General features: G+C 43.9%; 41 protein-coding genes, 1 tRNA gene and 11 pseudogenes (2 of these 53 cut by a window edge). 26 read left to right on the top strand and 27 right to left on the bottom strand.

Features of this window, described 5'->3' with window-relative positions:
- Positions 1-1,694, bottom strand: the 5' portion of a protein-coding gene (gene nrdD / locus GKR74_RS06680) for an anaerobic ribonucleoside-triphosphate reductase (protein WP_336431310.1). The gene continues 445 nt to the left of window position 1, outside the view; only the first 1,694 of its 2,139 coding nucleotides appear in the window; its start codon is at positions 1,692-1,694; its stop codon lies off the left edge, out of view.
- Positions 1,695-2,021: 327 nt separating this feature from the next.
- Between nrdD and GKR74_RS06675 the strand changes: the two genes are divergently transcribed.
- Positions 2,022-2,930, top strand: coding sequence for a LysR family transcriptional regulator (locus GKR74_RS06675; RefSeq protein WP_154603008.1), 909 nt, complete (start codon positions 2,022-2,024; stop codon positions 2,928-2,930).
- Here the strand turns inward: GKR74_RS06675 and GKR74_RS06670 are convergent.
- The 12 genes and pseudogenes from GKR74_RS06670 to phnR form a co-directional block, all read right to left on the bottom strand.
- The gene (locus GKR74_RS06670; protein WP_154603007.1) at positions 2,923-4,104 is read right to left on the bottom strand and encodes an MFS transporter; all 1,182 of its coding nucleotides are present in this window, start codon (positions 4,102-4,104) and stop codon (positions 2,923-2,925) included. The genes GKR74_RS06675 and GKR74_RS06670 overlap by 8 nt on opposite strands.
- Positions 4,105-4,354: 250 nt before the next feature.
- On the bottom strand, positions 4,355-4,741 hold the full coding sequence (gene ridA, locus GKR74_RS06665) for a 2-iminobutanoate/2-iminopropanoate deaminase (protein ID WP_036949109.1): 387 nt from the start codon (positions 4,739-4,741) through the stop codon (positions 4,355-4,357).
- 92 nt (positions 4,742-4,833) lie between these two features.
- A complete protein-coding gene (gene pyrI, locus GKR74_RS06660) occupies positions 4,834-5,298 on the bottom strand; it encodes an aspartate carbamoyltransferase regulatory subunit (protein ID WP_036949112.1) in 465 nt (154 codons plus the stop codon).
- Positions 5,282-6,244: pseudogene (gene pyrB, locus GKR74_RS06655) on the bottom strand (aspartate carbamoyltransferase). Before pyrB ends, pyrI begins: the two are co-directional and overlap by 17 nt.
- Before the next feature lie 15 nt (positions 6,245-6,259).
- Positions 6,260-6,409: a hypothetical protein gene (locus GKR74_RS18175; protein ID WP_165906943.1), complete on the bottom strand. Its 150-nt coding sequence runs from the start codon at positions 6,407-6,409 to the stop codon at positions 6,260-6,262.
- 88 nt (positions 6,410-6,497) lie between these two features.
- The gene (locus GKR74_RS06650) at positions 6,498-7,526 is read right to left on the bottom strand and encodes a DUF6708 domain-containing protein (protein WP_154603005.1); all 1,029 of its coding nucleotides are present in this window, start codon (positions 7,524-7,526) and stop codon (positions 6,498-6,500) included.
- A complete protein-coding gene (locus tag GKR74_RS06645) occupies positions 7,526-10,156 on the bottom strand; it encodes a T6SS effector BTH_I2691 family protein (RefSeq protein WP_154603004.1) in 2,631 nt (876 codons plus the stop codon). Before GKR74_RS06645 ends, GKR74_RS06650 begins: the two co-directional genes overlap by 1 nt.
- Before the next feature lie 150 nt (positions 10,157-10,306).
- Positions 10,307-11,104 carry a 2-aminoethylphosphonate ABC transport system, membrane component PhnV gene (gene phnV / locus GKR74_RS06640; protein WP_154603003.1) on the bottom strand — a complete coding sequence of 266 codons (798 nt, stop codon included), beginning with the start codon at positions 11,102-11,104 and terminating at the stop codon, positions 10,307-10,309.
- 2 nt (positions 11,105-11,106) lie between these two features.
- Entirely contained in the window at positions 11,107-11,967 is an 861-nt protein-coding gene (phnU, locus tag GKR74_RS06635) for a 2-aminoethylphosphonate ABC transporter permease subunit (protein ID WP_154603002.1), read from the bottom strand.
- Position 11,968: 1 nt separating this feature from the next.
- Positions 11,969-13,078 (bottom strand): 2-aminoethylphosphonate ABC transport system ATP-binding subunit PhnT, encoded by a 1,110-nt coding sequence (gene phnT, locus GKR74_RS06630; RefSeq protein WP_154603001.1) that lies wholly within the window; start codon positions 13,076-13,078, stop codon positions 11,969-11,971.
- A 7-nt stretch (positions 13,079-13,085) separates the two neighbouring features.
- Positions 13,086-14,099 carry a 2-aminoethylphosphonate ABC transporter substrate-binding protein gene (gene phnS / locus GKR74_RS06625; RefSeq protein ID WP_154603111.1) on the bottom strand — a complete coding sequence of 338 codons (1,014 nt, stop codon included), beginning with the start codon at positions 14,097-14,099 and terminating at the stop codon, positions 13,086-13,088.
- A 135-nt stretch (positions 14,100-14,234) separates the two neighbouring features.
- A complete protein-coding gene (gene phnR, locus GKR74_RS06620; RefSeq protein ID WP_154603110.1) occupies positions 14,235-14,942 on the bottom strand; it encodes a phosphonate utilization transcriptional regulator PhnR in 708 nt (235 codons plus the stop codon).
- Between the two features lie 150 nt (positions 14,943-15,092).
- On the opposite strand from phnR, the gene phnW reads away from it, so the two are divergent.
- Positions 15,093-16,211: a 2-aminoethylphosphonate--pyruvate transaminase gene (gene phnW / locus GKR74_RS06615; RefSeq protein ID WP_154603000.1), complete on the top strand. Its 1,119-nt coding sequence runs from the start codon at positions 15,093-15,095 to the stop codon at positions 16,209-16,211.
- Positions 16,212-16,235: 24 nt separating this feature from the next.
- The gene (gene phnX, locus GKR74_RS06610) at positions 16,236-17,045 is read left to right on the top strand and encodes a phosphonoacetaldehyde hydrolase (RefSeq protein ID WP_154602999.1); all 810 of its coding nucleotides are present in this window, start codon (positions 16,236-16,238) and stop codon (positions 17,043-17,045) included.
- 62 nt (positions 17,046-17,107) lie between these two features.
- On the opposite strand, the gene argF is transcribed toward phnX, so the two are convergent.
- Positions 17,108-18,133 (bottom strand): ornithine carbamoyltransferase, encoded by a 1,026-nt coding sequence (argF, locus tag GKR74_RS06605; protein ID WP_154602998.1) that lies wholly within the window; start codon positions 18,131-18,133, stop codon positions 17,108-17,110.
- Positions 18,134-18,295: 162 nt separating this feature from the next.
- On the opposite strand from argF, the gene rraB reads away from it, so the two are divergent.
- Positions 18,296-18,718, top strand: a complete 423-nt coding sequence (gene rraB, locus GKR74_RS06600) for a ribonuclease E inhibitor RraB (protein ID WP_036949139.1) — start codon at positions 18,296-18,298, stop codon at positions 18,716-18,718.
- Between the two features lie 153 nt (positions 18,719-18,871).
- Here rraB and GKR74_RS18170 read toward each other — a convergent pair.
- From GKR74_RS18170 to pepA, 6 genes and pseudogenes are all read right to left on the bottom strand, one after another.
- A pseudogene (locus GKR74_RS18170) lies at positions 18,872-19,339 on the bottom strand (GNAT family N-acetyltransferase); the annotation flags it as partial.
- 74 nt (positions 19,340-19,413) lie between these two features.
- Positions 19,414-20,232: pseudogene (locus GKR74_RS06590) on the bottom strand (class I SAM-dependent methyltransferase).
- 32 nt (positions 20,233-20,264) lie between these two features.
- Positions 20,265-20,768 (bottom strand): GNAT family N-acetyltransferase, encoded by a 504-nt coding sequence (locus GKR74_RS06585; RefSeq protein WP_154602996.1) that lies wholly within the window; start codon positions 20,766-20,768, stop codon positions 20,265-20,267.
- Positions 20,769-20,931: 163 nt separating this feature from the next.
- Positions 20,932-23,802, bottom strand: coding sequence for a valine--tRNA ligase (locus GKR74_RS06580; protein WP_195848758.1), 2,871 nt, complete (start codon positions 23,800-23,802; stop codon positions 20,932-20,934).
- A gap of 26 nt (positions 23,803-23,828) precedes the next feature.
- A pseudogene (locus tag GKR74_RS06575) lies at positions 23,829-24,290 on the bottom strand (DNA polymerase III subunit chi).
- Positions 24,291-24,649: 359 nt separating this feature from the next.
- Positions 24,650-26,161, bottom strand: coding sequence for a leucyl aminopeptidase (gene pepA / locus GKR74_RS06570; RefSeq protein WP_036949149.1), 1,512 nt, complete (start codon positions 26,159-26,161; stop codon positions 24,650-24,652).
- A 276-nt stretch (positions 26,162-26,437) separates the two neighbouring features.
- Between pepA and lptF the strand changes: the two are divergent.
- Positions 26,438-27,550, top strand: a pseudogene (lptF, locus tag GKR74_RS06565) (LPS export ABC transporter permease LptF).
- Positions 27,535-28,611 (top strand): LPS export ABC transporter permease LptG, encoded by a 1,077-nt coding sequence (gene lptG / locus GKR74_RS06560; RefSeq protein WP_154602994.1) that lies wholly within the window; start codon positions 27,535-27,537, stop codon positions 28,609-28,611. The pseudogene lptF and the gene lptG overlap by 16 nt, the downstream one beginning before the upstream one ends.
- A 93-nt stretch (positions 28,612-28,704) precedes the next feature.
- Here the strand turns inward: lptG and GKR74_RS06555 are convergent, their stop codons facing one another.
- Together GKR74_RS06555 and ampH are read right to left on the bottom strand one after the other, a co-directional pair.
- Positions 28,705-29,205 carry a hypothetical protein gene (locus GKR74_RS06555; protein ID WP_154602993.1) on the bottom strand — a complete coding sequence of 167 codons (501 nt, stop codon included), beginning with the start codon at positions 29,203-29,205 and terminating at the stop codon, positions 28,705-28,707.
- Between the two features lie 225 nt (positions 29,206-29,430).
- A pseudogene (ampH, locus tag GKR74_RS06550) lies at positions 29,431-30,654 on the bottom strand (D-alanyl-D-alanine-carboxypeptidase/endopeptidase AmpH); the annotation flags it as partial.
- Positions 30,655-31,073: 419 nt separating this feature from the next.
- Between ampH and GKR74_RS06545 the strand changes: the two are divergent.
- From GKR74_RS06545 to GKR74_RS06495, 11 genes and pseudogenes are all read left to right on the top strand, one after another.
- Positions 31,074-31,158, top strand: a tRNA-Leu gene (locus GKR74_RS06545).
- Positions 31,159-31,346: 188 nt separating this feature from the next.
- Positions 31,347-32,618 (top strand): tyrosine-type recombinase/integrase, encoded by a 1,272-nt coding sequence (locus tag GKR74_RS06540; protein ID WP_154602991.1) that lies wholly within the window; start codon positions 31,347-31,349, stop codon positions 32,616-32,618.
- A 548-nt stretch (positions 32,619-33,166) separates the two neighbouring features.
- Entirely contained in the window at positions 33,167-33,754 is a 588-nt protein-coding gene (locus GKR74_RS06535) for a restriction endonuclease subunit S (RefSeq protein ID WP_230089130.1), read from the top strand.
- A gap of 87 nt (positions 33,755-33,841) precedes the next feature.
- Positions 33,842-35,371, top strand: coding sequence for a type I restriction-modification system subunit M (locus tag GKR74_RS06530; RefSeq protein ID WP_195848757.1), 1,530 nt, complete (start codon positions 33,842-33,844; stop codon positions 35,369-35,371).
- Positions 35,361-36,605, top strand: coding sequence for a restriction endonuclease subunit S (locus GKR74_RS06525; RefSeq protein WP_154602989.1), 1,245 nt, complete (start codon positions 35,361-35,363; stop codon positions 36,603-36,605). The genes GKR74_RS06530 and GKR74_RS06525 overlap by 11 nt, the downstream gene beginning before the upstream one ends.
- Positions 36,605-36,838, top strand: coding sequence for a DUF2188 domain-containing protein (locus GKR74_RS06520; RefSeq protein WP_154602988.1), 234 nt, complete (start codon positions 36,605-36,607; stop codon positions 36,836-36,838). The genes GKR74_RS06525 and GKR74_RS06520 overlap by 1 nt, the downstream gene beginning before the upstream one ends.
- 8 nt (positions 36,839-36,846) lie before the next feature.
- Positions 36,847-38,145, top strand: a pseudogene (locus GKR74_RS06515) (SMODS domain-containing nucleotidyltransferase).
- Positions 38,135-38,737, top strand: a complete 603-nt coding sequence (locus GKR74_RS06510) for an SLATT domain-containing protein (protein ID WP_099432994.1) — start codon at positions 38,135-38,137, stop codon at positions 38,735-38,737. Before GKR74_RS06515 ends, GKR74_RS06510 begins: the two are co-directional and overlap by 11 nt.
- 45 nt (positions 38,738-38,782) lie before the next feature.
- Positions 38,783-42,052: pseudogene (locus tag GKR74_RS06505) on the top strand (type I restriction endonuclease subunit R); the annotation flags it as partial.
- A 13-nt stretch (positions 42,053-42,065) separates the two neighbouring features.
- A complete protein-coding gene (locus GKR74_RS06500) occupies positions 42,066-43,541 on the top strand; it encodes a hypothetical protein (protein WP_154602985.1) in 1,476 nt (491 codons plus the stop codon).
- Positions 43,534-44,289 (top strand): annotated as a pseudogene (locus tag GKR74_RS06495) (M48 family metallopeptidase). Before GKR74_RS06500 ends, GKR74_RS06495 begins: the two are co-directional and overlap by 8 nt.
- A gap of 207 nt (positions 44,290-44,496) precedes the next feature.
- Here GKR74_RS06495 and GKR74_RS06490 read toward each other — a convergent pair.
- From GKR74_RS06490 to GKR74_RS06480, 3 genes are all read right to left on the bottom strand, one after another.
- A complete protein-coding gene (locus GKR74_RS06490) occupies positions 44,497-45,411 on the bottom strand; it encodes a restriction endonuclease (protein WP_154602983.1) in 915 nt (304 codons plus the stop codon).
- 852 nt (positions 45,412-46,263) lie between these two features.
- Complete coding sequence (locus GKR74_RS06485) at positions 46,264-46,473, bottom strand: helix-turn-helix transcriptional regulator (RefSeq protein ID WP_154602982.1); 210 nt, start codon at positions 46,471-46,473, stop codon at positions 46,264-46,266.
- Between the two features lie 105 nt (positions 46,474-46,578).
- Positions 46,579-47,166 carry an inovirus Gp2 family protein gene (locus tag GKR74_RS06480; RefSeq protein ID WP_154602981.1) on the bottom strand — a complete coding sequence of 196 codons (588 nt, stop codon included), beginning with the start codon at positions 47,164-47,166 and terminating at the stop codon, positions 46,579-46,581.
- A 489-nt stretch (positions 47,167-47,655) separates the two neighbouring features.
- Between GKR74_RS06480 and GKR74_RS06475 the strand changes: the two genes are divergently transcribed.
- The 9 genes and pseudogenes from GKR74_RS06475 (at position 47,656) to GKR74_RS06435 (ending at position 54,451) form a co-directional block, all read left to right on the top strand.
- Positions 47,656-48,423, top strand: coding sequence for a hypothetical protein (locus GKR74_RS06475; RefSeq protein ID WP_154602980.1), 768 nt, complete (start codon positions 47,656-47,658; stop codon positions 48,421-48,423).
- Between the two features lie 52 nt (positions 48,424-48,475).
- Positions 48,476-49,327: a GTPase family protein gene (locus GKR74_RS06470; RefSeq protein WP_154602979.1), complete on the top strand. Its 852-nt coding sequence runs from the start codon at positions 48,476-48,478 to the stop codon at positions 49,325-49,327.
- 91 nt (positions 49,328-49,418) lie between these two features.
- The gene (locus GKR74_RS06465) at positions 49,419-49,844 is read left to right on the top strand and encodes an antirestriction protein (protein WP_154602978.1); all 426 of its coding nucleotides are present in this window, start codon (positions 49,419-49,421) and stop codon (positions 49,842-49,844) included.
- A gap of 14 nt (positions 49,845-49,858) precedes the next feature.
- Complete coding sequence (locus GKR74_RS06460; RefSeq protein WP_154602977.1) at positions 49,859-50,695, top strand: DUF932 domain-containing protein; 837 nt, start codon at positions 49,859-49,861, stop codon at positions 50,693-50,695.
- A 211-nt stretch (positions 50,696-50,906) separates the two neighbouring features.
- A pseudogene (locus GKR74_RS18165) lies at positions 50,907-51,623 on the top strand (helix-turn-helix transcriptional regulator).
- Between the two features lie 168 nt (positions 51,624-51,791).
- Positions 51,792-52,265, top strand: coding sequence for a hypothetical protein (locus GKR74_RS06450; RefSeq protein ID WP_154602975.1), 474 nt, complete (start codon positions 51,792-51,794; stop codon positions 52,263-52,265).
- A 143-nt stretch (positions 52,266-52,408) separates the two neighbouring features.
- The gene (locus GKR74_RS06445; RefSeq protein ID WP_154602974.1) at positions 52,409-52,894 is read left to right on the top strand and encodes a hypothetical protein; all 486 of its coding nucleotides are present in this window, start codon (positions 52,409-52,411) and stop codon (positions 52,892-52,894) included.
- A 67-nt stretch (positions 52,895-52,961) separates the two neighbouring features.
- On the top strand, positions 52,962-53,414 hold the full coding sequence (locus GKR74_RS06440) for an IrmA family protein (protein WP_154602973.1): 453 nt from the start codon (positions 52,962-52,964) through the stop codon (positions 53,412-53,414).
- Positions 53,415-53,488: 74 nt separating this feature from the next.
- Positions 53,489-54,451 (top strand): hypothetical protein, encoded by a 963-nt coding sequence (locus GKR74_RS06435; protein WP_154602972.1) that lies wholly within the window; start codon positions 53,489-53,491, stop codon positions 54,449-54,451.
- Positions 54,452-54,753: 302 nt separating this feature from the next.
- Here the strand turns inward: GKR74_RS06435 and GKR74_RS06430 are convergent.
- Together GKR74_RS06430 and GKR74_RS06425 are read right to left on the bottom strand one after the other, a co-directional pair.
- Positions 54,754-55,674 (bottom strand): annotated as a pseudogene (locus tag GKR74_RS06430) (phosphorothioated DNA-binding restriction endonuclease).
- A 278-nt stretch (positions 55,675-55,952) separates the two neighbouring features.
- Positions 55,953-57,671 carry the 3' end of an autotransporter outer membrane beta-barrel domain-containing protein gene (locus GKR74_RS06425; RefSeq protein WP_230089129.1) on the bottom strand. The gene runs 1,725 nt beyond the window's last position, so the window shows 1,719 of its 3,444 coding nt (coding positions 1,726-3,444); its start codon lies beyond the right edge, outside the window — the gene reads right to left on this strand; its stop codon occupies positions 55,953-55,955.

Below are 57,671 nucleotides of genomic sequence, written 5' to 3'. Positions count from 1 at the left end.
TCAATAACGCCAAATTCAGCGGTATCTAAGCGACAGAAACGGTCGCACAGATTTTCGCTTGGCGTGCTGTATAAGCTGAAACCATAGCCTGTTTGGGCTTTCCATTCGTCAGTGGCTTGGCGTAGACGGTTGACGATAGCGACCGCTTTTTCGCGCAATTGCTCGCTGTCATACACATGAGTCTGCGTGCCAAATAGGGCATTGATGGTTTCATGTAATCCAATGTAACCCAATGAAATGGAAGCGCGCCCATGTTTGAAAATTTCCGCTACGCTGTCATTGGCTTTTAAGCGAACGCCGCAGGCGCCTTCCATATATAAGATAGGGGCTACGCGGGCTTTGACATTTTCTAAGCGCGCAATGCGGGTCATTAATGCTTTTTTGGCGATGGCTAAACGCTCATCAAGAAGCGCCCAAAAAGCCTCTTCGCTACCTTGAGCTTCCAGCGCGATGCGCGGTAAATTCAGGCTGATCACGCCGAGGTTATTACGTCCATCGTGAATTTGTTTGCCATCTTCTTCATAAACACCCAAGAAACTGCGGCAGCCCATCGGTGTTTTAAAGGAGCCAGTGACATCAACCACGCGATCGTAATTGAGGATATCTGGATACATACGTTTGCTGGCGCATTCTAAGGCTAACTGTTTGATATCGTAGTTAGGATCGCCATATTTATGGTTCAGCCCATCTCTTATGGCAAACACGAGTTTTGGGAAAACGGCTGTTTTGCGGTTTTTGCCCAGTCCCGCGATGCGGTTTTTGAGAATCGATTGCTGGATCAGTCGCGCTTCTTGGGAGGTGCCTAATCCAAAGCCAAAGGTGACGAAGGGGGTTTGCCCGTTCGCGGTATGCAGAGTATTCACTTCATACTCTAAGGATTGGAACGCATCGTAACACTCTTTTTCAGTGCGACTTTGGGCGTAAGCTTCGGCATCAGCAATTCCCCATTCTTTGGCCACTTTTAAGTGCTTTTCATGGCTAATAGCGACGTAAGGCGCCAAAATTTCATCAATGCGGTTAATGGTGGTGCCGCCATAAATATGGCTAGCCACTTGGGCAATAATTTGTGCAGTAACGGCGGTGGCAGTTGAAATGGATTTTGGTGGTTCGATTTCTGCATTTCCCATCTTAAAGCCGTTGGTTAACATGCCATCAAGGTCGATAAGCATACAGTTAAACATCGGGAAGAAGGGGGCATAATCGAGGTCATGATAGTGAATTTCACCCTTTTCATGAGCAAGTACAACATCGCGCGGCAAAATATGCTGTTTTGCATAATGCTTAGCAACGATCCCTGCGAGTAAATCACGCTGGGTTGGGATCACCTTACTGTCTTTGTTCGCATTTTCATTGAGTAAGGATAAGTTGCTTTGCTCAATTAGGCCGCGGATCTCGTGAGTAAGTTGGCTGCGTTTTTCGCGTTCGCTGTCTCTGTCATGGCGGTATTCAATATAGGCTCGAGCCAGATCCTTGTAAGGCCCCGACATGAGCTGGTCTTCGACAGCATCTTGGATCTCAGCGATATCTACTTTTTCGCGATTGCACAACTGCTCAGAGACAACCGTGGCAACTTGCAGACAATAATCATCATCTTTGACGTCCACCGCAGCGGCTGCACGTCGCACCGCTTCTTGAATGCGTGGGAGATCAAAATTGACCTGACAACCATCTCGTTTTATAACCACCGTTTTCACTGTCATACTCCTTATTTAATCCCTCACAGGACTGGCGATAGCGTCCATGATCCTTTATCAGTATGGGGCATCCCTGTGAAAGAAATGTGAATTTTTACTATATATAGTGTCTAGTGAATTAATTAAAGCACAATATGTAGGATATTGCCTTTTTTTAGCTGACGGTAATTTGATTTAAAACAAAGAAAAAAATAATTTATATGAATATCAAAAGGGCAGGAATTAATTAAATTTAGAGATTGATTTAAGGGTATTGAGATTTGCTCTAGAATGATTCAATCGAAAAAAAGCAGCAGGCTAGCAGTTGATGAGGTTAAAAAGCGCATTATGATCCCCATCCATTCACTCACCGGTATTACTGCATTTGTGGCGACGGTTCAATCAGGGAGTTTCACGGAAGCGGCAGAGCGCTTAGGGATCACCAAATCCGCCGTTGGCAAGCGCGTCACTAAGCTCGAAGAACATTTGGGGGTTAGTCTATTAATCCGCACCACACGGGGAATTTCGTTGACCACGGAAGGAGAGTGCTATTTCCAAGAGTGCTCGGAAGCGCTGGATTTATTAGATAAGGCGGGTCAACAACTCCAAGCCAATACCAACACGTTGATGGGTAAGCTGCGTCTGGATCTTCCCGCTGCTTTTGGGCGCAAATGCGTTATGCCTATTTTGTTGCAACTGATGGATGAGCAACCTCAATTGATGTTGAGCGTTTCATTTAATGAGCAATTTGTGGATGCGCTTGAAGAAGGTCTGGATTTGATGGTGCGCATTGGTCCTTTACCGGATAGCGCCCATCTTGTGGCGCGACAGCTAGCAAAACAGAATCAAATCTTGTGTGCATCGCCAAAGTATCTTGAAAAATATGGGGAACCTGAAAATATTCAAGAGCTGGAAAATCACCGCTGTATTGTGGGTATTCGCCAAGGGTCGCCTTTTTATTGGCGCTTATGTGAAGAAGGATCCGTCATCCAGTATGCTCCACGCCCTTTTTATGAACTTGCTGATGGCGATGCGATGCTCCAAGCGGTGCTTCAAGGAAAAGGGATTGCTCAGTTACCATTGTGGTTGGTCGATAGTTATCTTAAAAATCAGCAATTACAGCGTATTTTGCCAGAGTCTGAAGGCTATGAAACGCCGATTAATCTGCTGTGGCCGAAAGGGCGTAGTATGCCGCCAAAAACACGCTATGTGATTGATATGTTGCTTAAGGCGGCAAAAGAAGGGCAATTTAATTAAGGGAATGGCAAGCGAGTGCTGGTGCCGAATGGGTTAGCTTCACTTTTACCCAAATGCTGATTAATGCCAGGACAGAAAACGCAATTCCCACCCAAATAATGGCAGCCACTCCTGCATACAGAATCGCCCAGCCACCGATCATAGTGCCAATGGTAATACCTAAATTTGAGAATGAAATATACAGGCTATTGGCAAACTCAGGGGCTGAATTGGCTTCTTTCATTAACCAACTTTGGCTGATAATTAAACCGGATGTATGGAAAGCACCCCATAAAATGACCAACGCCACCATCACTATAGGTTGATGACCAAAGAGCCAAACTGCGAAATAAATCACCCCGAATAATACGGGATAACGCAAGGTGGTCGCAATTTGGCTACGTTGTAGAAAGTGGCTAAAAATAAAGTTGCCGATATACCCACTGACGCCGAACACCACCAATAACGTGCTGGTCGCATTGTTTGAAAACCCAGTGATTTTAATCAGATAATCGGCGATATAGCTGAAACTTGCGAACATCGCGCTGAAAATCAGTGTCACCGTCAATATGCACAACCAAACGGGTAAACGCTTTAAAATCGCCACTTGTTCACGGACTTTCAGCGGCGCGGTTACAGGAGTAGACGGCACATGAATGGCGATCCCCATAAACGCCAGCAAACTGGTTAAAGCGCCGAACCAAAAGGCGGCTGTCAGGGAAAACGCTTCTGCAATAAAGGCACTGAGCGGTAGCCCCAATACCATCCCCACCGCGACACCGGAAAACACAATGGCCACGCCCTTGGCGGATTTTTCGGGTGGCATGGCATTGGCAGCAAGGTTTAGAGCGATGGCAAAAAAGACCGCGTGGGTCAGTGCGGGTAAAACTCTAAACACCAAAATCATGTGATAGTTTTCGGTGAGGGCATAAATGCTATTGGAAATAATAAATAGCATCATAATGACCAATAGAACGGTTTTGCGATTAAAGCGCCCGAGCAATAACGTGATAAAGGGCCCTGAAATGGCAACGACCACTGCGTAGATACTAACGAGAAAACCAACTTGTGGCGCTGAGACATGAAGCTGCTGAGTTAATTGTGGCAATAAACCAATCACCGCCACTTCGGTGGTGATCACGCCAAACACAGCCAGTGACAGGCTGAGCAGTAATAAACGTATTTTATTTTGCATATAGGTATCCGCAGGGGCTAAACATAGTCCTGAATTGAATAAGTCATAAAGTGATGTTGCGGATATATCCCGAGGGTTATCGTGACAAAACAGCGAGAAAAAGAGAAGGGCACTTTGGGATACAGAGAATAGCCTAAAAGTGGATTGATATTTTTAGGTGGGCAGCTGATTTTGATTTTTATATAAATAAAAAAGCCTGCTGACAATGGGTTAGCAGGCTATCAGACTGACAATCTGAAACTGAATAAAACTATTTACGTACTGCGATAGCTTCGATTTCGATTTTCACATCTTTTGGCAGACGCGCAACTTCAACGCAAGAACGCGCAGGGAATGGCGCATTATGTTGTTTGAAAAACTCTTCGTAAGTGGCGTTAACGGTACCGAAATCATTTAGATCTTTCACAAAAACGGTGGTTTTTACGATATTGGCAACGCCCAGACCTGCTTTTTCTAAAATCGCTTTTACGTTCGCCAGTGATTGACGAGTTTGTGCTGCGATATCTTCAGGGACATTACCGGTTTTTGGATCAACAGGAATTTGACCTGAAGTCATAACCATACTGCCTAAATCGACGCCTTGAACGTAAGGACCAATAGCGGCTGGTGCATTTTCGGTGCTGATTTCGTATGACATAATTTCTCCGTTTATCACGTAAAAAAGGGCTTGGACGCTATTATAGACATGGAACGGCATCCACACAAAGACGCAGTCTACGCCTAAATACCTTACTGATTATTGATCACGGCGTCTCTATCGAACTCTTTTTCACAGAATTTGCAGGTTAATGCCACATGTTTCGCGCGTTTTTTAATGCGGAAACTGCTGGAAACGGGCTCATTATGGCTAATACAGTTACTGTTTGGGCACACCAGCACGCTGTCGATTTGTTCCGGTAATTTCAGGTCTAATTTCTCGACTACTTGATAATCTTCAATACGATTAACGGTCGCTTCCGGTGCATACATCGCTAACTGGTTAGCTTGTTCCGGGGTTAAAAAGGTATTTTCGATTTTGATAATGTCTTTTTTACCCATATTGCTGGAGGGTAAATTCAGCCCGATAGTGATGCGCTCATCGGTTTTGGTGAGCTTAAACAGCTTCAGTAATTTGAACCCAATTTGAGCAGGAATATGGTCGATGACAGTGCCGCAACGGATGGCTTCAACTTGTAATTTATGGTCGTGTGTCATGGTCTTCTCCTCAGATTGCCAGTTCTTTATTTAATACCAGAGACAGCAGCGCTTGGCGCGCGTAGATCCCATTCCCTGCTTGCTGGAAGTAGTAAGCGTAAGGGGTGCTATCGACATCCACGGTAATTTCATCAATACGTGGCAGCGGATGCAGCACTTTTAAATTGTCTTTGGCGCTGTGCAGGTCTTGAGCGCGCAGAATAAATTGCGCTTTAACGTTGGCATATTCTGATGGGTCTAATCGCTCTTTTTGAACGCGAGTCATATACAGAATATCCACTTCAGGGATCACTTCATCAACATTGTTATGCAGGCTGTAAGTCGCGCCTTTTTCATCCAGGATATTCAGGATATGAGCCGGCATCGACAACACTTCAGGGGATATAAAGTAGAAGTGATTACCTTCAAACTTCGAGAGCGCTTGAGTCAGTGAATGCACCGTTCTGCCATATTTCAGGTCACCGACCATCGCGATTTTCAGGTTATCTAAGCGACCTTGAGTTTCTTGGATAGTAAACAGGTCTAACAGGGTTTGGGTTGGGTGCTGGTTAGAGCCATCCCCTGCGTTGATAATTGGGACAGAACCGGAGAACTGGCTAGCTAAACGCGCGGCACCTTCTTGTGGGTGGCGCATCACAATCGCATCCACGTACTGGCTGATAACGGAAATGGTGTCTGCAAGCGTTTCGCCTTTCTTACCTAATGAGGTGTTGGCGCTATCGGAGAAACCGACGACAGATGCCCCTAAACGATGAATGGCAGTTTCGAATGACAGGCGGGTACGCGTCGATGCTTCGAAGAAACAGCTGGCGATAACTTTATGTTTCAGAAACTCAGGTTGCGGTTGCTGTTTTAATGAAGCGGCCACTTTAAGAACTAATTCAAGGTCGGTTTTATCTAAATCGTTAATTGAGATTATGTCGCGGTGATATAACGGATTCGGCATCGTGATTCTCCTGTATCAGCAAGACTTGCTATCTAGTAGGCCAAAAAAAAGCCCCTCAATGAGGGGCTTTTTTATCAATACGGCGGGGAAAAACAGGCTGTCCTGACCGCGTGATGGCAGTGCGGTGTCGGTGTTCTCTTTCAAAAATAGAGCAGCAGCGTTCATGGTTTCTCCCGGCAAATTGTGGCGCATTATACGCGTGTGGCATAATGACGCAAGCGTTTGCGAACAGAAAAATGAAAAAATTTTTGGTTTAGTCTATTTTATGCTTTGCCAATTTAATCTTAATGCGCTGGTTCGCCGATTGCTGTTTATCATAACGGGCTTGATAGATATCCAGATGTTCATTCGCTAGCACATAACGCCATAACTGCGGTGGATTAATTCTAGCATCTACCTGTATAGGGTCATTTGGGCTGACAATGCAATCATCGAGCACGTCTTGCGACCACTGAGGAATTTTACTGGTTTGCATGGCAATAAATCGGGCAAGGCTTTCCATAAAATAGATGGGCAACATAAAAAGGAAAAATATCCACGCTAAGCGGGATTTCATTTTTATGATGTATTGCAAGCCAAAAATATAGCTCTCTTTTTTATCGGCAATAGGCGGGCATAGCATCACCGTGTCCGCCAGTTCTTCAAGGCAATTCTCTTCCATATAACAGCGAATAAATTCCCAATAGTGGTCGAGTTCTAATTTATCTCCCCAGTAGCCGAACCCAAACGTATTCAGTACCGTTTCGCCATCCTTATCGAGAATATGCCCGACTAAGTTGACATTATTTCGCCACTCATAGGTGGTGAAATAGATATCTTTCCATGGAAGGGTGAGGATTTGATTGTTGGTCTGGTAAACATGTACCAACTGTTTTTGGCGATTAAAGCGCACAGGATAATGAGTCTTGCGAAACCATTCGAGTAGAATAAACTTAATTAATAAAATTATGGCTGGAATCACCATCACGCAAGAAATAACTAAAGGTACCAATGAATTAATATGCGTGATAGTTCCGATAATGATAGCTATTAAAAAAGTTATAAACATTATGGCAAAGACCATCAGTAGGGATGATAGTTGCCCGATTTTTTCATAATCATTATCCACCACTTCCAGATAGGTTGAATTCATGGTAATGACAGTGTCGAAATTCAGCACCGCAGCTTCACCACCGTGTTTTTTGATTCGTCCTTGACGATAATGGTGCTGTTTTTCCCGGCGATTTAAAGGGCGGTTAACGGTAAAGGGGCTTAATAAGCCCACACGGTGTTTCTTTGCCATTACTCATGATCCTCGGTGTAGCCGATAATCTTAATCAATTCGCTCATTTCCATCTGCCTATCCATCCAGATTACCGGGATTTTTCCTTGGTTTTGTTCATCATCAGGAATTTTTCGCCACAAGCTGGCTGATAACCATTTTTGAATATCGTCTTTACTATAAGCAGCAATAAAAATTGCGGCTCCAAATACTAAAGTAATCGCAATCAGTAATCCGATAGGACCAAGGAAAGCCAATACAGAAGAGTTTAATGACGCTGCAAATAAAGCGCTTCCACCAAGTGCAGATGCTATATAAATCGAGCCCAAGACATAATTTTCTTTATTACTAAGCTCATCATATGCATGATAAAAATCCCACGCAACGGCGACGGCACCAAACCAGGCACAGAACCGTATTGTGCTTTTAAGAGAATTCTTTATGTTGTTTAGCCGAACCGCCCCATAATTAAACCGTATCCGAGCACTGATTCGTAATGTTCGAAATTTAAAAATAACTCGCTCTGCTGCATCTAACAGCGCGCCTCCGGCTGAAATCGTATTTGCAATAAATTTAGTCACCGCCTCAGTATTGTTCACTTGCCCTTTCATTGCATCTTGTGTGGTTGTCCATAACACATGAACTTGTAGCGTCACAGAAAACATACACCCAGCAAAAGGAAGTGATTGAGCGGTGTCATTGGCTAATTTATTGATTGTTTTTCCTTTCGCTAGCGCTAGCTTTGTTCTCCATTCTTTAGGAAATGCAATGTTTTTGACGTCTTCAGCAGAGCGAAATGCCTTAACTGCAACCTGAGGGCGCTCAAGAGGCGGTGTACTTTTTGATAGCTCGGCTTCTTTAATATCAATGGCTGCGAAAAAACGACCTTCTTGTTTTCCTTCAAGCTGTAATCCGGTAATTCGTTCGCGGCGCTCTTCAATTTCTAAATAAAGCCGGAGTCGTGAATGGGAAGCTTTATTATCTAAATCCGTCATGGATGCCATTTGTTCTACTGCATTTGTGAGGAAATGCTTGCGCTCACCAATATAATTGATAGGAAGGAGTTTTTTTCCATTCATGGCGGATATAGCAACCAGTATTGGTAAGGGGGTTTTATTGACAGCCTTATTCAAAATACCCAGCAATTGACTACTTAATGCGTTAAAAAATTTCTCAGAGACTAACTGAATTTGAAGTAAATAATGGTTACTAATATCTTTAAATCCATCCCAGACCTTATCCCAAGGTAGGTCATCATAAGCACCACCAGAAGAGGATACGGCATCATCAATACATTTCATCCAACTCTGTTGATTTAATAATGCAGCTCGCAGAAGCAGATTCTGTTCTGACATTTTAAAATTGGTTAATTGCTCTTGGAAAACGCGCTTAACCTCCAATTTATCTTGCATGCCTTCAATGCACTCTAAAATAGACTGTGTAAATAACATGCCACTCTGGATATTTTGTTGATCAAAATTATGGTCGAAATAATCAAGTAAGCTTTGACCCGTAAAGTAAGTCAAATATAGGGTTATCATAGGGGTGAGGACAGCTTGGTCGTATATTGATAGCGCTTTATTGTAATCTTCTAAAAAGGCAGCTTGTTTTTCTCTATCAATATATTTTTCATACTTAGCCCAATACTGTTCAACTTGGATTTTTAGTGATTGGTTGACAACATTATGAATCGCATCTGCTTGAGTCGCTGCCAATGATGGTAACATTGTCCCATTTTTAACTGCGATTCCGTTTCTCGCTGTTTTTTCGAATAGGATCCCTTCACCGACTCTATCACGCTCATATTGGGTACACATCGCCTCTTTCATCATCGCTAAAGACGCCGAGAGTGCTAATCCACGCTCATATTTTGGGTTCCGCTCAAAATTATGTTCAAGACGGTAGTTCATTAGCGCCGCTAAATCTTGAACAACCGCAGGAGTATCATTCAATGCGATAATTGCTCCCTTTTCTGCCATCAAAGAGTTCGCGGCCTGCTTTAAAGATAATCCTTTCATTGCGTGCATACTTTCCCAGATTGAAGGCGACCATTTTTTAATGTCATTATTCTGAGATTGATAACTATATTCAGCCACCGCATCCTGAAGTAGATTAATGGATAATGTTTGATTTTCCTGCCCATTCATTATCCATTTGTCTAAATCAAAACATTGCATATATCGCTCACGATAAGCTTTATCTTCATGTTTCTTGCGCACTGCTTCAGTCCATTCGACTTCAGACCAAGAGAACCAAAACAACCCATTTTTCATCGGTGGGGGAAATACGGGTAATGTCACTAATGAAGCTCGAGCTAATTCTAGTGGCTCAGTGATACAAGGCTTGATTGTCCCATTTTGTATCATTTCCGGCACTTCACCATTCTCTGGTAAGGGATAATAAAATCCATTCTCGGTGACAAAATAGTTAATCCATGAATTTCCCCTTTCATCCCAAATATTGAGATACCCTGAGCGTAATAACCTTAATGTATAAGTAGTTTCACCTTTAGCAAGAACGGGAGCCTGAATATGATTGGGCATAACAGGGAGAACATCTTGTTGCGACATAATGGCTGGGCGAACAGGTAAGATAGGCAATCCTCGACGCTGACAAAAATTGCATCCTTCTGATTTAGATGGCTGATCCATGCGATTTATACTCCATTAAATAAATAATTAACTAATGCCAAGTTGATAAATCTTAGTTAAGTTAGCATTTATTGACTGCTATCGCATGCTTTTTGCTGGCATTGAGAGATTGCTAGTATTTTATGCACTCTTGCCTACCATTGTTCTGCCTTACCTCTGCCCCAATCTCTTTGCTACTTTCTCCAACTTCATCATCAACAACAGTGTGATAGCGACGAGGACAATAGTCAGTGCAGAGCCGTCGGCGATATTTCCGCGGTCGGTAAGGCTGAAAATTGACACTGGTAACGTTGCCCAGCCTGGGGGATACAGCATCATTGTGGCGCCCAACTCGCCGAGGGACAAAGACAGGCTCAAGGCCACAGCGGAGATCATCCACGGCATCAACAACGGTAGGGTGACATGGCACAGGCGATACCATGGGGAAGCGCCTAAACTGAATGCCACATTCTCAATGTCCGCGGAAATTCGAGTTAACCCAGTGGAGACATTGCTAAAGGTGAATGCGGAAATCAGAACAAAATGAGCGGAAAACACAATCCAGAAAGTGCCGTTCATCTGCAAATAGCCTTGGCTAAATGCCACTAAGATCCCCAATCCAATTGACACCGATGGAATGGCACTCGGTAAATAGAACGCGATACCCAGATATTTTTGTACTCTGGCACTATGGCGACGTAAAGCAAGGGCTGCCCACAGACCGCAAAACAGTGCGAACAGACTGGCGCAAAAGCCGATAATCAGGCTGGATAGAATTGCTTCCCATGCAGGCCCTTGAAACGCATTCACAAAATGTTCGAAGGTAAAGCCAGAGGGCAAAATACCGTTCCATTGTCGGCTAAAGCTGGACATTAAAATCATCACTAATGGCAGCAAAAACAAGCAAGAAAATAGCGTGATGGCGATAGCGGTTGAAATGGCTCGCCCAGTTTTAGACCAGATTAACATGGTTATTTTTTCACTCCGAAACGGGTTGTTGCCATGCGATACAGGCTAAATAGCCCCACAGACAGCAGAATATTAATCAGCGCTATCATGCACGCAACGCTGTAATCAGATTCTAGAATCGCTTTGCTGTAGACCATCATCGGCAAGGTATTGACCCCTTTTGCCCCAATAAACAGCACGATACCAAATTCGTTAGTGGTCAGTAGCAAACATAAGCTACCACCTGCGAGTAATGCAGGAAGTGCCGCCGGAAAAATCACTTGGCTGATAACGCGGGCAGGGTGTGCCCCTAAAATGCTGGCGGCTTCTAACTGGCTCTTATCGATTTGGCGCAGTGCCGCCATAAGAGGGCGCATCACCAGCGGAGTAAAGACGGTGATCTCCGCCAAAATCACGCCATTAATCGAGTACAAAAAGTCTACGGGGGGCAGCTCAAAATCAAACAGCGCCATTAATGTGCCATTAAGTAACCCCGCCGAACCATAAATAAAGGTAAACGCGAGAGTGATCAGAAACGTCGGCAGTGCGATAAAGGTATCAATGACTTGAGTAATAAAACGGCTTCCAGGAAAAGGAATAAATACCAAAATCAGGGATAGAACCGAGCCAAGCACCAAGCAACCTAGGGTGGCAAAAAAGGCGATTTGTAGTGTATTGAATAAACCACTAATAAACCTTTTTGACTCAACTACTTGCCAGAATGTATCTAAGCTTACGCCACCAGTGGGACTTTGAATGGCTTGCTCGCCAATCAGCATCAGCGGGTAGAAAAATAGCGTCGCTAAAACAAGCAGCGGTGGCGTTATCCAATAAAACGGTTTTAGGTTTATGGATGATGGCTTAGACAGGTTGATAGCCGACATATTATTCCTCAATCAACACAGTATCAGAGGGAGAGAACCACAGCGTGAGTTTATCGCCCGCTTGCGGTAACGGGGATAAATGGGTAACAGCGACTGTCACCTTTTCTCCAGCAACATCACACAATAAATGGGTAATATCCCCCTGCCAACGGATGGACTGTAAGGTAGCGTATAACTGGTTTGAGGTATCTGCACGTGGGGTGAGGCTAATATGCTGCGGGCGAATACAGATTAATTTGTGGCTATTGTGCTGCATTCCTTGGGTTTGCGCTTCAATAAGCGTACCGCCACAGCTCACACTGACTTGGGCAGGTACGGAGGAAAAGCCCAAGGCGGTTGCCGATAGAATATTGGCGCGCCCTAAAAACTCGGCGGCAAAGCGGTTAGGTGGGCGATGGTACAGGGCATTTTTCTCCCCGTATGCCACCAAATAGCCATCCTTCATGATGCCAATTTTATCCCCTAACGCGAGAGCTTCGGTTTGGTCATGGGTGACGTACAAAATGGTCAGCTCAGGTAATTCGCGGTGCAGCCTTGCAATCTCTTCCACCATATTATGGCGAATTTGGGCATCGAGGGCTGATAGCGGCTCATCGAGCAAAAGTACTCGAGGGCGAACGGCTATGGCACGGGCGATGGCGACGCGCTGCTGTTGACCGCCGGATAATTGATGCGGGTAACGGGCGGCATAGTCGCTCATACCGACAATGTTTAATGCCTCTGCCACGCGCTCTTTAATCAGCGCTTTAGGCTGTTTTTGGGCGCGTAAGCCAAAGGCGACATTATCTTCCACTTTCATATGGGGGAAGAGGGCGTAGTTCTGTACGACCATGCCCAGCCCCCGCTGATACGGGGGGGGGTGGGTGATATCCGTATCACCCATTAAAATGCGTCCACTATCCGGTTGTGCAAAGCCCGCAATTGACCGTAATACGGTGGTTTTACCGGAGCCTGAAGGGCCAATCAACACCAGTATTTCACCGGGCTCAATGGTCAGGGATAACGGCTTAAGCACCACATTGTTATGGTAAGAAACCCGCAAAGATTCCAGCACAATGCCTGAATGATCAGTGCGCTGGCTTGGTGTTTCTATCTTTCTTTTCATCAACATAACTCACTTACTCGCTTTCAGTCACTTTGTGCCAACGGGTAATATCGTTCGAAAGAGACACTGCAACTTCGTCCCAATTCGGTTGCCATGTTTTGACACCTTTGAGGGTTTCAGTGGCTTTGTGGAATTGCGGATCGTTTGGCGTCAAATCTGAGCGTACCGGCATTCCCCATGACAGTTCACTAACGTGGCTTTGGGCTTGTTTGTCTAACAGGAAGTTAATCAGCTTTTTGCCATTTTCAGTTTCAGGGCCGTTATTCACTAAGCCAACCACATAAGGCAGAACCAGCGCGCTGCGTTCGCCTTTTTCATCGGCAGGCCAAAAGATTTTCACGTTCGGATTGCGCTCCATTTGGGAATGGTTCATCTGCAAATCGCCGTTTGCGACGTACAGTTCACCTTTGTTCACTAACGCAGTTAATTTCCCTGTTGAGGCGGATGGACCGACGTTGTTGGCTTGTAATTTTCCGAGGTAATCAAAACCGGCCTCTTTGCCACCAAAGCTATGGAACACTTGAAGCATGACGGCAGTGCCATCTCCCGCTTGACCTGGTGTGGAGTATTGCAGTTTATTTTTAAAACGGGTGTCGAGGAGTTCATTCCACGTTGCTGGAGGGGCTTTTAGCAGTTTGTCGTTATAGATAAAGGTCAGGTAGTTATTGACGATGGGGGTGTAGTACTCCGTTGAGTTAGGAATACTTACCGCGGCATCCGGTGTGAATTTTGCCAGTAATTCGGTTTTAGCGGCACGTTGGATAAACGGGGGAACGGTGACGAGCACATCCGCTTGTGGGTTAGTGCGCTCTTTGGCTAAACGCTCAACGATGGCACCGGAGCCGCCTTCGACGTACTGTACTTTAATCCCTGTTTGCTGAGTAAAAGCATCAAATTGAGCCTGATACCAGCTGTTATTGCCATCATGAAGACCATCTGCGGAGTAAACCGTGACGACAGGGGCGGCAAAAACCGAGGTCGAACATAGGGCGGCAAGGAGCAATACGGCAAGAGGGGTAGGTTTCATTTTACGTTTCATCTCCAGATCTCCAGTTAGTCGTTAAAGTTATCTGGTATATACCAGTGTTTTTACGCTAACGGGTTTATATGACAGAAAAATGAAATCTACCGAGAAAGCAAAAATTTATTTTTGAAGTGAAAGTTAGAGGGTATCGACCTCAATGCGCAGGCTGTCATGACGCCAATATTCCACATCATAGTCCAAAATTCGCCCGTGCTGATCGTAGTTTAAACGTTGTAATAGCAGGGCTGGACGACCGACTGCAACCCCTAATGCGCTGGCCGCCTGCGGTGGCATGGCAGTGGGATAAAACGATAAGTGCATACTGGTATAAATCAACCCGTAGTGCTGCTCATACACTTCGGTGAGGCTGCCATTCAAATCATGGCTTAATAGCTCAGGCACGCGAGCGGGAAGACAGTGGTTTTCGCTGTAGCAAACGGCGCGGTCGTCCGCATAACGCAGGCGGGTGAGTAGGTAAATTTGTTCGAAAGGCTGCAATTGCAGTGGCGTCATGGCTTCGACAGGCACGGTGACGACTTTCCCCTCTAACAGCTTGGTTTTGGGCTGACGACCTTGCTCTAAACACAGCTTATGGAAGTTGGTATTTTGCGTTGGGTCGAGCCATAAACGCTCGGGCGTCACAAACCAGCCTCGGCGCTCAGAACGGTAAATTGCGCCGCTAGATTCTAGCTGTGCCAAGCTTTCTCGAATAGTGACGCGCGTGGTATTGAAGATGGCACACAGTTCGCGTTCAGAGGGCAGTTTATCACCACTTTTCAGCGCGCCACTCTGAATTCTTGCTTGTAATTGCGCTTTGATAAGAAGGTACTGTGGCTGTTCATCCATCGATAATGTATCCGTTTTTCGTCGCAAAATTTTTTATCCATTATACACGCCAATATGAATTTTTTGTTGCAGGGCGTCTTTTCCTTTGACCTTATTGTTCATCTGCCGTCATTATAATATCAATCTGGTATAGACCAATGGTGAATTTAAATGACAATGAATCAATATCTGCTGTTAACACCGGGACCTTTGACCACGTCACAAACCGTGAAAGAGGCCATGCTGTTTGATAGCTGTACATGGGACGATGATTACAACTTAGGGGTAGTGCAATGTATTCGCCAACAACTGATGGAACTGGCGACAACTCAAGCGGGGTATACCAGTGTGTTACTCCAAGGGAGTGGGAGCTACGCCGTAGAAGCGGTGCTGGGCTCGGTACTCGCACCGCAAGATAAAATCCTGATTGTCAGCAATGGCGCTTATGGCGCCCGAATGGCAGAAATGGCGCAGTTAATGGGCATTTCACACCATGTTTATGATTGCGGTGAAGTGGCTAAGCCCGATGTGGCGGTGATTGAGCAGCTTCTACAGCAAGATAGCCAAATCAGCCATATTGCGATGGTGCACTGTGAAACCACCACCGGCATTTTGAACCCCATCGAGGACGTTGCGGTATTAGCTAAACGCTATCAAAACCGCTATATCGTGGATGCCATGAGCAGTTTTGGGGGCATTCCTCTGGATGTGGGGGCGCTGAATATTGATTTTCTGATCAGCTCGGCCAACAAATGTATCCAAGGAGTGCCGGGGTTTGGGTTTGTGATAGCTCGTACCAGCGAACTGGAAAAATGTGTGGGTCGCTCGCGTTCGTTGTCCCTTGATCTGTATGCACAATGGCGCTGTATGGAACAATATCACGGGAAATGGCGCTTTACTTCCCCAACACACACCGTGCTGGCTTTCGCTCAAGCGCTGAAAGAGCTGGCTCAGGAAGGTGGTGTGAACGCCCGTTTCCAGCGTTATCAGCAAAATCAACGCAAGCTGGTGGATGGCATGCGTCAGTTAGGGTTTCGCACATTATTAGACGATAGCCAACAATCGCCGATTATCACTGCATTTTATTCGCCAGATGCCGACGATTATCAATTTAACCAATTTTATCAGCAGCTCAAGGCTCAAGGGTTTGTGATCTATCCGGGTAAGGTTTCAAAGAGTGACTGTTTCCGCATTGGCAATATTGGGGAAGTGTATCCACACAATATTGATGCGCTGTTGGTGGCAATTAAGAATGCCATGTATTGGAAAAGCAAGGTATTAGCAAAATAACGTATTGGAAAATAAGGATTAATCATGAACCGTATTGAAGCTGTTATTTTGGATTGGGCGGGAACGACGGTGGATTTTGGCTCGTTTGCACCGACTCAGATTTTTATCGAGGCGTTTAAAGTCGCGTTTGATATTGATATTACACTGGCGCAAGCCCGTATCCCGATGGGGTTAGGAAAATGGCAACATATTGAAGCGTTAGGAAAATTACCAGAGATTGATGCCATGTGGCAGGCAAAGTTTGGGCGCTCAATGACTAGCGAAGATATTGATGCTATCTACCAAACGTTTATGCCGTTACAGATTGCCAAAGTTGTCGATTTTGCTGCGCCAATCGACGGAGTTGTCAGCGCAATTGCCACGCTGCGTGAGCAGGGGATCAAAATAGGTTCTTGTTCAGGTTACCCAAGGGCGGTAATGGAAAAGTTGGTTCCAGCAGCCGCGAAATTGGGGTATCAGCCCGATTACTGGATTGCCAGTGATGATTTAGCAGCTGGCGGACGTCCAGGGCCGTGGATGGCGCTGCAAAATGTGATTGAATTGGCGGTCAATTCCGTCTCCCATTGTGTGAAGGTGGATGATGCGGTGCCGGGAATTGAAGAGGGGCGCAATGCGGGAATGTGGAGCATTGGGTTAGCTATTTCGGGTAATGAGTTCGGTAAAACATGGGATGAATATCAAAGCATGAGCCAAGGGGATATTTCCCCATTACGCCAGCAGGCAGCGGACAAACTGTATGCGGCGGGCGCCCATTATGTGATTGATACCTTGTCGGATCTTTCTCGTGTGATTGACGAAATCAACGTGAGATTGGCAAAAGGTGAAAGACCGTAGCTGGACTTAAGTATCCATTCAAACTGACCAAGTAGGGGGGCCTGCCTACTTGGTCGGTAGATTTAGAATATATTTATCGGTAATTCAGGCGCAATTGTCGCTACCATCACCGCTTTAATGGTATGCAGGCGGTTTTCCGCTTGGTCGAATACAATGCTGTAAGGGGATTCAAATACCTCTTCCGTCACTTCCAGCCCACCATAAAGATTAAACTCTTTGGCGAGCTGAGCGCCTAATGTGGTGTCTTCATTATGAAACGCAGGTAGGCAGTGCAAGAATTTCACCTCTGGGTTACCTGTCTGTTTGATGACATCCATATTCACTTGATACGGTTTCATTAAGGCAATGCGCTGAGCCCACACTTCTTTAGGTTCCCCCATCGAAACCCACACATCGGTATACAGAAAATCAGCGTCTTTAACGCCTTCCGCCACGTTTTCCGTCAGAATAATTTTTCCACCGGTGGCTTTAGCGATTTTCTGGCACTCTTCAATTAATTCAGCCTCTGGCCAGCAGCTTTTTGGTGCCACTAAACGCAGCTCCATGCCTGTTAATGCAGCGGCTTCTAACATGGAATTTCCCATATTGTTCCGCGCATCCCCGAGGTAGGCGAATTTGATGTCAGAAAGCGGGGTATTGGGTTTATGTTCTTGAATGGTGAGCAAATCGGCTAATAACTGTGTGGGATGGAATTCGTTAGTTAATCCATTCCAGACAGGCACTCCCGCATGCTGTGCTAATGTTTCGACGGTGCTTTGTGCGTAACCCCGATATTGCACGCCATCGTACATTCTACCCAGCACTCTGGCGGTATCTTTCATCGTCTCTTTATGCCCGATTTGGCTACCGGATGGTCCAAGATAGGTCACTCTTGCCCCTTGATCGAATGCACCGACTTCAAATGCGCAGCGCGTCCGTGTGGAATCTTTCTCGAAGATCAGCGCAAAATTCTTACCCGCTAATAAAGGTGGCTCAGTGCCAGATTTTTTGGCTGATTTTAACCAAGTGGAGAGTTTTAATAATGCATGAATATCGTTAGAGGTAAAATCCAATAATCTTAAAAAATGCTTTCCATGTAGGGGGTTCATAAATTACAGCCTTTTATAATTGAATTAATATTCAATTTATATTCATAAAAATTCAAAATCAACCCCTCAAGCAAAAGAAATTATTTCATTAGGTATGGTTTCACCCTCGACCCTATGGGAGAATGAGCCGGAGACTAATACCACGGAACAAGGGGTGTGGAGATGGTAGATAAAGCTGAATTTGATGCGCAGTACGAAGAAACTCGCCTGATCATTGAAGAGTTACTGGAAGATGGAAGTGATCCTGATGCGCTGTACGCGATTGAGCATCACTTCTCTGCGGACAATTTTGAATTGTTAGAAAAAGCGGCTGTTGAAGCATTCAAACTGGGTTATGAAGTGACTGATGCGGAAGAACTGGAAATTGAAACCGGTGAAACCCTGATGTGTTGCGATGTGATCAGCGAAAGTGCGTTAAATGCAGAACTGATCGACGCGCAAGTTGAGCAGTTAATGAAATTAGCAGAAAAAATCGGTGTGAACTACGATGGTTGGGGCACCTATTTTGAAGATCCAGACGCAGAATACGATGATGAAGACGGTGACGACGAAGGGGACGATGAGTCCGAAAATCGCGTTCACTAATTGATCCTTCAAATTTCAATAAGCGGTAATACCACTGGATTGAAAGATAAGAAAGCACTGATTGAGAATATCGTCAGTGCTTTTTTGTTTTCTATATCAAGATGCTAACTCTTTCACCATATAGTGCCAGCCATAAATATCCATATAGCGTAATGTGGTGCGAGATGTTTCATATTTTTCATCGGTGTAACCACGACGCAAATAAAGCTCTCTTGCCTTGGTATTTAAATCAGACACATACAAAGAAACTCGGGTGAGCTTGGGATCAGCGGCTGCTTGGGATTCAATATGGTCTAACACACGATTACCAATTCCCATACCTCGTAACTCATTATTGACACACAAGTAAGAGAGGTAAACGGTGTCGGCTCTTGGTCTGTGTACAAATAACTGAAAAATGCGGCTGATCTTCATAAAGCGGAAGAAGCCCGCTTTACGCAGGATTTGCATTAATGAGACGGGGATAGGTGCTTGTTCTTGAACGTGTCTTACGCCGTAAGTGATGCCATAAACCGCAACCAACTTGCCATTCAATTTAACCTGAAAGTGCCTATCATAAGGGTCACTGAGACCGCGCTGCCAGAATAAAGATAATACCGCCTGACGCTGGGCTTCAGGCATATCGTGAATGGTTTTAAATTTAGAGGAAAAAGCCTCATAAAATAGTGTGTTGGCACCATCAATGCTTGTTTCCTCTAACGGTTCAATGACGAGTGAATCGTTATTGAACATTGAGTTCATCATCATGATTTCACCGATAAAGAGCCTGTGTGCTCAAGCGTAAACACCATTTCAGGGGAGTTCTCCTGAAAAGCATTAAACTGCCAATCACCGTAAAGATAGCGAATACGTAAACCACAAAATTCAGCGGCTTGGGTAATGTCGCTAAGTGTCGGAAAAGCAATATCCGATTCGGCTCGGTATATGGGGCCATTCTCACCTTGCTGGTAGAACGTTTGATAGCGAACAATGCCGTTCTGTTCGGCAACATCATTCCAAAGAATGACTTCGCCAAATTCTTGGGTCGAGAGTGATTCACGAGATAATTCAGGTGTCCACTCTCTCCACTCTTCAACTGCTGGGTTGCGGCTATCAAATACAATAGTGCCATCGGCAGTGAGGTGTTGCTGCATGGTTTGTAGCGCGGCAATGCGCTGTTCTTGAGTCAAAAAAACTTGAAAAGCGTGACCGGATAAAATGATCAAATCAAATTTCATGTCCAGATTGAGCTTTTCGGCAGTACTGTTCACCCAACGAACGCGATTGGTTTTTTGTTGGGCAATATCCAACATCGCTTGAGCGGGATCGACGCCAACCAACGTGGTGTGTGGATATTGCTCCGCAATGGCAGTGAGTAACGTGCCAGTACCGCAGCCTAAATCCAAAATATGAGACGCTGAAGAGGCTAGTTGAAGATATACCGCGTAGTCTGCCCGCTGCAAGCTGTTATCTAAATCATAGAAGCGAGCGAGCTTGGGATCTTCATAAAGGGCGTCTTCATACTGTGAGATCATTGGCTACGGTATCCTTTTATTGGGTAGCGGGGCTATAGCGCTTTTAGCATACGAATTTCGCAGTCACTATGGCCAGTATTGCCTAATGGTTCGCCGATAAAATCGAAGCCCAGTTTTTCATACAATTTAATGGCAGCTTGTAACTCTTTGGTGGTTTCCAAGTAACAGCGGGTATAGCCTTGCTGCTTAGCAAATTCCAAAGACATTAAGACGATTTGCTTGGCTAAACCTTTTCCGCGCAGTACAGAAGAGAGATACATTTTCTGTAATTCAGCGGTGTGTTCATCTCCACCGGCGACTTGTGAAATGCCGCCACCGCCAACCACTTTACCGTCCATTTCCACCACCCAATATGCGCTGCGTGGCTTGCTATACACTTCATACAGCGTGTCTAAAATAGGATCCGCAACTGCGAAGCCTTTATCTGCTGTTAGCCCATGTTCAGCGGAAACTTCACGAATAACAGCGGCGATCCCAGGGTTATCTTGAGGTTGAATTAAACGAACTTGAACGGTTGAGGTTGTGCTTGTTGTCATAAGAATATCTCTTTCTATTTGTATTATTTATATTTTTAATTGCACTATTTACTGGTGCAATAATTATGATATTGAGCATGTGATAAAGCTTTTCAACACCCAGATACAAAAAAGCCCTAACTCATCGGCGACGAGTCAGGGCTAGAGATTTAAAGCTTAATGATTATAAAGAGGCGATAGTCACTTTTTGCGCTTCAATCTTCGCTTTTGCTTCGATATTTTCCGCTAAACGCGCACGCTCTTTCTCAACCACGGCAGCAGGAGCACGGCTCACAAAACCTTCGTTTGCCAGCTTGCTTTCGATGGTATCAATTTCTTTTACCACTTTTTCTAGCTCTTTATCTAAACGAGCCAGCTCAGCATCTTTATCAACCAGTCCTGCCATTGGGATCAGCACTTCAGCACCTGCAACTAATTTAGTCACAGAAACTGGGGCTTCTTCGCCTTCAGCCAGTACGCGAATGCTTGCTAAACGCGCCATTGAACGAAGGAAGTTTTCGTTCTCAGTCACACGGCGAGCCACATCCGCAGAGGTGCTACGCAGCATAACTTCCAGTGGTTTACCCGGAGCGATATTCATTTCTGCACGAATATTACGTACAGCTACGATAGTTTCTTTAATCCACTCTAAATCGCTCAGTGCCAGCTCATCCACTTTCGCGGCATCGAACTCTGGGAACGCTTGCAGCATGATGGTGTCAGCTTCAATCCCTTTCACCACTTTCACGCGCTGCCAGATGGTTTCGGTGATAAATGGAATGATTGGGTGAGCCAGACGCAGTAAACCTTCCAGTACTTCAATCAGGGTGAAACGCGCCGCACGAACTTGGGCTTCATTACCTTTATGAACCGCAGGTTTAGATAGCTCTAAGTACCAGTCACAGAATTCATTCCAGGTGAAATCATACAGAATACCTGCTGCGATATCGTAACGGTGAGTATCTAACGCTTCACGGTACGCTTTCACGGTTTGGTTGAACTGCGCCATGATCCAGCGATCAGCCAATGAGAAGCTCATTTCGCCACCGTTTTGACCGCAATCTTGGCCTTCGGTGTTCATCAGAACGAAGCGACTCGCATTCCATAATTTATTACAGAAGTTACGGTAACCGGACAGACGTTTCATATCCCAGTTGATATCGCGACCCGTTGATGCCAGCGCCGCTAAGGTAAAGCGCAGGGCATCAGTACCGTGTGCTTCAATGCCGTCTGGATACTCTTTACGAGTACGCTTAGCAATTTTCTCAGCCAGTTGTGGCTGCATCATGTTGCCAGTACGTTTTTCCAGTAAGGCTTCCAATGAAATACCGTCGATCATATCCAGTGGGTCGATAACGTTCCCTTTGGATTTAGACATTTTCTGACCTTCTTCATCGCGGATAAGTCCAGTCATATACACGGTTTTAAACGGAACTTGAGGTTCGCCATTTTCATCTTTAATGAAATGCATGGTCATCATGATCATACGGGCAATCCAGAAGAAAATAATATCGAAGCCACTAACTAATACATCCGTTGGATGGAAAGTTTTCAGCGCATCGGTATTTTCTGGCCAGCCTAAGGTTGAGAATGTCCACAGACCGGAAGAGAACCATGTATCTAATACGTCGTCATCTTGGCGCAGTGCTACATCGGCACCTAAGTTATTTTCGCGGCGAACTTCGTCTTCATCACGACCCACGTAAACATTGCCTTTGTCGTCATACCAAGCAGGAATACGGTGACCCCACCATAATTGACGAGAAATACACCAGTCTTGGATATCACGCATCCAAGAGAAATACATGTTTTCGTATTGGCGCGGAACGAATTGAATGCGACCATCTTCAACGGCTTTGATAGCGTCTTTTGCTAAAGGCGCGGTGCGCACGTACCATTGGTCAGTCAGCATTGGCTCGATAACCACGCCACCACGGTCACCGTAAGGTACGGTTAAATCGTGAGGTTTGACTTCGACCAGTAAACCTAATTGTTCAAATTCAGCGACGATAGCTTTACGCGCTGCGAAACGCTCCATGCCACGGTAGGCTGCTGGAATTTCGCTGCTGTAATCGGTGCACGGGTTGCCGTTGGTGTCGAACACTTCCGCTTCGTTACGAACGTTACCATCTAAGTCCATCATGTTGATCATGGTCAGTTGGTGACGTTTACCGACTTCGTAGTCGTTGAAGTCATGGGCTGGGGTGATTTTCACGCAGCCGGTGCCTTTTTCCATATCGGCGTGTTCATCACCTACGATTGGAATGCGGCGATTGACGATTGGCAGGATAATTTCTTTGCCAATTAAATCTTTATAGCGTGGATCTTCAGGGTTAACGGCCACACCGGTATCACCCAGCATGGTTTCTGGACGCGTGGTCGCAACCACTAAATAGTCTTTCCCTTCAGCGGTTTTCGCGCCGTCAGCCAGCGGATAACGCAGGTGCCACATAGAACCTTTAACTTCGCGGTTTTCAACTTCTAGATCAGAAATTGCGGTGTGCAGTTTCGGATCCCAGTTAACCAGACGCTTGCCGCGATAGATTAAATTTTCTTTGTACATACGAACGAAAGCTTCTTTAACGGCTTTAGATAAGCCTTCGTCCATGGTGAAGCGTTCGCGATCCCAGTCAACAGAGTCACCTAAACGGCGCATTTGTTGAGAGATAGTGCCGCCAGATTCCGCTTTCCATTCCCAGATTTTGTCGATGAACGCATCACGACCGTAGTCATGGCGGTTTTTACCTTCTTCAGCCGCAATTTTACGCTCAACCACCATTTGAGTTGCGATACCCGCGTGGTCAGTACCCGTCTGCCATAGGGTGTTTTTCCCTTGCATACGCTGGTAACGGATCATGGTATCCATAATGGTTTGTTGGAAGGCGTGACCCATGTGCAGGCTACCTGTGACGTTCGGCGGTGGGATCACGACGCAGAAACTGTCTTTTGAGGTATCACCGTTCGGACGGAAGTAACCGCTTTTTTCCCAGTGGGTATACAGGGACTGTTCGATTTCCGCTGGGTTATAAGTTTTGTCGAGGGATGGCTCGATCATTGCGTTGTCTGGTTTCTTTTCCATTTTTATCTTTGTGTTCAGTAAGTTGGCGGCGTCGCCATGGTCAAATTGAAGCCGACGCTCCGGTAAGTTTTATACCGGTCACGCGCCAACTGTTTTAAAGTTTCATCGATAGGCACGAAGTCTATCACTTCATGGAAAGCCGTTGCAAAATCTGCGAATTGGCTTTGTAAATTAATCAGGATATCGCGAGGTGTATTGCTGCGTTTATTTGGCCAGCAAATTTCGATCGGCGAACCATAACGAGGGCCTTCCCCCGCCAAATTGTGGGGTACAAACTGGTGAGGATCCCGTTGCCAAAGCGCCTCATCCATTTTTTCAGCTTGCAGCTGATCCTCGCAGGCAATCAGAATGCGTTTTCCGTTGCGCCACGCTTGTGCAGCAAGTTCACAAGCGAGCCATTCGTGGGCTTCGTATTCCGCTTGTGGGGAGGGCTGTTGTAGTTGGTAAAACGTACCTTTTTTCATATACCCGTCATACTTCAATTTGTAGGGGTGTTGGCTACGCTCTCTCGCCTCGGTCACATACTTATGTATGCTCCCAAGGTCTCAATCACTTGCCGCCTACCTACAAACTGAATTATTTAGGGTATAGCGCGAGTTGCTACCCATCAATTTGCAGGAGTGTTGGTTGTGTTCTTTCGCTGACCTAAAGCAAGATTAAATCTGCGCTGAATTATACTCGCTTTTACCACAGCCTCAAAATGGTGTGGTGAGTGTGACCTAACTGCTTGTTGCTTAAAAACAATATCCCGAATCGCAGAGCCTGCTCATCGGGATATTATAATAACAACTTAATCAATGGCGATTTTTAATCGTAATCGAAATTACTCGTCACCATTTAAGCCAGCGCGGTTCAGTAAGAACTGAGCTAACATAGAAACCGGACGACCGGTTGCTCCTTTAGCTTTGCCTGAACGCCATGCAGTACCAGCGATATCCAAGTGAGCCCAGTTATATTTACCCGTAAAGCGTGCTAAGAAGCAGCCTGCGGTAATAGCACCACCCGGACGACCACCCGTGTTCGCTAAATCAGCAAAGTTAGAGCTGATTTGCTCATAGTATTCGTCAGCTAACGGTAAGCGCCAAGCACGGTCGCCAGCTTGCTCTGAAGCATTTAACAGCTCGTGAGCCAGTGGGTTGTGGTTGGACATTAAACCAGTGTAGTGGCTACCTAAAGCAATCACACATGCGCCTGTTAATGTGGCGATATCGATAACCAGTTCTGGATCGAAACGCTCAACGTAAGTCAGGGTATCACACAGGACTAAACGACCTTCCGCATCCGTGTTTAACACTTCAACAGTTTGACCAGACATAGTGGTTAGAACGTCACCCGGACGATATGCATGTCCACCTGGCATGTTTTCACAGCCAGCCAGTACACCGACGACGTTAATTGGCAGTTGCAGATCAGTGATAAAGCGCATAACACCGTAAACGGTCGCTGCACCGCACATGTCGTATTTCATCTCATCCATGCCATCAGCGGGCTTGATAGAAATACCGCCTGAGTCGAAGGTTAAACCTTTACCGACGAGGACAATTGGTTTGCACTCTGGATCTGGATTGCCTTTGTACTCCATGATGGACATCAGAGATTCATTTTGAGAACCTTGACCCACTGCTAAGTACGCATTCATGCCCAGCTCTTTCATTTGCTCTTCACCGATCACGCGAGTGGTCAGTTTGCTGTCAGAAATGTCTGCCAGTTGACGAGCTTGTGACGCTAAATAGCCAGCGTTACAGATATTTGGCGGCATATTACCCAAGTCTTTAGCCGCTTTAACGCCAGAGGCGATAGCTAAACCGTGGGCGATAGCACGTTCACCGCTAGTCAGTTCACGGCGTGTTGGTACATTGAAGACCAGTTTACGCAGTGGACGGCGGTGTTCGGTTTTGTTGCTTTTCAGTTGATCGAAGACATACAGGGACTCTTTCGCTGTTTCAACTGCTTGGCGAACTTTCCAGTAGTTATTGCGACCTTTTACATGTAACTCAGTCAAGAAACAAACGGCTTCCATTGAGCCAGTTTCATTCAGAGTGCTGATCGTTTTCTGAATGATTTGTTTAAATTGACGCTCATCGAGTTCACGTTCTTTACCGCAACCGATCAGTAAAATACGCTCAGATAGAACGTTAGGCACATGATGCAGCAGCAAGGATTGACCTACTTTACCTTCAAGCTCACCGCGGCGCAGCAGGGCGCTGATATATCCGTCACTAATTTTGTCCAGCTGTTCAGCGATAGGGGACAGACGGCGTGGTTCAAAGACTCCGACAACGATACAAGCACTACGTTGTTTTTCCGGGCTACCACTTTTTACACTAAACTCCATGCGTTCTCCTGAATCTTAAAGACAAAGGTCGATGCTCCAGTTAAAATTAGCCTTTCGCATGATCTGGCTTATAGAGAATGAACTCTTTGTGTTAAATTGAGCAAATACCTAGTTTCGCTTATATTAAGCATATTCCGATATAGCACTTAGTATAGATAATGCTTTTATATCATTCTAGCCAAACAATAAACCAGAGTATATTTTAGTAAATGGCTGTCATAGAACGAACTTAGCCATTTTCATCCCAAAAGACAAGTTTTCACAGGCGTAATAAGCGTGATCATTATTCGATATTTGGTTCGGGAAACCCTGAAAAGCCAGCTGGCGATACTTTTTGTCCTGCTGCTTATCTTTTTTAGTCAAAAGTCCATCGACATCTTAGGTGCCGCTGTTCAGGGGAATATTCCTTCGAATTTAGTTCTTCCATTATTAGGATTAGGTGTGCCGGAGATGGCGCAACTTATCTTACCTTTAAGCCTATTTCTTGGGCTATTGATGACTTACAGCAAATTGTACACAGAAAGCGAAATTACTGTGATGCATGCCTGCGGTCTGGGTAAAAGTGTGCTTGTGAAAGCGGCGCTGGTACTTGCCGCATTAACCGCCTTAGTCGCCGTTGCCAATATTACTTGGATGTTGCCTTGGTCATCTCAGTATCAAGAGCAAGTGTTGGCGGATGCAAAAGCCAACCCCGGTTTAGCGGCGATGGTGGAAGGGCAGTTTAAAACCACCAAAGATGGCAATTTTGTGTTGTATATCGGTGAAGTTAAAGGCAATGATTTTAAAAATGTTTTCTTAGCTCAGTTGCGTACTGCCAACGAACAACGTCCTTCCGTTGTGGTTGCGGATAGCGGTTATATGAAAGAAGACGAATATGGCCGCCAGATGGTGGTGCTAGACCAAGGTACTCGCTACGAAGGCACCGCAATGCTGAGAGATTTCCGCATCACTGACTTCGTGAATTACCAAGCCGTTGTTGACCATAAAGCCACGGATGTCAGTACGGATAAAGTGGAACAAAAAACCATGATGCAGCTGTGGAATGAAAGTAATCCTGAGGTCAATGCTGAATTCCACTGGCGTCTAACCATTGTGTTCTCTGTGGTCGTGATGGCGTTGATGGTCGTGCCGCTGAGTGAAGTGAACCCTCGTCAAGGGCGCGTACTCAGTATGATCCCAGCCATGCTGCTGTACCTGATTTTCTTCTTATTACAAAGTACGTTACGTAATAGCGCAGACAAGGGGGATGTCGACCCTAAATATGCGATGTGGGCGGTTAACTTCGGTTACTTGCTATTAGCAGTGATACTGAATTTATGGGATACCGTACCAATGCGCAAAGTGCGTGCTAAGTTGACCAGAGGGGTTGCCTGATGTTTGGTGTTTTAGATAGGTATATCGGTCGAACCATCCTCAATTCGATTTTGATGACGCTGTTTTTGTTGGTTTCCCTTTCAGGGATCATCAAATTTGTCGAGCAGCTTCGCAAAGTGGGTGACGGTGATTACACGGCGATGAGCGCAGGGGTTTTCACCTTATTAACCGTTCCCAAAGATATCGATGTTTTCTTCCCAATGGCGGCATTATTGGGCGCATTGCTGGGGTTAGGTGCATTAGCTTCCCGCAGTGAGCTGGTGGTTATGCAAGCGTCGGGTTTTACCCGTTTGCAAATCGCGATGTCCGTGATGAAAACAGCGATCCCATTGGTTATCGTTACGATGATCATGGGGGAGTGGATTGCACCTGCGGGCGAGCAGTGGGCGCGTAACTACCGTGCAGAGAAAATTGTTGGTAGTTCTTTGGTGGTTACGGATTCAGGTATGTGGGCAAAAGATGCCCATGACTTTATCTATATCCAGCGCATTAAAGATGCGAGCACCATCCAAGATGTTTCTATTTATCGCTTCGATGACCATCGCAAATTACAGTCTGTGATGTTTGCCGCTCGCGGAACTTATGATGCGGATAAAAAGCTGTGGGTGTTATCCCAAGTTCAAGAATCTATCTTGGGTAGCCAGCAAAAAATCACGGGCTCACAGCGTTTAACCTATGATTGGAAAACCAATTTAACCCCAGAGAAATTAGGTATCGTTTCCCTGAATGCGGATTCACTTTCAATTCGTGGCCTGTATCAGTACATCACCTATTTGAAAGAGAGCGGGCAAGTTGCTTCGGTTTATCAGCTGAGTATGTGGCAAAAAATCTTAGCGCCACTTTCTGCGGCAGTCATGATGTTGATGGCGGTTTCCTTTATCTTCGGGCCTCTGCGTACGGTTCCAATGGGCGTGCGTGTGATTTCAGGGATTGTGGGCGGCTTCTTGTTCTACATCTTAAACCAAGGCTTTGGTAACTGGAGTTTGGTCTATTCCATTCCGCCAGTGCTGGCGGCAGCGCTGCCGAGCGTACTGTTCTTGGGCGTGAGTATCTTCTTGTTGGTTAAACGAAAATAGTCCATTCCCTTTAAATTGAAAAAAGGCTGTAGAATCGAATGATTTTACAGCCTTTTTTATTGTTGATGGCAAGTCTCCATACCAAGACCATACTCACTTTATGCTGAGGATAAAATTACCGAAATTACTCAGCATCGATTGAATTTTTCCTTGTGGCTTAAATAATACATGCTGGATACTTTTTTGTTCCGTCTGAGAGGTATATTCACCGATAATGCCAATCACGTTTTTTCCACTTTTGTTGGCAATCTGTTGTGCATAAGAGAACGAACCGCCATTTGCACTGTATGATTTTTCAATCCTATAAGCATTTTTCCAGGTCGCTTGGATGAATGATTGCTTTGCTTCGTTCATGGTATCTGCGAATAGTTTTTTATACTCAGCGGTTGCTTCAATGTTCGGATCATCCGCTTTCTCATTAACCAGCCTTGAAAGATCGATTTCGACATAGTCTGGTTTTTTAGGTTGTGGAAAGGCAGCTTGATGATTAAATACATTTCTGAGTTGCTTTACTAATTCAGAAGCCGTGGCCGTTCCTGATTTTACGGAGCTGGGGCGTAATATGTTGTGGATGGAAAATGGGATAATTTTCATCTTAGTTCCTTCGCTAATTATGAGTAAGAAGGCCTAAGAGTAGCTAAAGGTCACACTAAAATATTGCATAAAAAGCAGCCGTCTATCAGAAAGAGCGGCAGAATAAAAAACTGCCTGAAGGGCTCAGGCAGTTGTCACGATAAATGTCACCAAGCGCACAAATCCGCGTTTTAGGGTAGGGGTATAACTCGCCAGTGCATTAATTGCGTCGGCGGTACCCTTTCAATTTTTCCCATACGCATGGTTAGACGATAACGAAGCAACCATATCATTCACACCGGCGGTTAACTTACTGAACTTACTGCCATCTTTACGGGTCATCACCACGAATACCGCAATATTTTGCTGTGGGATCATCGCCATATAGGTATTAAATCCGCCGCCGCCTCCGGTTTTCTGGTAGATCCCCGGAATGCCGTTTTTAGGCTTCATATACACCCAGCCAAGACCTAGGCCATCAGCATAACCTGCCACGTCCATCCCTTTGGCATCTAACAGCTTTTCTCGTGGGAAGAAAATTCCTTGTTCGCGGGCTGCGGTCGCTTTACGTAGGTTATTATCCGTGGATAAAAATTGCTGCATCCACTTTTGCATATCTGCCGGTGTGGAATACACACCACCGCTTCCTGCTGCTGCAAGGGTGTTATGGCAAGGGCTTGGCTTGGTGCCTTCCATTAATCGGGCGCATTGACCTTTGCTTGGGGTATAGGTGGTATCCGTCATTTTTGCCGGAGATGTCACGTATTTGCTGAACAATTGCGGGTATGACTGCCCCGTCGCTTTCACCATCGCATCGGCGAGTAAATCATAGGCGAGGTTGGAATAAGCCGCTTCAGTGCCCGGTGTAAAGTCGAGTTTACCGGTTTTCAGCCATGTCCAACGGTTCTCTTGGGTTGGCCAGATAAAGACAGGGCGACCCCATTTCCCACCCGGTTGTTCGCGAGGTAACCCACTGGTATGGCTCGCTAAATGATACAGTCGGATAGGTTGCCCGCTGTTGTTATCTGGAACTGTGACGCCGTTGTAGCTGTATTGCTGTAGCGGGTCGGTGATCGCTAATTTTTTATCTTGCTCCAGCTTAATTAAGATTTCGCTGGTCATTAATTTGCTAACAGAAGCAATGCGGATCAGGGAGTTAGGGCCCGGTTTTTGTCCATTACCCGGCGCGGTTTCACCATAATAGCGAGCGAGGGTTTGGTTGTTATCAATAACGATAATGGCCATGCCTCGGGCATCGCTTTCGTTATAAATTCGATTCGCATACATATCGACGATTTTGGTGACACGCTCGTAAGTTCTTCTATCGCCTTCGAATATTTGCCACTCGGAGTTACCTGCAAGCATGCCACTTGGTGAGCTTTGCGCGGTTTTTTCTGTCGTTGAGGAACAGGCCATCAATGCCGCAGAGAGTGCGGATACCGACAAAATTTTAAGAAATGTTTTCTTCATGTTTGAAGCCAGCCGATATGATTGTTTATAAAAGGCTTTTCAGCCAATATTTATTTTTTCTTTGAGAAAATTTTCATGACGACACCAATTAAGATGCCAATAACCAGACCAGTGGCTATCCATCCAACAAAGCCCATAAAATATGCCTTTATAATTTTACATAAGAGTGCGGATAAACTAACAAAAATTACGCTTTGTCGCCAGTCACCCAAGGGTTAAGACAATGAAAATACTCTTAGGAAAATTAGCATAGATATTCAAATGTTGTTGAACATAACAGGGGATATTGGGCTTTTTATGGAAAGATTTTTTCAGGTGCTTTTTTTTTAATCGAACAATCTGATTGTTCAAGATAAATGTTGCCAGTCGGCATCAGGCAAGTATAATGGCAGCGTTTTCCAAGAAACACATCACTTCGTGCCGGAGTGGCGGAATTGGTAGACGCAGTTGATTCAAAATCAACCGCCTTCGGGTGTGCCGGTTCGAGTCCGGCCTTCGGCACCATAAGAACATCAAGAGACGTCAACTGACGTCTTTTTTTGTATCTGAAATCCCAGTTTTACAAGGCTTTTCCCCACTTTTCAGTCTTCCCAAGTATACTAAGGTCAACCCACATCAAGTACCTGCTGTTGGTATATGTGTTGGTATCTCTCGATTCGATAATAGTTTGTACCAACAGAAGGAGATAAATCATGGCTCTTACTGATGCTAAAGTCAGGGCTGCCAAGCCTTTGGATAAATCGTATAAATTAACAGACGGTGATGGTATGCACTTGATGGTACATACCAACGGCTCAAAATATTGGCGTTTGCAGTATCGCTTTGGTGGTAAGCAAAAAATGTTGGCTCTGGGTGTTTATCCTGACATATCGCTTGCAGAAGCCAGAGAGAAAAGAGATGCCGCCAGAAAGTTAATTGCTAATGGTTTTGATCCAAGCGAAAAACGCAAAGAAGTAAAAGAAGAACAGCAAAAGGAATTCAATACCTTTGAGAAAGTCGCTCGTGATTGGCACGCAACCAACAAGAAGTGGTCCGAAGGACATAGCCATCGAGTCCTCAAAAGCCTTGAAGACAATATCTTTGCTGCTATCGGTAAACGTAATATTGCCGAACTAAAAACTCGCGACCTCCTCGAACCGATTAAAGCCGTGGAGATGTCTGGACGTCTTGAAGTGGCGGCACGTCTACAACAACGTGTGACAGCCATAATGCGTTATGCCGTACAAAGTGGTTTAATCGACTATAACCCAGCGCAAGATATGGCTGGTGCAGTTGCCACTGGTAAACGAGTCCATAGAGCTGCATTAGAACTTAAACGCTTACCTGAGTTCTTACAACGCATCGATGATTATAAGGGAAGACCTTTAACTAAACTTGCTGTCAAACTTACCTTGTTAGTCTTCATTCGTTCTAGTGAACTGCGTTTCGCCCGTTGGGATGAAATCGATTTTGAAAATGCCATGTGGACGATCCCTGCTGAACGCGAAGTGATAGAAGGGGTTAAACACTCACATCGCGGATCAAAAATGCGTACCCCCCATTTAGTCCCTTTAAGCCGACAAGCTATTGAGATCTTAAAGCAAATCTATCAATTCAGCGGTAACCACGAACTGATCTTTATCGGCGATCATAACCCTAGAAAACCAATGAGTGAAAATACGGTAAACAACGCATTACGTGTGATGGGCTATGATACTAAGACGGAAGTTTGTGGGCATGGTTTTAGAACAATGGCGTGTAGTTCGTTGATTGAGTCAGGGCTATGGTCGAAGGATGCAGTAGAAAGGCAGATGAGCCACCAAGAGCGCAACTCGGTAAGGGCTGCTTATATTCATAAGGCTGAGCATATTGAGGAAAGGCGGCTAATGGTGCAATGGTGGGCTGATTATCTGGATGCGAATAGAGTGAAGGAAGTTTCGCCTTTTAGTTTTGCTAAGTTGAGTGACTCATTAAAGGCAATTTAAATTAGATTATTAAGTTGTTGGGGGAATAAATGAAAGCTAGCAGGGCTTGGTTTCCGTCATTTGGTAAGTATGATACGGCATGAAAAAATCTATAACCCAGAGCGGATGAGAAACCAGCCTGCTTGTACCGGTAAAAATACGAACCGTGCTAATTATAACAATGTTCAGTATATGAGGTAGGGAAATGATGCAAGCTCAAGCTGTAGTTGGAAGGGATATTGATTATAGCGTCTTGACAGAGACATCTCTCCAATGGTTAGACCAAGTAGCTCGTTTAGGAACGCGATACAGCTCTTTATAGCAGTGTTCTAGGAATGAATTCATTTCCAATGCATCAAACTGGCGCCATTTCAGCCATATAAGAGGTAAATTACTTACCCAGTTCTCATTTCGGTACTCAATGGTCTTTATTTCATGCTCGACAATCTCACTTTATGTATATTTGCGCCATTTTTTTTGCATTAACATCGATGATGCAGTTTTATCTTGACATTTAACTAGGATTAATAGATTATTTTTACATCATTGACGATGAAGAGGGTGAGGATGTGAAGCTCAAACAGATAGCAACCATCAATGCGGGTTATCCATTTCGGGGTAAAATCCCTGAAGTGCCAGGCTCTGCTGTGGTCGCGGTTCAGATGAAGGATATCTCGCTAACCGACGGGATTTGCTGGTCAGACTGTTTGGAAACCATGCTCCCCGGCAAGCGTGAACCCGACTACCTCACCACGGGTGATATTTTAGTGGCCGCCCGAGGCAGCCATAACTACGCCATACAGGTGGATCAGTTATTGGCTACCACAGGTAAACAGGCCGTTGCCGCGCCACATTTTTTTGTAATCAGCCTGAAGAAGAAAGACATTCTGCCTGAATTTATGGTTTGGCTACTGAATCAGGTACCGGCTCAGCGTTATTTTGAGCAGAATGCCGAAGGCACTTTAACAAAAAGCATTCGCCGCAGTGTGTTGGAAGATGCACCTGTCGTTGTTCCGACACTTGCCAAGCAGCGAGCAATCATTGAGATGGCCAACATCTTGGGCGAAGAGCAAAGGCTGATACAGAGGCTAGTAAATAACGGCAAGCGCATGATGGGCTCAATCGCTAACGACTTATACCAAGCGCATGGTCATTAAACAGCTAGCATAAAGCATTTAAGACTTGAACCGGGCCAGTCACTAATTGGCCCCACTAAAAGGAAGCAATGGATGAACGATACAGCCATGAACGGTACCGATAAAATTAACCAAGACAGCATCAACAAAGCGCTGTGGAACGCCTGCGATACCTTTCGCGGTACCATCAGCGCCGACACCTATAAAGACTTCATCCTGACCATGCTGTTCCTCAAGTACATCTCAGACGTATGGCAGGATCACTACGATGGTTACAAGGCCGAATACGGTGACGAGCCAGAACTTATCGAAGAGATGATGAAAAACGAGCGGTTTGTACTGCCCAAAGCGGCCAGTTTCTACTCCCTGTACGAACGCCGTCACGAACCCGGCAATGGTGAGCGCATCGACCAGGCGTTGCACGCTATCGAAGAAGCCAACGGTACCAAACTCAAAGACGCTGGTAAAAGTGTGTTCCAAGACATCAGCTTTAACACCGACAAACTGGGTGAAGAGAAGCAAAAGAACACCATTCTGCGTCATCTACTGGAAGACTTTGCTAAGCCGGAACTGAACCTAAAACCAAGCCGTGTCGGCATGCTGGATGTGATCGGTAATGCTTACGAATACCTGATTAAAAACTTCGCCGCTAGTGGTGGTCAGAAAGCCGGTGAATTTTATACCCCGCCAGAAGTCAGTGACTTGATCACCGAGTTGCTAGACCCGCAACCGGGCGACAGCATCTGCGACCCTGCCTGTGGTTCTGGCTCTCTACTAATGAAGTGTGGCCGCAAAGTCGTGGCGAATCACGGTAGTAAGCAATACGCCTTGTACGGACAAGAAGCTATTGGCTCTACCTGGTCGCTGGCCAAGATGAACATGTTCTTGCACGGTGAAGACAATCACAAAATCGAATGGGGCGACACTATCCGCAATCCCAAGCTTCTGGATAAAAACGGCGACTTAATGCTGTTTGATATCGTCACCGCCAACCCACCGTTCTCTTTAGATAAATGGGGTCACGACGAAGCCGAGCACGACAAATTCAGTCGTTTTCGCCGGGGCGTACCGCCAAAAACCAAAGGTGACTACGCCTTTATCCTGCACATGATCGAAACCCTGAAGCCAAAAACAGGCCGAATGGGCGTGGTTGTACCTCATGGCGTACTATTTCGTGGCTCCAGTGAAGGAAAAATCCGCCAAAAACTGATTGATGAAAACCTATTGGATGCAGTGATTGGGCTGCCTGAGAAACTGTTTTATGGTACAGGTATTCCCGCAGCAATTCTGATTTTCAAAAAAGAAAAAGTAGATGGCAACGTCCTGTTTATTGATGCCTCACACGAGTTTAAATCCGGTAAAAATCAGAACCAACTCAGTGAGGAGAATATTGCTAAGATCGTCGCTACCTACAAAGGGGGAGAAAACGTCGATAAATATGCTTATCTTGCTAGCCTGAAAGAGATCGCCGATAACGACTACAACCTGAATATCCCGCGCTACGTCGATACCTTTGAAGAAGAGGAAGAAATTGACCTAATGGCGGTACGTGCCGAGCGTGAGCAGCTAAAAGAACAACTGACGGCACTGGAAATTGAGATGGCCAAGTATCTGGAGGAGCTAGGTTATGGGAATTAGACCATCAGATCTGGGCACATTACCACCAGATTGGAAAGCTGTAAAATTTGGAGCAATTACTAAAGTTCGACAAGGACTACAGATCGCAATTTCTGAAAGATTGACTAAACCAACGGTAGCCTCTCAAGAATATATAACTATTCAGTCAATTAATCGTCAAAATCAGGGGCGTGAGTATGTTGAATCGCCATCAGCGCGAGTGACATGTAAATCTGATGACGTTCTGATGACGAGGACAGGAAATACAGGAATTGTTGTTACTGGGGTTGAGGGAGCTTTCCACAATAACTTCTTTCTAATCGATTTCGACAGAAAAGAGTTAGATAGTATTTTCCTAGTTAATTACTTGCGCTCACCAAGAGTTCAACACGTGCTCCTAACTAAAGCCGGTGCAAGTACAATACCGGACCTGAATCATAAGGATTTTTATTCGATTGATTTCCCTTTGGCGCCACTCTCCGAACAAAAAAAAATCGCTAAAATCCTCTCCACTTGGGATAAGGCCATCACCACCACCGAACAACTGCTCGCCAATAGCCAACAGCAGAAAAAAGCCCTGATGCAACAACTGCTCACAGGCAAAAAACGCCTGTTGGATAAGAATGGGGTTAAGTTTAGTGGGGAGTGGATTCACGGTCGGCTTGGAGATCTTTGCGTATTCAAAGGTGGATCTGCGTTCAAGGAAGTGTATCAAGGACAATCGGAGGGTGAGTTGCCGTTCATTAAAGTTAGTGACATGAGCTTGCCTGGCAATGAAAGAAGCATTGAATACTCGAATAACTGGGTGAGCATTGAAACGGCGAAGTTAATGAAAGCAAAACCTTTTCCAGAAAGGTCTATCGTTTTTGCTAAGGTTGGTGCTGCTCTGCTTCTTAATAGAAGAAGAATTCTCTCAAGGCCGACGATTCTTGATAACAACATGATGGCAGCAACTCCATCTAGCGCAGCAGATACTGAGTTTCTGTATCAGCTCCTTATAGCTATAGATTTCGCAAGGTTTGTACAAGAAGGTGCAGTTCCTTCCATAAATCAGGGGGATTTATCCTCTTTCATACTTAGCTACCCCTATGTGGAAGAACAACAAAAAATTGCGGCTGTGCTGTCCTCCGCCGATCAGGAAATCTCTGCTTTGCAACAAAAGATCGATGCTTTAAAGCAAGAGAAGAAAGCCTTAATGCAGCAATTGCTGACTGGTAAGCGAAGAGTAAAAATTGATGATAAGGAGTTTGTATAATGGCAAAAGGTAAGAATCAACACGTAGTTAAACATCCAAATGGGTGGGCTGTAAAAGGCGCAGGTAACTCAAAAGCGACCAAGGTCACCAAAACACAAAAAGAAGCCATCGAAGTTGCTGAAGAGATCGCTCGCAATCAGCAATCCGATACAAAAATTCATGGCACTGACGGAAAAATCCGGGCTGGCAATAGCTACGGGAATGACCCTCACCCGCCTAAAGATAAAAAATAAGGACGTTTATGACTACTTCGGAGATGTTTACTGATTTTTTGGAAAATTTGGCCATTGATAACGGAACGTCAATTACTTCTAAGTATGAAGAAATTACATCCGCACTGAACAAAAAATTTAGGGATACGGAATCTAAAACTGCCAATAGTTTGCAGGTTGGTTCTTATGGTCGTTGGACAGGCATTAAAGGCATTTCAGATCTAGATATGCTTTATATCATGCCAGCTTCTAAATGGAATAACTATAAAGACGGAAAACAATCCAAGTTACTCGATGATACGCGTGACGCGATAAAAGCTAGGTATTCAAACACAGAAGTTAAAAAAGACCGTTTGGTTGTTCAAGTGCTGTATAAGAATTTTATTGTGGAAGTTCAGCCAGTATTTGAACAAGATGATGGTAGTTTCAAGTACCCAGATACATACAACGGTGGTAGCTGGAAAATAACAAAGCCACGCGATGAAATTAAAGCCATGAAAGAGTTCGTGGATCAAAAAAATAAGAATCTTCGCAAGCTTTGCAAAATGGCTAGAGCATGGAAAAACAAGCACGGCGAGGGGATGGGAGGACTTTTAATTGATACTCTGGCATACAATTTTTTAAAATCCAGAACGGATTATGACAATCGGTCAGCCGCATTTTATGACCGGATGTGTCGAGATTTCTTCCTTTATTTGTCCGAAGAGCCAAATAAGGACTATTACCTTGCCTTAGGCAGTAATCAACGAGTAAATGTAAAAAGCAAGTTTCAAAGAAAAGCCAAAAAAACTTATGACTTATGTTGCGATGCCATCGCAGCGGGTGAAAATGACTTAGCAAATAAAAAGTGGAAAAAAGTTTTTGGCAGACCTTTCCCGTCAGCTACGAAGGCAGAAGCAAGATCTATTGCTAAAGCCTTCAAAGATACTGAGCAGTTTATCGAGGATTTGTATCCGCTTGATATTCGTTTCAATCTTAAAATCGAATGTGAAGTCTCGCAAGACGGATTTCGTGTAGATTTGCTGCGTACTATGCTTTCCAGAAAGCTTAAGCTTTCCCCTAAGAAACAACTCAACTTTTATGTCGATGAAATAGACGTACCGGGTGAGTTTACTTTGAAATGGAAAGTCTTAAACCGAGGGGCGGAAGCTGAGAGCAGGGATTGCATTCGGGGTGATATCGTCATTGATAAAGGCTTTAGAGAAAAGCAAGAGAAAACTGATTTTGCAGGGGAGCATATAGTTGAATGCTACGCCATTCAAAATGGTGTTGTTGTTGCGAAAGATAGAGTTCACGTGCCGATTCAGTGAGGTGTATATGGAAAATAATAATTTACTTAAGCATATTTCAGAAACTGGTTACAACGTTGGCTATAGTGCAAAGTTGCATTTTGCTAGCTTTGAAATGATTGAAAAAGTTCCGGGCCTTCTCAGCTTTATTTCACTGGCTTTTGGTGTGTATGCTCTAGCATTTGCAGAACTCTCAACCAAGCTAGCGTCGAGTACACTGCTAGTTTTAGGCATCGTTGGACTCTACATCAGTCTTAAGAATTCTGATAAAAGTGATTTTGAGCAAAAAGGCATCGTATTAACAGATTTGTTTAATGAATTAAAACATTTAATGGCTGAAGTAAAGGAAAATACAAAGTCAGCTCAAGAAGCATCAGAAATACTTAAGGATATCGAGAAACGTTATAACACCTGTTGCGCTTCACACCATCCAATGTTTGCAACCTGGTTTGCTCACTATAAGTTTTTTTGGGAGCAGCAAACCGCTTGGATCGGGGAGTATCGCCCTTTTAGTTTTTGGCGAGATAAAGTGCCACTATCTTTGTGGTTCACAATACTTTTAATAATTATTGGATCAGTTTTCTTTTTTTCTGATATTACGGCCATTATTTGCAGTATACCAACAGCATAACCCGAAGCTGCACCTCGGGTATCAGGGGTTGAAGAGAGATAACGAATGACACAATATACACCCAAATTTCAGGAAGAATACAGTGCAAAGTTACCGGCGCTGATGCTATTGACCAACCTAGGGTGGTCATTCCTCTCTCCTGAACTCGCATTAGCCGCCCGCGGTGGTAAAGTTGATGAAGTTGTTTTACGCCAGGTGCTAAGCAGAGAACTCCAGAAGCGCACTTTTACCTTTGCTGGTAAAAACTACCCGCTGTCTGAAAAGTCTATCGACAACCTGATTGCTGAGGTGTGTAGTCCAGCATTAAACGAGGGCCTATTAACTGCTAATGAGCGCCTGTACAACCACCTGCTGTATGGCATCTCTGTCACTGAGTTTGTGGATGGTAAAAAGGCCAGCCCGACTATTGCACTAATTGACTGGCAAAACCCAGTCAATAACAGCTTTGTATTTACCGAAGAATTTACCGTTACCCGTTCTAGCGGAGTCGAAAGCCGCAGACCCGATATTGTCTGCTTTGTTAACGGTATTCCTCTGGTTGTAATTGAGGCCAAGCGCCCGGATGGCAATTCCAAGAAAGGCCCGACAATTGACGAGGGTATCTCGCAAAGCCTACGTAACCAGCGACATGATGAAATCCCGTCATTGTTTGCCTATAGCCAAATATTACTGTCCATAAACGGAAATGAAGGCCGTTATGGTACCAGTGGCACGCCCGCTAAGTTTTGGGCCGCCTGGCGTGAAGAAGATATCTCCGATGCCGAGATGTACGCTACCAAAAACAAAACGCTCAAAGATGAACAGTTGGCAAGCTTATTCAGCCATCGCCCAGCCAAAGATCTGGATTGGTACCAGAGCTTGACCGCTGCGGGGGAGATTGCTGTGACTGGTCAGGATCAATTACTGATAAGTCTGTTAAGCCCTTCCCGGTTACTGGAGATGACCCGTTACTTCACCTTGTTCGATAAAAAGGCTGGCAAAATCATTGCCCGTTATCAGCAGGTATTTGGTATCAAGCGCCTAATTGAACGCATCAATACCCGAAGTAGCACCGGTGGCCGTGAAGGCGGTGTAATCTGGCACACCACGGGTTCTGGTAAGTCATTTACTATGGTGTTTTTAAGTAAGGCGCTGATCCTGCACGAAAGCCTGAAGCAATGCCGTATCGTGGTGGTGACTGACCGGGTAGACCTGGAAACCCAGCTGAGCAAAACCTTTGCCTCGGGCGGTGAACTCGCCGGTAAAAAAGACAAAGAAGCAGCTATGGCCACATCAGGCAAACGCTTGGCTGAACAGATTGGTAAAGGCACGGAGCGAATTATCTTCTCACTGATCCAGAAGTTTAATACCGCTACCAAAATGCCAGAGTGTGTAAACAACAGCTCTGACATCATTGTACTGATTGATGAAGGCCACCGCAGCCAGGGCGGTGAAAACCATATTCGTATGAAGCAGGCTCTGCCTAACGCTGCCTTTGTCGCCTTCACCGGCACACCACTGTTAAAAGACGATAAGACCACAAATAAGTTTGGCCCCATTGTACATGCTTACACCATGCAGCGCGCCGTGGAAGATCAGACAGTGACGCCGCTGCTGTACGAAGAGCGTATTCCCGACCTGGATGTGAATGAACGTGCTATCGACAGTTGGTTTGAGCGTATTACCGAAGGGCTTTCAGAAGAGCAAAAGGCCGACTTAAAGCACAAGTTTGCCAAGAAAGGCCAAATTTATGGTGCGGATGATCGCATTCGCTTGATTGCTTTGGACATAGCCAACCACTTTGTAAAGAATATCGATGAAGGTTTGAAAGGCCAGTTAGCTTGCGATAGCAAGGCCTCGGCTATCAAATACAAAAAGTATCTGGACGAAGCAGGCTTGTTTGAATCTGCCGTCGTGATGAGCCCGCCGGATAGCCGTGAGGGCAACACCGCTGTAGATGAGGCGACCACACCAGAAGTCACCCAGTGGTGGAAGGACAACGTAGGCAGTCAGGATGAGCAGGCTTACACCAAACACTTGATAGAGCGCTTTGATAAAGATGACTCACTGAAGATACTCATCGTGGTCGATAAGTTGCTCACAGGCTTTGATGAGCCGAAAAACGCTGTGCTGTATATCGACAAACCCCTAAAAGAGCACAACCTGATCCAAGCGATTGCACGGGTAAACCGTCTGCACCCGAAGAAAAAATTTGGCATACTTATAGACTATCGGGGCATTTTGGCCGAGCTGGATACCACCATTCAGAAATATCAGGATCTGGCCTCTCGTACCCAAGGCGGTTACGACATCAATGATATTACTGGCCTCTACAACCAGATGAGTACCGAGTACAAGCGCCTGCCACAGCTTTATAAACAGCTATGGGCCATATTCGATGGCGTGAAGAATAAGAACGACATCGAGCAATTGCGCCAGGTACTGGTACCAAAGATTGAAGAGTTCGGCGGCGAGCTGGTTGACGTGCACCTGAAAGTGCGTGAGGACTTCTACGAAGCCCTGACTGCCTTTACTAGTTGTTTGAAGGTAGCGCTGCAATCAGCTACCTTCTTTGAAGACAAAAGCTTTAGTGACCAGGATCGACTCCATTACAAAGAAATGGTAAAGCAATTCTCTAGCTTACGCCAGATGGTACAACAAGATGCGGGAGAGAGGATTGACTACGACGAATACGCTGAGCAGGTAAAAAAGCTACTAGATAAGCATGTGGTGGGTGTCGAGGTTAAAGAACCCGATGGCGTGTATGAAGTGGGCAAAATGGGGAAAAAGCAACAACCTGAGGACTGGAGCGAAGATAAAACGCGCAACGAAACTGACATTATCAAAACGCGCGTAACCCGAATGATTGAGCAAGAGTTACGGGATGATCCCTATGCTCAGGAAGCGTTTTCCAAGTTGCTGCGCCAAGCCATTGAAGAGGCCGAAAAACTGTTCGATCACCCTCTAAAGCAGTATATGCTGTTCCGTGAATTTGAAGAGCAAGTACAAGATAGGCACTTGAACGACATACCCGATGCGTTTACTGGTAATCGTCATGCACAGGCATATTTTGGTGTGTTCAAGAAAGTGCTTCCTGAGGCCTTGGCCGTGCTTGACAGCCAGGTTCAGGATAAGTGGATAAAAGTTGCCTTTGAAATAGACCAGGCGGTAGAAACCTCCGTCGCGGAAAACTCCATAAACCCACAGAACATCGAAGCGGATATTCGTAAAAAGTTACTGCCGCGAATGTTCCAAGAGTGCAAAGCCATTGGTGGGGGTATGGATCAGGCTAAGAAGATTGTTGAGATGATTGTTCAGATCACTCGTGTGGGCTTGAGTGGGGTTTGATATGAAAATTTATTTTTCTGATTTTTTTGACGTTTCACCCAAAGAACTAGAGGAATATGGTGCATTTGACCTTTCATTAATCAATGATCTTCCCCTGTTCATTGACCCATTCCTTTTATTTAATAGCGACAAACCGGAGTATAAGAAACTACATGATGACATTATCCAATATGTTGCATTTTTGCGTGCTCGTTCAGAAAAAGAAGGTATCAGCATAGGTTTAATAAAAGCATGGTTCTTATTCCCAGAAGTAAAACAAACATGGTTTGGATACAGCAAAATTGGTAATGGTGGAAGTGGTCTTGGTCAGAAGTTCGCAAAGTCTCTTAACGAAAATCTGAACACTGTGTTTACGAATTTTGGCACTGAAGAGATTACCAACGGTAGTCACCTTGAGAAACTTTGCTTAATCAAAGATGGCGTTGGAAGAGATAATATAAGCGATTTCACAACCAATCTTATCAAAAAGTTTTTACTTGATTACACTCAAGAGTTCGCTCAGGAGCATATTGATGCTCGTTTTTTATCCACTCATTTAGTTGATAAAGTCGAATTTAACTACAAGACAAGATCATGGATGGCGAAAACCTATACACTACCAATATTTCAAAATGATTATGTACTTTTGACCCCTAAAGACATCCTCACGAAAGATGAAAACTGGATTAATAAGTCTGACATGATTGGTGATTTTAGCGGTGTGCTTGAAAGTATCCCCAATGACCAACTTAGAGCACAGTTGAATGACTATCTAGCCAGGATTCTTCCTGAAGATCCTGATAAAAAAGAGTTTGATAAAGCCGTCGTAAGCTCGATCATAAAATTCCCTCAATATATTGACTATTTTATAAAGCTTAAAGAAGAGAATGGTGACCAGGCTGTTAAGCTTAGTGAGCTAAAGGTAAATGAGACAGAGTATCTGTTCATTCAAAAAGTTAAAGAGCTTGTGAACAGCCTAGAAAAAGATACGACGTTTTATGATCAACCATCAAATTCATTAGACGAAGCGTATCAACGTGTTCTCTTTCTAAAGCAGATGGTAGAAAACAATGATGGTTACAGATTTTTCTATGTAAAAGGAAATCCAATAAAACGAGAGCAAGACCTTCAGCTCCTATTTAAGCTGACATGGTTTGCTAGTAAATATGATGTAAACGCAGAAGTTAATAATGGTCGAGGGCCCGTTGATTTCAAAATATCAAACGGGAGCAAAGATAAATCCCTTGTTGAGTTTAAGTTGGCTTCAAACAAAAAGTTAAAGCAAAACCTGAAACACCAAGTTGAAATTTATGAGGCTGCAAACTGCACCCATCAGTCAATTAAAGTCATTCTCTTTTTCAGCGATTCCGAGCTTGAATCTGTCAGTAAGGTTATGAGGGAGTTAAAACTAAAAGAGGACAAAGGTTTCGTATTAATTGATGCACGCCCGAACAAAGTATCTGCTTCAAATGTAAGAGACATGTTTGAAGATGACTGATTCAACACGCTTTGAATTCCGCTACAGCGATCATCTTATCCCGTTCGAACGAGTAACGAGAAGGTCAGTCTCAAATAGAATATTAATCAAAGTTCATCCAGATTGCAGGGTTATCGTGTCGAGTCCCGAAGATGCAGACAATGATGCGGTTCTTTCTGCTGTTAAGAAGCGTGGGCGTTGGATATACGAACAGCTTAGGGACTTCCGCGAACAACTTGAATTCATCCCCTCTAGACAATACATCAGCGGTGAGAGCCATTACTACCTTGGAAAACAGTATCTGCTGAAAGTGATTGAAGCGCCAGAACAGGTTCAAGGTGTGAAACTACTACGCGGCAAGTTGGAAGTTTCGGTAAGAACAAAGTCCGCTGAAAAGGTTAAAGAGCTACTAACAGACTGGTACAAAGCGCGAGCCAAGGAAACCTTCACCAAGCGGCTCGATACCATGCTGGAACAAGCCCTTTGGGTAGAAGAGCGACCATCGCTGCGTATTCTGACAATGCAAACCCAATGGGGTAGTTGCTCACCTAATGGGCGAATTGCACTGAATCCTCATCTGGTAAAAGCGCCTCGTGAGTGTATTGACTACGTGATTTTACACGAGCTTTGCCACATAGCAGAACATAACCACAGCGAGCGGTTCTACCGGCTAATGAGTCAAGTCATGCCAAAGTGGGAAAAGACCAAAGAACGACTGGATGGGATGGCTTCCGTCTATATTGAATGGTGACCAGAGAATGACAAATAGAATACAAGTGCAAAGCGTAGTGAAAATGCAGGAAGTTAAACAGTCAAATTTATCAGATACTGAGTTAGCAACCAGGCTATCTATACGCTACCTAATTTAAATTTTGTTGTTTACACATGCGTCAAATACTTATTCAAAGTTTTATCTGGTATGAACATTAATAAATAGGCTATATTAATATAGTCGTTATTTATGGTTCCTCAACCACTACTCAAAATAATCCATATCTAGCTTCGGTAACTTAATAATTTGTGAACTAACGCCTATCTCGTTATCCATCATTAGGTTAACTAAGCGGTTACCATCAATAAGAACTAATCCCTCAACGGATTTAGCAAAATCAATCGCATGAGCGGTATAGCCAGAGGTAGTAATAAAAATGCCACGTTTGGCTTTTTGCCCTGCAAGAGCGCCATAAAAGGCTTGTAAGTCAGGGCGACCTACGGTGCCTTGCCAGCGTTTTGCTTGTACATAAATTCGTTCTAACCCAAGTTTGTCTAACGAAATGATCCCATCAATCCCACCGTCACCTGTACCGCCAACTCGTTGTAAATCATCACGATGACTGCCATAACCTAATTTATGTAGAACATCTAATACAATGAATTCGAAGCGGGTAGGGGATATTTGAAGTAAATTTGCCAGTAAATCAATGGCGACAGATTCACGAATTTCTTTCAGTGCATCATTTAAGCGATCATCAGGGCTGCGGGCTTGCGAAGGTGTGTCTGAATCTATTTGTGTATCTTCATCGAGTAGAACAGCATCAGGATTCGTTTTAAGTTTTATGTTCATAAAGTCAAAAGCTAAGTGATTAACTTGATCTTTACTCAGAGGGAATGGGTTATTTTTAATCCATTCTAAGCCACTCTCCGTTAAGCACCACTTTCCTCGAGATAGGCTTTGTGAAAGCCCAGCTCGTTTTAACCTGTCATGAGCCCAACCAGCACGGTTTTTATAGACTAATTGACCACTTGAAATCAGTTCGGAGCGCTGGTCGTCATCTAACCCCAGAATGTCTGCAGCACCTTCATGAACATCTTTGGCAGCAATACCTTCAGGGTGATGTTTTAAAAACCTTAGTACAGGCTCAATAAATTTATCGTAGGTTGGAACTGTCATGGAAACCTTCTATAAGAGATACTTAACATGAATTTCTATACTATGGCATTTAACATCATGGATGTTAAGTTAGACATTGGATATTTAATTGTGTGTAACTCTCATATCCAGAATTTATGTAAAGTCATGCATAAAATATCAAAATGTTTCCAAGTACCTTGAGTTTATTATTAGCAATGATATAAACCTATTTTCATTATTGTTGATTAATTGAAAGAAAAATGTCGTTTGTGGATGTTAAGTAATACATTAGCATCCATTATCCTTGGTTTTCAATTTGCTAGCCAATGATCAACTTCACCAGCTGTTCTTCAGTTTTCGTCTTCAGGATATTTAGCCAATTATCTAACGGGAAACCCAGCATTAAATCATACCAGCACAGTCACATCAGTTTGGGATGTAGTTCAGGATTATTGAATTGGTTAAACAGACTAATCAGTTTGTTGGCAAATGGACGTTGCCCAAACGTTCTCGTTGAGAAAGATACCCTTGAGCATCGGATGGTATCTTAGCAGGCGATTATCGACGATTAATCTGACATCCATATCAGTTTGAACAGATAATGGCTCAGAAAGCGTTTTACTGTGTATTAAGCGGTACAGGCATCTGGGGATGACAGCGGGTACGCTGTCGGTATCAGGAAAGCGTATATTTGCTACCATCAGCTGGAACTATTCTTGATATAGGGATGGGACATTTTGTGAGCGACAGTAAGTTTGGCAAGGTCATTCAGTTAGGGTTGGTAAAAGCGTAGCAATGTCTCATGAAGAGCATGATATTATTTCATAATGGAATTTTCGGTGTGATTTAAATGTTGGTGCTATCAGCGCAGAAAGGATAGCGGTACGATGGTTACGCTCTGGATTCGGCAATACGTGCTTGTAGCCAACTTTCAACTTCGCTCTTTAACCAACGAGAGCTACGCCCCAATTTTATTGGTTTAGGGAACTCTCCATCTTGTATCAATTTATAGAACCATTTATCAGTTAACCCAGTTAAACGGGTAATAAATTTCATATCAACGAATTGGTCATTTAATAAGGGAATAGCTTGAGTGCTCATTATTGAACTCCTGTCTTTAAAGTTAAAAGGCAGAAGGGATATCGATAAGTGTTTAGGGATATCTCTCTTCCAAAAGATATCCCCCTCATGTTTTTTATTGGTAGATTAACGGCTGCATCCGAAAGAACGCTCACCATCACCATAATATTTTGTATGTTCTTTGGCTAAGTAACGACAGCGCTGGTTTAATTCGAATATCGTACTTTCATTGTTGGCATTATTGTTATCTAGCCAAGTAACAGCGTTATCTGGGATATGAACTAAATAACGCTCCGTAGAGTAGTTAACACCAATTGCACTACACCATGCTTGTTGTACTAATGCATAAAGCGTTCCTTCCGCTCTAGTGTAATCACCTAAACTCCAATAGACGTCCTTATTGACTAGCAGCAATAAGTGATAGTGCTTCCTGCGATTGATTTCACCAAACTCTCTCACCCAAACATAAGATAAGGAGCATGAATAGTTGCGATCCCATACTTTATTTTTACGTTTAAGGTCTGCATCTATTTTGGCTTTTAGGGATTCAATGAAACGAGTTATGACAGTTGAATCCTCATGGTAACAAGTTGTCGATGATGGGAAGCGTAAATCGACGCGAATAGCTGTGACACGATTATAGGTTAATAGTGATTTACGGACTGTTCGATCTATCTGACGAAGATAGTCCTCATTGTAGGTATAACTAGACATGATTTATTCCTTAAGGTTTTTTAAGTCATATCTAGTTCGATGGATGTAAAAAATAGATAAGTTAGTCAAGATTACTTGAGTGATCTTTAGGTCTATAAAATGCCATTCTTACTCTATTAAATATATAACTATACCAGCACCGTTTTTACACACAGAAGTCCTGCTTGTCAGAGGCTCAGTGACTCATCTCATTAAAAAGTACTCTGATATTAATTTTCTAACGCGAAATGGATAACAGCGTCACTTTCACAATATTAGAATTATTTTTTTAGTATGCTTATCAATAAAAACAGCATTATTGTATTAGTATAAGCCTAATAATCTATGTATAACCCTTTAAAATTAAGGAATGAAAGAACATGAATATCACGATTAAATCATGAATAAAAATGTATTTTAATTAGTTATTTATTGGTGGTTTTAATAGTTTTTTATTACCGTATAATAAAATAATCATCATATTTTAATTGATAAAAAAATGAGGCTTTCATGACGATGAATTATTCATATATAGAGAACGAAATTTATGGTTATATGAGAAAGAATAAAGTTTTTTGTTACCTCATATGGCGTGTGTTGAGCAACAGCAAAGACGCTAATTTTTATATGTTTAAAATACGAAACTACTTAACAGATCTCACAGTTAAGGACGACTTTAGTAGTGTTATAAAAACAGTAACGAACGGTTTTTTTGATAAGAAATTTATTTTTGCACCGAAGAGTCATGAAGGGCGATATGTAGAATCTATTGAATATATTAACTTTGTTGTAGCTAGGCTTAATGCTTTTCAATACTCAGATTATGTTAATGATATATATAGTATGCTTGACTACTTAAGAAATGACGTAATTAAGAAAACCTGCCATTACAAGTACTTTGATTGGTTAAAACCATCCGATATAAAAATGTGCAAGTGGGTCTATAACTATCTGGTCAAAAGTAAAGCATTGACTAAAACCGAATATCAGGATAGTGAAGAGCTTTATCTTTACATTGTGACTGGTTTTTATTTATGGCAATCACCCCAAGATGAAAAAGATAAGCGCTATAAAAAATTACTCCTAGCTCGAAATGAGCGAAAACACAGAACAACTACTCAATCAAAAGGTTCGGTAAGGCCAAAAAAAACACCGAAAGATATTCAACTTTCAGCAGAGGCAAGAACTAAACTGACAGAGTTAGCCCTTAACTATGGTGTACCCGCGTCGGAGTGGTTAAATAGCTTCATTATTGATGAATATGAAAAAATGAAATAAATTTCAAATATATATCATCTATGCGAACTTAACATATATTAAGGTTGCAACGATGAATAAACTCGAAAATCATTTTCTTTTCCTCCCTAAAGGGGCTAAGGATGTGTTTTTATCCCATTTGAATAAACTTATCAATTACTCCCCAACTATCGGCCTGATGGGCAAGACAGGAGCTGGAAAATCTAGCTTAATCAATGCTCTATTCCAATCTCAACTGTCGCCTGTGAGTAATGTCTCTGGCTGCACACGCCAAGCTCAACGCTTCAGTATGGCTACACTCACCTTTGTTGATTTACCCGGCGTAGGTGAAAGCCTTGAGCGAGATAAAGAGTATCACCAGCTCTATCGTAACTTACTGCCAGAGCTGGATTTAATCATCTGGGTACTTAAGGCCGATGATAGAGCGTGGTCTTCTGATGAACAGTGTTATCGCTTTCTCACTGAGCAATGTGGTTATCAACCAAGTCGCTTTCTATTTGTGCTGAACCAAGCAGACAAAATAGAGCCCTGCCGCCAGTGGGATGAACCCAACCACCAGCCATCCCATGAGCAAGCGGCTAACTTGGAATTAAAGCAACAAGCAGTGATAACAGTATTTAAGCCGCATCATCCTGTGATGACCGTTTCTGCGGCAGAAGGCTTTCAACTCACTGAATTAGCAGAGCAATTAATACAGGCGTTACCAGCGCAAGCCAGTAGCGGTGTCGCTAGGCAACTGAACAGCACTTACCGGACGCAATCTGTGGAAAATTCTGCACGTAACGATTTTGGGCAATGTGTCAGTGATATCGTCGATACCATAATCGATATTATTCCATTACCCACATTGATAAAACATACGATCAGCACTGTCAAAAACAGCATTGTATCCGTTGCTAAATCCCTGTGGAGTTTTTTCTTTTAACTTCTTAAATTAGCGCGACATTGATGACATCAAGCGCCAGTCCTTAACGGGATTGGCGCTTTTTTATTTCTTTTTAATGGAGTATCAACGAATGAATCATTCAACCGAATCTGCTATCACAATGGAATTAGCCACTGATGAACAACGCCTTGATTTTTGGTTCAACCATTTTGGTGCAGTGAAAGGCTGGGCTACCTTTGAAGTGGTGATCTTCACCACGATGGGTCAATTCTGCGACGAATATCATGGCGGTTACTGGGAGTACGGCGTGCTCAGTAATGGCGGTGCCTTTATATTCCCCGATATCAACGCAGACACCTTAACCCTATTCAACATGCACAACGGCAATGAAGCCACCGTGAGCCAAGAGGCAGCAGGCATTGCGGTGTGTCTTATCCTGTACAGCATTTGGTCATTCCAAACGGAAAGCGAAGTGATGTGCGACCGCTTTTATCAGCTGCGTGACTACGCTTCACAACATCCCGAATCCGCTGCCATTTTCCACTTAATTGATTAATCCGGAGTTTTATCATGAGTTTATTAGCCTCTCGTTTTGGTTCAGCAAATAGTATCCGTCGTGACCGTCCACTGACCATCGAAGAATTATTCCGTACTGTACCGAGTGTATTTTCTGAAGAAAAACACGATTCACGCAGTGAACGCTATACCTACATCCCCACCATTACCTTGTTAGACAGCCTGCAAAAAGAAGGTTTTTATCCGTTCTTTGCTTGCCAGACTCGGGTACGGGATATCCGTCGTCGAGAGCACACCAAGCATATGTTACGGCTCAGACGACATGACCAAATCACGGGTATACAAGTCCCTGAAATTATTCTGCTTAATAGCCATGATGGCTCAAGCAGCTATCAGATGTTGCCGGGACTCTTTAGAGCCGTGTGCTCCAACGGTTTGGTGTGCGGTGATGTATTAGGGGAAGTGCGTGTCCCCCATAAAGGGGATGTGGTAGGTAAAGTGATTGAAGGAGCCTATGAGGTACTCGATACGTTTGAGCAGGTCGCTGAAAAACGCGAAAGTATGCAGTCGTTATTGCTACCTCCACCCGCCCAGCAAGCCTTTGCTGAAGCAGCTTTGACCTACCGCTTTGGTGAAGAGTTCCAGCCCGTCACGCGAGAGCAAATTCTACTGCCTCGACGCTTTGAAGATAAGAAAGAAGACCTTTGGACGGTGTACCAATGTTTACAAGAAAACCTGATTAAAGGGGGATTATCAGGCAGAACTGCAAAAGGTAAACGCGCTCGTACTCGTTCGGTGAATGGGATTGATGGCGATATCAAACTCAATAAAGCCCTGTGGGTGATGGCGGATACCTTATTTAACCAACTCGCTCCCCGCCAGCCCAACTAATTTTCCCGCCCTGACAGGTTGTGTCGTTACGCCTTACATTCCTATCGTTCAAATAAACAGAATAGCGTTATTTATCAATGAATTAATTATGGCGATTTTTCACTAAAAAGCCGAATGAGAATTTTTCCCAACAGACATAACCTGTCAATCCCCTAAGTTAAACTCCCTCACTTCTTAATTTCCTAACGTCTGTTATTGAGAGCAATACGTTATGTTTCAGACCAACCGAAAATATGACCGCATGGCTGTGCGACTCTCTGCGCTGATTACCCGCTTAATGGCAGGAGAAAGCCTTGTGCTCTCATGTTTAGCCCAAGAGTTCAACGTTTCTGAACGCACGTTACAACGGGATTTACGTGAACGCTTGGCTTATCTGGGGGTAGAAGGTCGGCAAGGTTGTTATCGCTTGCCTATCAATACACTAAAAGCTTATCGAGACAAAGATGTTCTTACCTTTGTGAAACAGATTGGAATGACTCGGTTGTTTCCGGGGCTAGATAGCCGCTTACTCGGGTTACTGTTAACCCAGCAGCCCCATGCGCCTTGTTTGATTTGGCATCATGCCCATAAGATTTCGGCTTTGCATGCCGACCATTTCTATCAATTGGTGTATGCCATTACCAGTAAGCAATCCATTAGCTTACTCACGCCTGAGCGTCGTTTTAATCCACTACAACCTTATCAACTCATTTATCGTGAAGGCCAGTGGTATTTATTGGCGGAATACCACCAGCAAGTACACGTCTTGTTGTTAGAGGATATCCAGCAAGTTCAATCACTCAATACCCCCTTCACACCGAAACACGCAGTGATGCAACTGTCACAACAAAACAGTTTTATCGCGGCATTACCGCATTTTAGATTGATATCACAATTACTTACCTCTCTTCCATCACACAAAGAAAGGAGCCGACCATGACGCTATTAACCCCACCAGCATCGCATCCAACACATTGCCCGCACTGTTCTTCTGAGCAAGACATCATTGCATGGGGCTCGGGCTGGATATGTCGCGATTGCGGTCACGAATGGGCCATGCCCATTCAAAGTCACCATCACACTGTGAATTCATCATCACATAAGGAAGCTTAAAAATATGAACACCATTTCACACTTACAACGGGGCTTAGAACGCATCGCTATTGTTATCAGTATTTTGTTATGCCTTTGGATCACTGGCGTATTGTTAACACACTTCCAACTTATCGCTCTCATCATGAATCCGTATGGGATCACATTGATGTACTTCGTTTTATATCTCTTGGCTTTGGTTACCCCACAACTCTTGGCGCAATTAGGCCTATGGGTTTTGAGTGCCTTTAAAGGGATTGATTATAAAATCCATTTCAACCCCAAATTAATTGCCATTATCTCGTCCATCATTATCGGGTTAGCCCTCTCTAGTCTCCTGATTATCATGTCATCCAGTTGGTTATACGGTTTTACTGAAGGTATCGCCACCACGATATTGCTGATTGATTTGCTTATCGCTAGCGGTATTACCTTTTATCTTCATCGACGAATTCGTCACTGGGTTTCAGTGCAACTAAACCGTCAGTCATCACATTAACTATGATCAGCAATTTTTGTTGTGAATGTCTTATTCACCAGATAACCACCGAATACGCCATATCAGGGAAAACCAAGCACCCATTAGACGGTGTTCATCAAGCGTGAATCTGACGTTTCTATTTATGTTGATAGGAATTTATAATGAAAAAATATGTAGTTGTAACTGTATTGGCCTCACTGTGGTTGATGACATCACCAGCCACTGCCACCAGCCAGCCCCCTAAAAATACCATTTGGGAATATAAAGGCGATGGCGGTAAAACCTTATGGCAAGTGTGTGGAAGCCAAAACAGCACCTGTAGGATTGTAGGCTCAACCAAACATTATGTTGCTGTACTGAATCATAAATCCGCTTCAGGTTGTGCATTTGGTGATTTTTATATCGTGGCAAGAACTGACGGAAACTGGCAACAACGCGATACAGGCACTTGTAGCCCTAATGCTTATGTCCAAAAAGGAACCATTAATAATGGTCAGTACTCCTCGGTCGATATTGGTGTTGGCGGGACAATTGTAGCCCGCTATCCCATTGGGTATTGGAGTATACAAAAAGAGTTCTCAGGCAAGAACCGACCGCGCTGGAAAGAAAAAGACCGTACTAAAGGTGGATTGCAAACCAATCAATAATAAATAACATTCTCGCTACCGTTACTTGTGGTAGCGAGGACGATACAAAATAACAAAAGGTAACGTAATGAATAAGATAAAAAGTGTATTTGCGATAGGATTATTGGCATTCAGTGCATTTAGCTTCGCTGAAGAACAACAGCGTTATGCGAGCATCACACATACGAGCTCAAATTTTATTAATCAAGGTTACTGTGGTTATTCATTTACTCTCGATAATGGCGGTAACCATATGGTTCTAGACCATGCGGAGTTTGGTGCGCTTGAGATAACCTTAAGAATGAAAGATGGGCAAGGAAAAGTATTAGGGGATACGGTACTGGAAGTGGAACCTTTTGGCGATTCTAGCGCCACTCGTGCCACTTTTGCTGGATTGGAAATTCCTTGTGAAGATGTTGCTGAGTTTGAAGTGGTTAAAGCCGTGGAAGATCAGAACGGACGTAAGGTTGAGTTACCACTATCCATTTTTCAGGCCAATAATCCAGAGCTGGCGAAAATGTCGGTGGCTGGAGAAAAATAATTATTTATAATAGCAACTAACCTATTAAAGATGCAGGTATATTTGCTTGCATCTATATTCTTCTTGGATGGCTTATGAGTTTTTTAGATAAGGTTGAAAGGTTCATTACCTATTTGGTTTTTATTCTATATATGGTTGCTAATCTAACCTTACTAGGTAAAGATTTTTCTTTCAAAAAAGAAATTATCATTTCTCTAGCTGTCTTACTAATAATTATTAGCTTTTTTCTATGGGATTCTGTTAAGACCATATCAAGAGATTTTATTTATGTAGATAAGCAAAAAGCACAAAAAAAACCATCGGGTATAACAACATTAATATCATGCTTTATTTTTATGTTGATGATATTTTTTATGAACATCAATCAGATAGAGTGTGCTCGTTGGAGCCTGTTAGGTTTTGTAATTGCAGTTTTAATTAACTCTGCATTATTGTTTTATGATCTTGAAACTAATGGCTATGGTATTTTTAATAAAGCAAGAATAACATTTGGAATAATAACATCTATTATTTATTTTATTTCTAGTGCATTTGCATCTAGTGTTTTTCTAAATATAAGCAATATGGATTTGGCTAAAACTCCTATGGTTGAAATTAGCCTTGAAGTGATATTTTTTGCGTTTTTTGCATTTTTATTCCTTCAGCCTTTAACATATTTTTTCTTTTTACATTTATCAAATAAATTGAATGTTATCCAAACGATAGCAAGTTTACTTCTTATCGGTATTACTTCAATTGCATTAGCTTTGGCGCCAATATGGCTAGGTAATTTCATGGTGTTATCACTTGATTTTGCTACAAATTTTGAGTGGAAAACTTCAGCATATTGTGGGCAGAGGAAAATAAGTAATCCTAAAGAAAGATATTTTGGTTTTCATGCTGATAAGTATACTGTCTATTATTCCGATAGAAATGGAAAATGGGGATTTGAAGAAATAAGATGTATAAAAAATCAAAATGGCGATGATTCTTTTATAAAGTTATCTATAGATGAAAACCCTATGCCTAAGTGGTTTAATGATTCCGAGAAAGAGTAAAGTAAAATACTTTACTTAAATAAGGTCTCTTACAGGGTACAATGCAATAATACCATGTTAAAGTTAGTGATGTTGGTCAGCTTACTAGCATCACAATTACCTGAATTGGATAACCATCAGAAAAAGTAAGAATTTCATCTGTTGGTACATGCGTTGGTATAAATAATTTTATACTTTTATATTTTAATTTAGATCATGAGGTTAAGTATTATGTGCGAGTCCGGCCTTCGCACCAAAACCAAACACTGAAATTAATCCCATCAACTTCACTAATTTCTCAACAAACTAAAATCCCCTATTATTTACAGCATTCCTCCACAGGAAAAACCATAAACAAAACCACCTAACCCTCATTGTTTAAAAACTTGCTCCCGATGCCAATTAATAAACTCATCACTAGGATATTCTGCAAGGTTTTTCGGTAGGTAAATTGACTTATTTGAAAATGCCCAAAATAATTGCTCGACCATCTGGCTGCCATTAACGCCGCTAGAAACCAGCAATTTCATATTCTCGTCAATACTAATCGCGCCCATATCAAATGCGGAATGATGCAATGAACATAACGCAATACCATTATTTGTCGTACATGGCCCGCCAAACTGCTTCCATTTAATATGTGCAGCCTCTAAACCAACAACCGCGCTGTCATAGCGCAGGTTATAGCCGCATATTGCACATTGATAATTGTATGCCCGTAAAATGTTTTTTCTAAATGCAGGATCTCGGATTTTACGAATTTCTTGCAATGGGAAATCGAGGCGATTTGCAATGATATCCTGAACGTTTTCAGGAAAATGTTCGCTTAATATTTGTTGCGCTAATTTATCAATTAAATTGGGTTTAGCCAGAAGGAGTTGATAGCTTTCTGGATTAAATCCACCCAATACATTTTGCTTGATAAGCTCATTTTTTGAGGGCTGTTTAGTCTTCTCTTGTAAAAGACATTTTTCGTGAGACTCTAAATCCCAAAATCCATCCCGCGCTAATCGCCAAAAGGGCATATTAGGGTAATGTTCTCGACGTGATGGGCAAAAACTCACCAGCAAATCTAATAGCGGCTGATGGATCTCTTTTCCATAGTTAAACAGCCGCTCATGTCCCTTTCGATACTCTGAAAGTGCCAATAGGAGCAATAATGGTTTATGAGGAGCCCTTTGATCGCCTTTGCGCCATGTCAGGATATTAGAGACTTTATCTTGCAGTATTTTTTGAGTACACATAGTGATTATTATTTGTCACATCATTTGCTTAGTATAATTTAATGTATAAATAATTCTATGATATATAAATATGCCGGTCACTTACCCTCCGATAAAAATATTAAGTATAATCAATTGAGTACATTCTCAATTCATTCTGTTATATCACTCAATTCATCCTTTCAAACAAATCCCAAAATCCCCCCATTCCAACCGCACAAACTAAAGCGACTTGCACCACCAAGATACAAGCCGCTTTTTTATATGCTACAAATACGAATTAAAAATACGAAATTAAACTAGTACATATACTTAATGCCAAACACAGCTTGAGTATCACTGTAGCCAGAATCACCGAGCTGCTGAGAAACGTTCCCCCACAGGTTCAAGTTCGAGTTAATCTGGCCTTCAATACCGATTTTCACTTCCCCAATATTGCGGGTTCCAGCCACATTAAACTGCTTGCCATCCATACTCACACCATACTGTTTAGTGTTATAAATCCAGTTGGTTTCGACAAAAGGCTCAAAATTTCGACCTTTACCTTCATCAATGGCATTGTGACCATGCAGGTAAGCTCGTAATCCCAGACGCGTACGGATATTGTTCTCCCCGCTGCTACTGACGAGGGTTCCATTCGCTTCGGTATGATCATTCGCTTTCACGCCTTGCCACGTCACTTGTGCTTTAGGTTGCAGATAGAAAGTATTGACCATCTCATTGGTGGTGTATTCCCCCATTTTGAAGGTATAACCGGACTCAACAGAAGCCGTCATGCCTCGGGATTTATATTTCTCAGTGGCAAGCTGATAACCATTAACCTCATGATCAAACCAGTTATACTGTGCCCAAGTATCAACATATAACCCAGATTTATCCGCCTCATTTGCATACCAAGTACCGTAAAGCCCTACGCTGTAACCACTTGTATTACCTTTTGAATCATAGCCATTACGGTGATTTTTGGTTTTGCTGTTCTGGTGAGCATACCCAGCCATTACCCCCACATGGTAACGATTAAGCCCATCGGTCGACCAATCGGCAATATCACCACCGAGCTGGACAACGTAACGGTTATCCCGTGTATTTAGCGATCCTTGCGCCACTTGAGAACGATTAAAGCCACCCACATTACGTAACCACATTGAGGTCACTTTGGTTTCGCCCGTTAACGCATCGGTGTACTGAGTTTCGCCCAAACGGTCATGCAGTCGCAGATCAAACAGAGTATTGGCCGCTTGCATATTACTGATGTAAGTCCCCACTTCTGGTCTAGGTGGCGGTTTAACAGGGTCGACAGGTTTAACAGGGTCGACAGGTTTCACAGGGTCGACAGGTTTCACGGGGTCGACAGGTTTCACGGGGTCGACAGGTTTCACGGGGTCGACAGGTTTCACGGGGTCGACAGGTTTAACAGGATCGACAGGTTTCACAGGGTCGACAGGTTTAACAGGATCGACAGGTTTCACAGGGTCGACAGGTTTCACAGGGTCGACAGGTTTCACGGGGTCGACAGGTTTCACAGGGTCGACAGGTTTCATGGGGTCGACAGGTTTAACAGGGTCGACAGGTTTCACAGGGTCGACAGGCTTCACAGGGTCGACAGGCTTCACAGGGTCGACAGGTTTCACAGGGTCAACAGGTTTAACAGGGTCAACAGGTTTCACTGGGTCGACAGGTTTCACAGGGTCGACAGGTTTCACAGGGTCGACAGGCTTCACAGGGTCGACAGGTTTCACGGGGTCAACAGGTTTCACGGGGTCGACAGGTTTAACAGGGTCTACCGGCGGCTCCACATACAAACTGGTCAAATACCAGTTGTTATAGTTGGTACCTGGAACATAGCCACCGCGCAGCAGCGTGTAATCATAAGCGCCCGCAACAATACGCCCACTTTGCTTAAACTCCCCAAGGGAACGACCTGCAACGGTAATCAGCTCAATGCCTTTTTCCGTTTGTGCGCCTTTTCCATGAATATTATTCACATAAACCGTGGTATTGCCGGTACTATCGCCATT

The sequence above is a fragment of the Providencia sp. wls1914 genome (assembly GCF_009706645.1).
GTDB lineage: Bacteria > Pseudomonadota > Gammaproteobacteria > Enterobacterales > Enterobacteriaceae > Providencia > Providencia zhijiangensis.
This window is presented reverse-complemented; position numbering and strand designations above follow the sequence as displayed.

Bases quoted from the DNA above. Each gene is read 5' to 3' on its own strand.
- GKR74_RS06670 (WP_154603007.1), bottom strand. From the start codon at position 4,104: ATGCAAAATAAAATACGTTTATTACTGCTCAGCCTGTCACTGGCTGTG.
- GKR74_RS06440 (WP_154602973.1), top strand. From the start codon at position 52,962: ATGAATAAGATAAAAAGTGTATTTGCGATAGGATTATTGGCATTCAGT.
- rraB (WP_036949139.1), top strand. From the start codon at position 18,296: ATGGTAGATAAAGCTGAATTTGATGCGCAGTACGAAGAAACTCGCCTG.
- GKR74_RS06555 (WP_154602993.1), bottom strand. From the start codon at position 29,205: ATGAAAATTATCCCATTTTCCATCCACAACATATTACGCCCCAGCTCC.
- argF (WP_154602998.1), bottom strand. From the start codon at position 18,133: ATGAACCCCCTACATGGAAAGCATTTTTTAAGATTATTGGATTTTACC.
- GKR74_RS06460 (WP_154602977.1), top strand. From the start codon at position 49,859: ATGAGTTTATTAGCCTCTCGTTTTGGTTCAGCAAATAGTATCCGTCGT.
- GKR74_RS06650 (WP_154603005.1), bottom strand. From the start codon at position 7,526: ATGGCAAAGAAACACCGTGTGGGCTTATTAAGCCCCTTTACCGTTAAC.
- GKR74_RS06645 (WP_154603004.1), bottom strand. From the start codon at position 10,156: ATGGATCAGCCATCTAAATCAGAAGGATGCAATTTTTGTCAGCGTCGA.
- GKR74_RS06485 (WP_154602982.1), bottom strand. From the start codon at position 46,473: ATGAGCACTCAAGCTATTCCCTTATTAAATGACCAATTCGTTGATATG.
- GKR74_RS06490 (WP_154602983.1), bottom strand. From the start codon at position 45,411: ATGACAGTTCCAACCTACGATAAATTTATTGAGCCTGTACTAAGGTTT.
- GKR74_RS06480 (WP_154602981.1), bottom strand. From the start codon at position 47,166: ATGTCTAGTTATACCTACAATGAGGACTATCTTCGTCAGATAGATCGA.
- phnR (WP_154603110.1), bottom strand. From the start codon at position 14,942: ATGGATGAACAGCCACAGTACCTTCTTATCAAAGCGCAATTACAAGCA.
- GKR74_RS06530 (WP_195848757.1), top strand. From the start codon at position 33,842: ATGAACGGTACCGATAAAATTAACCAAGACAGCATCAACAAAGCGCTG.
- GKR74_RS06585 (WP_154602996.1), bottom strand. From the start codon at position 20,768: ATGACAACAAGCACAACCTCAACCGTTCAAGTTCGTTTAATTCAACCT.
- GKR74_RS06525 (WP_154602989.1), top strand. From the start codon at position 35,361: ATGGGAATTAGACCATCAGATCTGGGCACATTACCACCAGATTGGAAA.
- GKR74_RS18175 (WP_165906943.1), bottom strand. From the start codon at position 6,409: ATGAACGCTGCTGCTCTATTTTTGAAAGAGAACACCGACACCGCACTG.
- GKR74_RS06475 (WP_154602980.1), top strand. From the start codon at position 47,656: ATGACGATGAATTATTCATATATAGAGAACGAAATTTATGGTTATATG.
- GKR74_RS06435 (WP_154602972.1), top strand. From the start codon at position 53,489: ATGAGTTTTTTAGATAAGGTTGAAAGGTTCATTACCTATTTGGTTTTT.
- GKR74_RS06540 (WP_154602991.1), top strand. From the start codon at position 31,347: ATGGCTCTTACTGATGCTAAAGTCAGGGCTGCCAAGCCTTTGGATAAA.
- phnT (WP_154603001.1), bottom strand. From the start codon at position 13,078: ATGTTGATGAAAAGAAAGATAGAAACACCAAGCCAGCGCACTGATCAT.
- phnU (WP_154603002.1), bottom strand. From the start codon at position 11,967: ATGTCGGCTATCAACCTGTCTAAGCCATCATCCATAAACCTAAAACCG.
- GKR74_RS06470 (WP_154602979.1), top strand. From the start codon at position 48,476: ATGAATAAACTCGAAAATCATTTTCTTTTCCTCCCTAAAGGGGCTAAG.
- lptG (WP_154602994.1), top strand. From the start codon at position 27,535: ATGTTTGGTGTTTTAGATAGGTATATCGGTCGAACCATCCTCAATTCG.
- phnX (WP_154602999.1), top strand. From the start codon at position 16,236: ATGAACCGTATTGAAGCTGTTATTTTGGATTGGGCGGGAACGACGGTG.
- phnW (WP_154603000.1), top strand. From the start codon at position 15,093: ATGACAATGAATCAATATCTGCTGTTAACACCGGGACCTTTGACCACG.
- GKR74_RS06450 (WP_154602975.1), top strand. From the start codon at position 51,792: ATGAACACCATTTCACACTTACAACGGGGCTTAGAACGCATCGCTATT.
- GKR74_RS06500 (WP_154602985.1), top strand. From the start codon at position 42,066: ATGAAAATTTATTTTTCTGATTTTTTTGACGTTTCACCCAAAGAACTA.
- GKR74_RS06580 (WP_195848758.1), bottom strand. From the start codon at position 23,802: ATGATCGAGCCATCCCTCGACAAAACTTATAACCCAGCGGAAATCGAA.
- GKR74_RS06465 (WP_154602978.1), top strand. From the start codon at position 49,419: ATGAATCATTCAACCGAATCTGCTATCACAATGGAATTAGCCACTGAT.
- pyrI (WP_036949112.1), bottom strand. From the start codon at position 5,298: ATGACACACGACCATAAATTACAAGTTGAAGCCATCCGTTGCGGCACT.
- pepA (WP_036949149.1), bottom strand. From the start codon at position 26,161: ATGGAGTTTAGTGTAAAAAGTGGTAGCCCGGAAAAACAACGTAGTGCT.
- GKR74_RS06510 (WP_099432994.1), top strand. From the start codon at position 38,135: ATGGAAAATAATAATTTACTTAAGCATATTTCAGAAACTGGTTACAAC.
- GKR74_RS06675 (WP_154603008.1), top strand. From the start codon at position 2,022: ATGATCCCCATCCATTCACTCACCGGTATTACTGCATTTGTGGCGACG.
- phnS (WP_154603111.1), bottom strand. From the start codon at position 14,099: ATGAAACCTACCCCTCTTGCCGTATTGCTCCTTGCCGCCCTATGTTCG.
- ridA (WP_036949109.1), bottom strand. From the start codon at position 4,741: ATGTCATACGAAATCAGCACCGAAAATGCACCAGCCGCTATTGGTCCT.
- GKR74_RS06445 (WP_154602974.1), top strand. From the start codon at position 52,409: ATGAAAAAATATGTAGTTGTAACTGTATTGGCCTCACTGTGGTTGATG.
- GKR74_RS06520 (WP_154602988.1), top strand. From the start codon at position 36,605: ATGGCAAAAGGTAAGAATCAACACGTAGTTAAACATCCAAATGGGTGG.
- phnV (WP_154603003.1), bottom strand. From the start codon at position 11,104: ATGTTAATCTGGTCTAAAACTGGGCGAGCCATTTCAACCGCTATCGCC.